This window comes from Haliea atlantica (assembly GCF_054779855.1).
Map to the genome: position 1 here is coordinate 1 of NZ_BAAGXL010000025.1, position 55,132 is coordinate 55,132.

At 65.2% G+C, this 55,132-nt stretch carries 58 protein-coding genes and 1 pseudogene (1 of these 59 cut by a window edge); 25 read left to right on the plus strand and 34 right to left on the minus strand.

The genetic code is table 11. The features are described from left to right. Both ACYVGS_RS15650 and ACYVGS_RS15655 read right to left on the minus strand, forming a co-directional pair. On the minus strand, positions 1-891 hold an 891-nt coding region (locus tag ACYVGS_RS15650), incomplete at its 3' end, for a permease (RefSeq protein WP_460589618.1). 50 nt (positions 892-941) lie between these two features. Beyond that, on the minus strand, positions 942-1,484 hold the full coding sequence (locus ACYVGS_RS15655; protein WP_460589619.1) for a ferritin-like domain-containing protein: 543 nt from the start codon (positions 1,482-1,484) through the stop codon (positions 942-944). A 200-nt stretch (positions 1,485-1,684) separates the two neighbouring features. Between ACYVGS_RS15655 and ACYVGS_RS15660 the strand changes: the two genes are divergently transcribed. Both ACYVGS_RS15660 and ACYVGS_RS15665 read left to right on the plus strand, forming a co-directional pair. After that, positions 1,685-2,446 carry a pseudouridine synthase family protein gene (locus ACYVGS_RS15660; RefSeq protein ID WP_460589620.1) on the plus strand — a complete coding sequence of 254 codons (762 nt, stop codon included), beginning with the start codon at positions 1,685-1,687 and terminating at the stop codon, positions 2,444-2,446. Positions 2,447-2,479: 33 nt separating this feature from the next. After that, complete coding sequence (locus ACYVGS_RS15665) at positions 2,480-2,899, plus strand: DUF6524 family protein (RefSeq protein ID WP_460589621.1); 420 nt, start codon at positions 2,480-2,482, stop codon at positions 2,897-2,899. Positions 2,900-2,905: 6 nt separating this feature from the next. Here the strand turns inward: ACYVGS_RS15665 and ACYVGS_RS15670 are convergent, their stop codons facing one another. Continuing rightward, positions 2,906-3,235 (minus strand): hypothetical protein, encoded by a 330-nt coding sequence (locus tag ACYVGS_RS15670; RefSeq protein ID WP_460589622.1) that lies wholly within the window; start codon positions 3,233-3,235, stop codon positions 2,906-2,908. A 159-nt stretch (positions 3,236-3,394) separates the two neighbouring features. Between ACYVGS_RS15670 and ACYVGS_RS15675 the strand changes: the two genes are divergently transcribed. Further along, positions 3,395-3,985: a DUF502 domain-containing protein gene (locus ACYVGS_RS15675; RefSeq protein WP_460589623.1), complete on the plus strand. Its 591-nt coding sequence runs from the start codon at positions 3,395-3,397 to the stop codon at positions 3,983-3,985. 47 nt (positions 3,986-4,032) lie between these two features. On the opposite strand, the gene ACYVGS_RS15680 is transcribed toward ACYVGS_RS15675, so the two are convergent. The 17 genes and pseudogenes from ACYVGS_RS15680 to gyrA form a co-directional block, all read right to left on the minus strand. Next, a complete protein-coding gene (locus ACYVGS_RS15680) occupies positions 4,033-4,920 on the minus strand; it encodes a LysR family transcriptional regulator (protein WP_460589624.1) in 888 nt (295 codons plus the stop codon). Between the two features lie 24 nt (positions 4,921-4,944). Continuing rightward, complete coding sequence (locus ACYVGS_RS15685; protein WP_460589625.1) at positions 4,945-5,904, minus strand: DHH family phosphoesterase; 960 nt, start codon at positions 5,902-5,904, stop codon at positions 4,945-4,947. Positions 5,905-5,924: 20 nt separating this feature from the next. Next, a complete protein-coding gene (locus ACYVGS_RS15690; RefSeq protein WP_460589626.1) occupies positions 5,925-7,964 on the minus strand; it encodes a polysaccharide biosynthesis protein in 2,040 nt (679 codons plus the stop codon). A gap of 67 nt (positions 7,965-8,031) precedes the next feature. Then, complete coding sequence (locus ACYVGS_RS15695) at positions 8,032-8,985, minus strand: MraY family glycosyltransferase (protein ID WP_460589627.1); 954 nt, start codon at positions 8,983-8,985, stop codon at positions 8,032-8,034. Further along, positions 8,982-9,923: a Rossmann-fold NAD(P)-binding domain-containing protein gene (locus ACYVGS_RS15700; protein ID WP_460589628.1), complete on the minus strand. Its 942-nt coding sequence runs from the start codon at positions 9,921-9,923 to the stop codon at positions 8,982-8,984. The genes ACYVGS_RS15695 and ACYVGS_RS15700 overlap by 4 nt, the downstream gene beginning before the upstream one ends. 91 nt (positions 9,924-10,014) lie before the next feature. Next, positions 10,015-10,350, minus strand: coding sequence for a ComEA family DNA-binding protein (locus ACYVGS_RS15705; RefSeq protein ID WP_460589629.1), 336 nt, complete (start codon positions 10,348-10,350; stop codon positions 10,015-10,017). A gap of 90 nt (positions 10,351-10,440) precedes the next feature. Beyond that, positions 10,441-11,151: an orotidine 5'-phosphate decarboxylase gene (pyrF, locus tag ACYVGS_RS15710; RefSeq protein WP_460589630.1), complete on the minus strand. Its 711-nt coding sequence runs from the start codon at positions 11,149-11,151 to the stop codon at positions 10,441-10,443. Between the two features lie 21 nt (positions 11,152-11,172). Beyond that, a complete protein-coding gene (lapB, locus tag ACYVGS_RS15715) occupies positions 11,173-12,387 on the minus strand; it encodes a lipopolysaccharide assembly protein LapB (protein ID WP_460589631.1) in 1,215 nt (404 codons plus the stop codon). Beyond that, on the minus strand, positions 12,380-12,685 hold the full coding sequence (locus ACYVGS_RS15720) for a LapA family protein (protein WP_460589632.1): 306 nt from the start codon (positions 12,683-12,685) through the stop codon (positions 12,380-12,382). Before ACYVGS_RS15720 ends, lapB begins: the two co-directional genes overlap by 8 nt. Next, positions 12,682-12,981: pseudogene (gene ihfB / locus ACYVGS_RS15725) on the minus strand (integration host factor subunit beta); the annotation flags it as partial. The pseudogene ihfB and the gene ACYVGS_RS15720, both read right to left, overlap by 4 nt. Positions 12,982-13,140: 159 nt before the next feature. Further along, positions 13,141-14,811 (minus strand): 30S ribosomal protein S1, encoded by a 1,671-nt coding sequence (gene rpsA / locus ACYVGS_RS15730; RefSeq protein WP_460589633.1) that lies wholly within the window; start codon positions 14,809-14,811, stop codon positions 13,141-13,143. 130 nt (positions 14,812-14,941) lie between these two features. Continuing rightward, positions 14,942-15,628, minus strand: a complete 687-nt coding sequence (gene cmk / locus ACYVGS_RS15735) for a (d)CMP kinase (protein ID WP_460589634.1) — start codon at positions 15,626-15,628, stop codon at positions 14,942-14,944. Then, positions 15,625-16,929 (minus strand): 3-phosphoshikimate 1-carboxyvinyltransferase, encoded by a 1,305-nt coding sequence (gene aroA / locus ACYVGS_RS15740; RefSeq protein ID WP_460589635.1) that lies wholly within the window; start codon positions 16,927-16,929, stop codon positions 15,625-15,627. The genes cmk and aroA overlap by 4 nt, the downstream gene beginning before the upstream one ends. 32 nt (positions 16,930-16,961) lie before the next feature. Further along, entirely contained in the window at positions 16,962-17,876 is a 915-nt protein-coding gene (locus ACYVGS_RS15745) for a prephenate dehydrogenase/arogenate dehydrogenase family protein (RefSeq protein ID WP_460589636.1), read from the minus strand. After that, positions 17,876-18,994 (minus strand): bifunctional chorismate mutase/prephenate dehydratase, encoded by a 1,119-nt coding sequence (gene pheA / locus ACYVGS_RS15750; RefSeq protein ID WP_460589637.1) that lies wholly within the window; start codon positions 18,992-18,994, stop codon positions 17,876-17,878. The genes ACYVGS_RS15745 and pheA overlap by 1 nt, the downstream gene beginning before the upstream one ends. A 16-nt stretch (positions 18,995-19,010) precedes the next feature. Then, complete coding sequence (gene serC, locus ACYVGS_RS15755; protein WP_460589638.1) at positions 19,011-20,090, minus strand: 3-phosphoserine/phosphohydroxythreonine transaminase; 1,080 nt, start codon at positions 20,088-20,090, stop codon at positions 19,011-19,013. 31 nt (positions 20,091-20,121) lie between these two features. After that, positions 20,122-22,725, minus strand: coding sequence for a DNA gyrase subunit A (gene gyrA, locus ACYVGS_RS15760; RefSeq protein ID WP_460589639.1), 2,604 nt, complete (start codon positions 22,723-22,725; stop codon positions 20,122-20,124). A gap of 227 nt (positions 22,726-22,952) precedes the next feature. Here gyrA and ACYVGS_RS15765 point away from each other — a divergent pair, with 227 nt between their 5' ends. Genes ACYVGS_RS15765 through ACYVGS_RS15780 form a run of 4 tightly spaced genes read left to right on the plus strand, consistent with a single transcriptional unit; the run spans position 22,953 to position 26,450 of the window. Then, on the plus strand, positions 22,953-24,290 hold the full coding sequence (locus ACYVGS_RS15765) for a TRZ/ATZ family hydrolase (RefSeq protein WP_460589640.1): 1,338 nt from the start codon (positions 22,953-22,955) through the stop codon (positions 24,288-24,290). Continuing rightward, positions 24,287-25,006 carry a bifunctional 2-polyprenyl-6-hydroxyphenol methylase/3-demethylubiquinol 3-O-methyltransferase UbiG gene (gene ubiG, locus ACYVGS_RS15770; protein WP_460589641.1) on the plus strand — a complete coding sequence of 240 codons (720 nt, stop codon included), beginning with the start codon at positions 24,287-24,289 and terminating at the stop codon, positions 25,004-25,006. Before ACYVGS_RS15765 ends, ubiG begins: the two co-directional genes overlap by 4 nt. Further along, positions 25,003-25,686: an HAD family hydrolase gene (locus ACYVGS_RS15775; RefSeq protein WP_460589642.1), complete on the plus strand. Its 684-nt coding sequence runs from the start codon at positions 25,003-25,005 to the stop codon at positions 25,684-25,686. Before ubiG ends, ACYVGS_RS15775 begins: the two co-directional genes overlap by 4 nt. A gap of 17 nt (positions 25,687-25,703) precedes the next feature. Further along, positions 25,704-26,450, plus strand: coding sequence for an NAD(P)-dependent oxidoreductase (locus ACYVGS_RS15780; protein ID WP_460589643.1), 747 nt, complete (start codon positions 25,704-25,706; stop codon positions 26,448-26,450). Between the two features lie 50 nt (positions 26,451-26,500). Here the strand turns inward: ACYVGS_RS15780 and ACYVGS_RS15785 are convergent, their stop codons facing one another. The 6 genes from ACYVGS_RS15785 to ACYVGS_RS15810 form a co-directional block, all read right to left on the minus strand. Continuing rightward, positions 26,501-27,361, minus strand: a complete 861-nt coding sequence (locus tag ACYVGS_RS15785) for an SMP-30/gluconolactonase/LRE family protein (protein WP_460589644.1) — start codon at positions 27,359-27,361, stop codon at positions 26,501-26,503. Between the two features lie 126 nt (positions 27,362-27,487). Further along, the gene (gene rluB, locus ACYVGS_RS15790; RefSeq protein WP_460589645.1) at positions 27,488-28,417 is read right to left on the minus strand and encodes a pseudouridine synthase; all 930 of its coding nucleotides are present in this window, start codon (positions 28,415-28,417) and stop codon (positions 27,488-27,490) included. Then, positions 28,414-29,154 (minus strand): SMC-Scp complex subunit ScpB, encoded by a 741-nt coding sequence (scpB, locus tag ACYVGS_RS15795; protein ID WP_460589646.1) that lies wholly within the window; start codon positions 29,152-29,154, stop codon positions 28,414-28,416. The genes rluB and scpB overlap by 4 nt, the downstream gene beginning before the upstream one ends. Continuing rightward, positions 29,155-29,925, minus strand: coding sequence for a segregation and condensation protein A (locus ACYVGS_RS15800; RefSeq protein WP_460589687.1), 771 nt, complete (start codon positions 29,923-29,925; stop codon positions 29,155-29,157). It abuts the gene before it with no gap. A gap of 85 nt (positions 29,926-30,010) precedes the next feature. Further along, positions 30,011-30,634, minus strand: coding sequence for an L-threonylcarbamoyladenylate synthase (locus ACYVGS_RS15805; RefSeq protein WP_460589647.1), 624 nt, complete (start codon positions 30,632-30,634; stop codon positions 30,011-30,013). Then, a complete protein-coding gene (locus ACYVGS_RS15810; RefSeq protein ID WP_460589648.1) occupies positions 30,631-31,488 on the minus strand; it encodes a PHP domain-containing protein in 858 nt (285 codons plus the stop codon). Before ACYVGS_RS15810 ends, ACYVGS_RS15805 begins: the two co-directional genes overlap by 4 nt. Positions 31,489-31,623: 135 nt before the next feature. Between ACYVGS_RS15810 and ACYVGS_RS15815 the strand changes: the two genes are divergently transcribed. The 5 genes from ACYVGS_RS15815 to ACYVGS_RS15835 are packed head-to-tail and all read left to right on the plus strand — an operon-like array spanning position 31,624 to position 34,613. Next, a complete protein-coding gene (locus ACYVGS_RS15815) occupies positions 31,624-32,211 on the plus strand; it encodes an inner membrane-spanning protein YciB (RefSeq protein WP_460589649.1) in 588 nt (195 codons plus the stop codon). 13 nt (positions 32,212-32,224) lie between these two features. Continuing rightward, positions 32,225-32,524 carry a YciI family protein gene (locus ACYVGS_RS15820; protein ID WP_460589650.1) on the plus strand — a complete coding sequence of 100 codons (300 nt, stop codon included), beginning with the start codon at positions 32,225-32,227 and terminating at the stop codon, positions 32,522-32,524. A gap of 41 nt (positions 32,525-32,565) precedes the next feature. Then, positions 32,566-33,240 (plus strand): TIGR04211 family SH3 domain-containing protein, encoded by a 675-nt coding sequence (locus ACYVGS_RS15825; RefSeq protein WP_460589651.1) that lies wholly within the window; start codon positions 32,566-32,568, stop codon positions 33,238-33,240. A 15-nt stretch (positions 33,241-33,255) separates the two neighbouring features. Beyond that, positions 33,256-33,831, plus strand: coding sequence for a peptidylprolyl isomerase (locus ACYVGS_RS15830; RefSeq protein WP_460589652.1), 576 nt, complete (start codon positions 33,256-33,258; stop codon positions 33,829-33,831). Beyond that, on the plus strand, positions 33,831-34,613 hold the full coding sequence (locus ACYVGS_RS15835; RefSeq protein ID WP_460589653.1) for a pyridoxine 5'-phosphate synthase: 783 nt from the start codon (positions 33,831-33,833) through the stop codon (positions 34,611-34,613). Before ACYVGS_RS15830 ends, ACYVGS_RS15835 begins: the two co-directional genes overlap by 1 nt. On the opposite strand, the gene ACYVGS_RS15840 is transcribed toward ACYVGS_RS15835, so the two are convergent. Then, positions 34,574-35,248 carry a class I SAM-dependent methyltransferase gene (locus ACYVGS_RS15840; RefSeq protein WP_460589654.1) on the minus strand — a complete coding sequence of 225 codons (675 nt, stop codon included), beginning with the start codon at positions 35,246-35,248 and terminating at the stop codon, positions 34,574-34,576. The two genes, ACYVGS_RS15835 and ACYVGS_RS15840, sit on opposite strands and share 40 nt — an antisense overlap. Here ACYVGS_RS15840 and ACYVGS_RS15845 point away from each other — a divergent pair. Further along, positions 35,242-35,928 carry a pseudouridine synthase gene (locus ACYVGS_RS15845; protein WP_460589655.1) on the plus strand — a complete coding sequence of 229 codons (687 nt, stop codon included), beginning with the start codon at positions 35,242-35,244 and terminating at the stop codon, positions 35,926-35,928. The two genes, ACYVGS_RS15840 and ACYVGS_RS15845, sit on opposite strands and share 7 nt — an antisense overlap. On the opposite strand, the gene ACYVGS_RS15850 is transcribed toward ACYVGS_RS15845, so the two are convergent. Beyond that, positions 35,911-36,732: a sulfurtransferase gene (locus ACYVGS_RS15850; RefSeq protein WP_460589656.1), complete on the minus strand. Its 822-nt coding sequence runs from the start codon at positions 36,730-36,732 to the stop codon at positions 35,911-35,913. The genes ACYVGS_RS15845 and ACYVGS_RS15850 overlap by 18 nt on opposite strands. Positions 36,733-36,824: 92 nt before the next feature. On the opposite strand from ACYVGS_RS15850, the gene rimO reads away from it, so the two are divergent. Beyond that, a complete protein-coding gene (gene rimO / locus ACYVGS_RS15855) occupies positions 36,825-38,141 on the plus strand; it encodes a ribosomal protein S12 methylthiotransferase (protein ID WP_460589657.1) in 1,317 nt (438 codons plus the stop codon). Between the two features lie 11 nt (positions 38,142-38,152). Then, complete coding sequence (locus tag ACYVGS_RS15860) at positions 38,153-38,866, plus strand: 16S rRNA (uracil(1498)-N(3))-methyltransferase (protein WP_460589658.1); 714 nt, start codon at positions 38,153-38,155, stop codon at positions 38,864-38,866. Positions 38,867-38,933: 67 nt separating this feature from the next. Here the strand turns inward: ACYVGS_RS15860 and ACYVGS_RS15865 are convergent, their stop codons facing one another. Next, positions 38,934-41,339 carry a TonB-dependent receptor gene (locus ACYVGS_RS15865; protein WP_460589659.1) on the minus strand — a complete coding sequence of 802 codons (2,406 nt, stop codon included), beginning with the start codon at positions 41,337-41,339 and terminating at the stop codon, positions 38,934-38,936. Positions 41,340-41,540: 201 nt separating this feature from the next. Continuing rightward, positions 41,541-42,197 carry a peptide-methionine (S)-S-oxide reductase gene (gene msrA, locus ACYVGS_RS15870; protein ID WP_460589660.1) on the minus strand — a complete coding sequence of 219 codons (657 nt, stop codon included), beginning with the start codon at positions 42,195-42,197 and terminating at the stop codon, positions 41,541-41,543. 193 nt (positions 42,198-42,390) lie between these two features. Here msrA and ACYVGS_RS15875 point away from each other — a divergent pair, with 193 nt between their 5' ends. The 5 genes from ACYVGS_RS15875 to htpX all read left to right on the plus strand — a co-directional run bounded on the left by ACYVGS_RS15875 (position 42,391) and on the right by htpX (position 45,369). Then, complete coding sequence (locus tag ACYVGS_RS15875; RefSeq protein ID WP_460589661.1) at positions 42,391-42,597, plus strand: hypothetical protein; 207 nt, start codon at positions 42,391-42,393, stop codon at positions 42,595-42,597. Beyond that, on the plus strand, positions 42,594-43,280 hold the full coding sequence (locus ACYVGS_RS15880; RefSeq protein WP_460589662.1) for a VWA domain-containing protein: 687 nt from the start codon (positions 42,594-42,596) through the stop codon (positions 43,278-43,280). The genes ACYVGS_RS15875 and ACYVGS_RS15880 overlap by 4 nt, the downstream gene beginning before the upstream one ends. An 8-nt stretch (positions 43,281-43,288) precedes the next feature. Then, complete coding sequence (locus tag ACYVGS_RS15885) at positions 43,289-44,017, plus strand: J domain-containing protein (protein ID WP_460589663.1); 729 nt, start codon at positions 43,289-43,291, stop codon at positions 44,015-44,017. 97 nt (positions 44,018-44,114) lie between these two features. Continuing rightward, positions 44,115-44,474, plus strand: coding sequence for a hypothetical protein (locus tag ACYVGS_RS15890; RefSeq protein ID WP_460589664.1), 360 nt, complete (start codon positions 44,115-44,117; stop codon positions 44,472-44,474). A 10-nt stretch (positions 44,475-44,484) separates the two neighbouring features. After that, the gene (htpX, locus tag ACYVGS_RS15895) at positions 44,485-45,369 is read left to right on the plus strand and encodes a heat shock protein HtpX (RefSeq protein ID WP_460589665.1); all 885 of its coding nucleotides are present in this window, start codon (positions 44,485-44,487) and stop codon (positions 45,367-45,369) included. On the opposite strand, the gene ACYVGS_RS15900 is transcribed toward htpX, so the two are convergent. Next, the gene (locus ACYVGS_RS15900) at positions 45,363-46,079 is read right to left on the minus strand and encodes a hypothetical protein (protein ID WP_460589666.1); all 717 of its coding nucleotides are present in this window, start codon (positions 46,077-46,079) and stop codon (positions 45,363-45,365) included. The genes htpX and ACYVGS_RS15900 overlap by 7 nt on opposite strands. A gap of 175 nt (positions 46,080-46,254) precedes the next feature. On the opposite strand from ACYVGS_RS15900, the gene ACYVGS_RS15905 reads away from it, so the two are divergent. After that, entirely contained in the window at positions 46,255-46,986 is a 732-nt protein-coding gene (locus ACYVGS_RS15905) for a DUF1499 domain-containing protein (protein WP_460589667.1), read from the plus strand. Continuing rightward, positions 46,983-48,074 carry a S1C family serine protease gene (locus ACYVGS_RS15910; protein ID WP_460589668.1) on the plus strand — a complete coding sequence of 364 codons (1,092 nt, stop codon included), beginning with the start codon at positions 46,983-46,985 and terminating at the stop codon, positions 48,072-48,074. The genes ACYVGS_RS15905 and ACYVGS_RS15910 overlap by 4 nt, the downstream gene beginning before the upstream one ends. Before the next feature lie 53 nt (positions 48,075-48,127). Here ACYVGS_RS15910 and ACYVGS_RS15915 read toward each other — a convergent pair whose 3' ends face one another. Next, on the minus strand, positions 48,128-48,877 hold the full coding sequence (locus ACYVGS_RS15915) for an SDR family NAD(P)-dependent oxidoreductase (RefSeq protein WP_460589669.1): 750 nt from the start codon (positions 48,875-48,877) through the stop codon (positions 48,128-48,130). 224 nt (positions 48,878-49,101) lie between these two features. Between ACYVGS_RS15915 and ACYVGS_RS15920 the strand changes: the two genes are divergently transcribed. From ACYVGS_RS15920 to ACYVGS_RS15930, 3 genes are all read left to right on the plus strand, one after another. Then, on the plus strand, positions 49,102-50,310 hold the full coding sequence (locus tag ACYVGS_RS15920) for an acyl-CoA dehydrogenase family protein (protein ID WP_460589670.1): 1,209 nt from the start codon (positions 49,102-49,104) through the stop codon (positions 50,308-50,310). Between the two features lie 10 nt (positions 50,311-50,320). Beyond that, on the plus strand, positions 50,321-51,460 hold the full coding sequence (locus ACYVGS_RS15925; protein WP_460589671.1) for an acyl-CoA dehydrogenase family protein: 1,140 nt from the start codon (positions 50,321-50,323) through the stop codon (positions 51,458-51,460). A gap of 64 nt (positions 51,461-51,524) precedes the next feature. After that, positions 51,525-51,884 (plus strand): nuclear transport factor 2 family protein, encoded by a 360-nt coding sequence (locus ACYVGS_RS15930; RefSeq protein WP_460589672.1) that lies wholly within the window; start codon positions 51,525-51,527, stop codon positions 51,882-51,884. A gap of 45 nt (positions 51,885-51,929) precedes the next feature. Here the strand turns inward: ACYVGS_RS15930 and ACYVGS_RS15935 are convergent, their stop codons facing one another. Beyond that, entirely contained in the window at positions 51,930-53,009 is a 1,080-nt protein-coding gene (locus tag ACYVGS_RS15935; protein WP_460589673.1) for an efflux RND transporter periplasmic adaptor subunit, read from the minus strand. Then, positions 53,002-55,132, minus strand: partial view of an efflux RND transporter permease subunit gene (locus ACYVGS_RS15940; RefSeq protein ID WP_460589674.1) — the 3' portion only. The gene runs 1,175 nt beyond the window's last position; 2,131 of the gene's 3,306 nt are visible here — the last part of the coding sequence; its start codon lies off the right edge, out of view — the gene reads right to left on this strand; it ends in the stop codon at positions 53,002-53,004. Before ACYVGS_RS15940 ends, ACYVGS_RS15935 begins: the two co-directional genes overlap by 8 nt.

Below are 55,132 nucleotides of genomic sequence, written 5' to 3' on the forward strand. Positions count from 1 at the left end.
TCTACCTGATTGCCAGCCCTGCGGGCTCGATCCTGAAATCCACATGAAATGACGAAGAACCGAAAAGATAAAGGCCATGACCCCGGCAAAGGATACGCCCTGAGTAAACAGGACAGCTGCCAGCGGGATGTTGCCCATGGAACCGATAAAGGTGAAGAAGGCAGCCAGGGGCCCCACCAGCGTTTGGGAAAGCACCGCCAGAAACCCGGGGTTGGCAGCGTTTTGGCCACCTGACCCCATGAACAAGGCCTCAAAAAAACTCGCCGGCACCATGGCCGAAATGATGCCTGCGACCGTGAAGCCGATCAGAACATCCTTCCAGACCATCTGCCATTCCATCACATAGGTTTGACCAATCTCCTGCCAGCCCTCAGCACTGGTAACTTTCTCCTTCCAGGTTTTACCACCACCGTCGCCATCCTCGTGGCCCTCATCCGCCTCTCTGCGTGCCTGGGCTTCCAGACGACGGGGCCGCGTTACACGAATCAGCAGCCAGGTCACCAGGATCAGCAGGATACCTCCGACATACTCACCGACCACGAATTGCCATCCGAGAAAGATGGCGATGACCATGCCCAGCTCAATGACCAGATTGGTAGAGGCCAACATGAAAGCCAGGGAAGGGGCCAGGCCGGCCCCCTTATTGAAGATCGCGCGCGTCGTGGCGAGTGCGGAAAAGCTGCAGGAACTGGACAGGAAACCAAAAAAAGTCCCCAGGGCAACACTGCGCACACCATCCTTGCCCATCGCTCTCTGCATTCGCCTCCGGGTCACCAGGACCTGAATCAGGCTGCTGATGACATAGCCCAGAACAAAGGCCCACAGCGCCATCCAGAAAAAGCCCAGACTGGTGGTGACAGCCTCATGCCAGAGAGCGGGAAAATCCCTCACGCCCATGCTCCTGTCCGCTTGATGCTCGGGAAACTAAACAACGATTGCGATCAGGCACCATCCATCCGTGAGATCAGGCCCGCCAGGTCGTCCGCGTGCTCCTCCTCGGTCGCCAGGATGTCTTCGATCATGCGGCGGGTGACCGGGTCGTCGTTGCCCAGGTACTCCGCGAATTCCCGGTAGGATTCGATGGCGATTCGCTCCGCGATCAGATCCTCCTTGATCATGTCCGTGACAGATGTGCCTTCCTTGTACTCCGCATGGCTGCGCAGGGTCAGGGTGTCCGGGTTGAAGTCAGGCTCACCGCCGAGCTGGGTAATGCGCTCCGCGAGCTGGTCGGCGTGATCCTGCTCTTCCTGGGCATGCTCGAGAAATTCGTGTTGCGCGCCCTGGGCGTTAAGTCCCGACGCCATGTAGTAGTGCCGCTTGTAACGCAATACACACACCAGCTCGGTTGCCAGTGCTTCGTTCAGGACTTTGAGGACGGTCTCGCGATTCGCGCCGTAGCCAGCCGTGACCGCCCCCTCCTCGATGTGTTTGCGAGCGCGCTCGCGCAGGGTTTTCACGTCGGTCAGGAATGGCTGGTCAGTCATAAACGTACCTCCTTGACAGTGATCTGACAGAAACGGCGTACCCACAGGGTAGACAGACTGCCACCACCTGGCAAACGGACGATCGGCCCATCTGCACTCGCAGCGCCAGGTACCGGGGTATACTGAGCGCCCCGCGACCGGGGCCAAACCTGATTAGATGACGCGGGGACGTTTTGCGTGGAAACCGACACGGGGCGCCGATGAGCCCACTGGACATCGTCTACCGGGATGACAGCCTGGTGGTCATCAACAAACCCCCGGGCTTGCTGGTGCACCGCAGCCCGATAGACCGGCATGAGACACGCTTCGCGGTACAAGTACTGCGCCAGCAAATCGGTCAGCGGGTCTGGCCCGCACATCGTTTGGATAAGCCCACCTCGGGCCTGCTGGTATTCGCCCTGTCAGCCGAAAGCGCCCAAAATCTTTCAGCCCAGTTTGCTGGTCGGACAGTGGACAAACGCTACCTGGCCCTGCTGCGGGGCTACTGTCCGCTGCAGCTTGCCATTGATCATCCGGTGAAGATTCCAGTCGACGATTGCGATCCGGGCAGGCGCCTCGAGGCACAATACCTCTCGGCCCAGACCTCGCTGCAGCGCCTCGCGCGGGTCGAGTTGCCCGCGCATGTTGATCGCTATGCCACCAGCCGCTATTCCCTGGTGGAACTGCGTCCGAGTACCGGGCGCCGGCACCAGCTGCGCCGGCACATGAAGCACATCAGTCACCCCATCCTCGGCGATGCCAACTACGGCAAGAGCCACCACAACCGTTTCCTGGCGGACCAGCTCGGCTGCCGCCGGCTGATGCTGGCCTGTATCGGGTTGACACTCATGCATCCCGCGACCGGTCAGCCGCTCACGCTGCAGAGTTCGCCAGGCGCGGATTTTCTGCGTCTGGCCAGGCTGCTGGACTGGCAGTGGGACACCGCGGATGGCGCAAGCACCTTGCCGCTGCACGGCTTTTGATTTAGCGTTGCGCAAAACTCACGGGGACCTGCCATGTATCACAGCTTCGACTTCAGCAGCTTTCTGCTACGCCTTCTGTTTGCCCTGCTGCTGGTGTTCGGCACCTGGAACCCCACCGGGTGGTCCTACCTCGGCTGGCTGATCGGTGAGGAAGGGCTGCGGCTTGAACCTCTGGTGGTGATTGTCGGCCTGGTGCTGTTGATTGGCTGGATTATCTACCTGCGCGCTACCTTCATGTCCCTCGGCTGGCTGGGCGTGCTCCTCGGAGCCGCGCTGTTTGCCGCGATAATCTGGCTGTTCGTGGACCTGGGCTGGCTCAGCCTGGAAAACCCCGGCGTCATCAGCTGGCTGGTCCTGTCACTCCTGTCGGTGCTACTCGCGGTAGGGATTTCCTGGTCACATATTCGCCGACGCCTCACTGGACAGATCGACGTCGACGAAATCGAGTCCTGACCTACCTTACTCGCTCAGGGTGAGCTGCTCGGCCTCGTCGTCACGCGGGCCGAGCAGCACCAGACCATCACGCGTCACCAGGCTCAGCCCGCCATTGCGGTAGACCCAGCAATCCAGCATCAGGCTGCCGCCCACTTGCGGAATCGCCTTGAAAACCAGTCGATCGCCGCTGCGCCGGTGGCGTATATCGTACAGGCGGGTCGCGGTGTTTTCCCCCAGGGCGTCACCGATGGCCGCCTGGCAACGCCGGTGGTCTACCTGATCGTTGTCGGCGAGCACCGACCCGGCACTGACGCCAAGAACGATTGCTGCTGCAAATACAAACCGTGATTTCATTGTTCTGCCTCCTCCATTGGTAGGTGGAGCCAGCTTAGCCCTACCCGATTATGCGCGTAATACCCACAAATGATCGCGGCCGCTGCAAATACGGGCACCCCACCCTTCCCTGCCCCGGCGGATTCCCGCACACTGCCCCCAGTCCACAGGAGGATCACCATGAAACGCTTGTTCACCCTGGCCCTGCAGGGGCTCGCGGCGGTGCTGCCGGTTGCACTGACCCTCTACCTCGTCTACTGGCTGCTGACCCGGATGGAGAACCTGGCCGGTCAGCTGATTCGCTTGGTGATACCCGATGACTATTATTTTCAAGGGCTCGGGGTGCTCTCGGGCTTTCTCCTGCTGGTACTGATCGGCCTGCTGGTCAAGGCCTATGTCATCCGCTATCTGATCCAGGCGGGGGAGAGCCTGCTCGACCGCATTCCCCTGATCAAGTCGATACACGGCGCAATCAAGGACTTCATGCGCGCCTTCACCCTCAACGAGGGCAAGGAAGCAGACTCCGTGGTTCTGGTGGAGGTCAGGGAAAACACCTGGTTGATCGGCTTTGTCACCGCGCGCAAGGTCGCCCAGAGCCTGTTCCCCGACAGCGAGCAGCGGATGATCGGTGTCTATCTGCCCATGAGCTACCAGATTGGCGGCTACACACTGTATATCGAGGCGAGCAAGGTCAAAGCGCTGGACATCAGCGTGGAGGACGGCATGCGCATCGCCCTCACCGGCGGCATGCAGCGCGGCAGTCGGCACTGAACACACGGGCCCGTCCGCGGCACGCGAGCCGCGACACTCGGCCGGTGTCAGCGGAGGCGAGAATCCAGGCGTGGACGAATCTTCGCAAACTCCTCGGCAATCACCTCGCGGAGCATACGCATGCGCGCGCTCACCCGCAGGTCCTTGTGGGTGAGCACCCACATGTCGGACTGGTGCACAATGGAGGCGCCAGGTACGCGCACAATTTCATCTTCTGCGTAGGCGGCAAAGCAGGGCATGAAGGCCACGCCCATGCGACAGCGCACCGCTTCCACCAGCAGGTTGACGTTCATGATGGCGTGCCGCACAGGCAGCTGGGGAAAGTCGGTCTGTGACAGCCAGGTTTCCTCATGGCCGGCCGGGTGTTTGCCGATCCAGCTCAGGTGGGCGATATCTTCCGGATGCGCCGAGTTCAGCAGATCGCGGTGCACGTAAGCAGAGGCCGTCAGGGGGGCCAGGTAGCGGCCGATCAGGTATTCGGGCGGGCGACTGCCCGCCGGCAGCACGCGAATCGCGATATCCGCTTCCCGACGACTCAGGTCCAGGGTGTCGTAGCTGGGCATCAGTTCGAGTTCGATACCCGGATAGTCCTCGGCGAAGGCCGCGAGGCGACGGATCAGAAAGCCCATGCCGGCAACATCCGGCGCGGTCAGACGGATGCTGCCTTCGAGGTGCTGATCACCACCGGCGATACGCCGTTCCGCTGCCAGCAGCAGCTCCTCGACATGCTCGGCGCTGGGCAGGAGTGCCTCGCCCGCGGCGGTGATGCGATAGCCCTCGGGGGTGCGGTCAAACAAGCGCGCCCGGAGTTGCTGCTCGAGGTCATCCAGGCGGCGGGTCACGGTGGAATTGCTGACACCCAGTTCCTGGGCCGCGCCCCGGGCCGAGCCGCGGCGATACAGCGCCAGCACCACCTTGAGATCGTCCCAGTCCATCGCAGCTCCTCCGCTGCCCGGGGATTAACGGTAGAAGCGTAGCAGAGCGTCGACAAAGTCCTGCAGGGATTCCGGCGGCAGCTCGTTGATACCCGCCGCCGCCGAACGGCCGCCCCCGGTGGGAAACTGACGGCAAAGCTCGTCGGCACCCACGCGGTTTTCCAGTGGCGCGCGGACACTGACCTGGTAGTTGCCGCTGGCACGGTGCGTGACCACCGCGTGGGCGCGGCCGGGATTCTCGTTGGCCAGGTCGTTGCTGTACACGCCGCTGACACGGCGCGCCCAGGGCTCGTCCGGAAGCAGGAACACGGCCGCATGATCGGTGGCGTGCAGGGGCGCGAGTGAGGCCGCCGCGGCCATGTCCGCCTGGTAGCCCTGTTCCAGCCGCTGGAAGTGCTCGCGGCCATCCTCCATGAAGCCCCGTGGGTCTGCATGGGGCAGCAGCAGGCGGTAGAGCTCCTCGGGCCGGAAATGCAGGTCCTCCAGCGCGGAGCCATAGCCGTTGTAGTTGATGTAGATACCCAGGTCTTCGTAGCGCGCCAGCAGGGCCTCGTCGAGCCCCAGTGGCGCCGCGGCGCGGCGGGCGCTTTCCCGAAGGTTGTCACCGAAAGCGCCGACCACGGCCCAGGCCGCCCGCGCGCCCTTCAGGTGGCCATTGATCAGCAGGCTGGTGCAAACTTCGGGTGCAGGGTTGATCAGGGTCTGCAGGGCCGAGTGATCCGGAATCTCGCCGGCGTAGTGATGGTCACAGTAGAATACCTCGGCGCCCTCCTCGAGCAGGCGCTGCAGATCCTCGCGATTCTTGTCGAGGGAGACATCCAGCACCGTCACGCAGTCGGCGGGGTTTGCGCTAACGCGCTTGAGGAGGTTGATATCGCGCTTGACCCCGGTTACCAGCTGAGCTTCGCGAGGTTCGACCTGGCGCAATTGCACCAGGGCACAGATGCCATCGGCGTCACCATTGAAGACGTCGTATGCGGTCATGATTTATTTCCCGAGAAAATTCAGAGCTTGTCCGGAAACAGCTCCTGGACATTGGATACCGCAGCGGCGGCCGGCACCTTCGGCTTGGCCAAGGTGACCCGACCGGCCCTGCCCTGCTTGCACCACACATGATCGTGGCGTGTCTCGTGCCGGCTGAAGCCGCTCACCGCGGCCGTCAACACCGAGGTGATACCGGCACAGTCCATGGTATCGCAATACTCTATCAGCTCCAGCAGGTAGCGGTTCATCTGCTTGTATGAAAGGCCTTCTTCTTCTGCCCGCATGATCATCGGGTGACCGGTCCCGGTGACGTTACTGCCGAGCAGGAGTTCCTCGCGAAGCTTTTCCCCCGGTCGCAGACCGATGAACTCGATCTGAATGTGATCCTGGGCATGCTGATCCATGCGCATCTCGTAACCGCTGAGCCGGATCATGCGCTTGGCCAGATCGACAATTTTCACCGGCTCGCCCATGTCCAGTACAAAGACATCGCCACCGGTGCCCATGGCACCCGCCTGCAATACCAGTTGCGCCGCTTCCTGAATGCTCATGAAGTAACGCGAAACCTCGGGGTGGGTCACCGTGACCGGCCCGCCCTTGGCAATCTGCTCGCGAAACAGGGGCACGACGGAGCCGGAGGAACCCAGCACGTTGCCAAATCGGACCATGCAGAAGCGGGTACCCGACTCCCGCTCGGCGAGGGATTGCAGCACCATTTCGGCAAAGCGCTTGGAGGCGCCCATGACATTGGTCGGTCGCACGGCCTTGTCCGTGGAAATCAGGACGAAGGTTTCCACTCGCGCCTTGCGCGCGGCCTCGGCCGCATACCAGGTGCCGAAGACATTGTTGGCAACCCCTTCGGCAACGTTGTACTCCACCATGGGTACGTGTTTGTACGCGGCCGCATGATAGACCGTCTGGACTCCAAAGGTGCGGTAGATGGTTTCCAGCCGCGCCTGATTCTGCACGGTGCCGAGCAAGGCAATGACGTCAACACTGGAGCCGGTCACCCGCTTCAGCTCGCGCAGCTCCCGCTCGATCTGGTAGAGCGCGAATTCGGAGTTGTCGAGCAGCAGCAGCTCGCGGGGCCCCGAGGTAAGGATCTGACGGCAAAGCTCGGAGCCAATCGAGCCACCGGCCCCAGTCACCATGACCACCTTGTCGGTGATACAGCGATCGATCAGTTCCGGATGCGGCGGTACCGGATCGCGTCCGAGCAGGTCATCCAGGTCGACATCCTGGATCTGGTTGACACTGGCGCGGCCCGAGACCAGTTCATTGATCCGCGGCACGGTACGCACATGTACCGGAAGGCCCACCAGGGAGTTGATGATCTCACGCCGTCGATCGGCAGACGCGGAGGGAATCGCCAGCAGGACCTGGGTAATGTTGTGCTCGTTGATCAGGCGTTTGACGTCTTCCGGCCGCGCCACTTGCAGGCCATTGATCACCGAGTGCTGCAGCAGGGGATCGTCGTCAACAAAGGCAACCACCCGGTACTGTTCACCGTGGTGCAGGGCAGTCACCAGCTGGCGGCCGGACTCCCCCGCGCCGTAAATGATCACATTGCGACTTTTCGCCCGCAGGCGCGCCTGGTACCAGGCGCGGACCGTGAGCCGGGAACCGCCGACCAGCAGCAGCGCTACCCCCCAGTAAATGAAGGGCATGGCCCGGGGCACCGCGGCCTGGGTAAGGAAGACGGACGCCGCCAGCACCAGTGTGGAATAGCTGACAGCGGTGATAACGGCCCAGATGGCCTGCTGGCCCATGAAGCGGATGACGGCGCGGTAGAGCCCCAGACGCAGGAAGATGATGGCACTGGCAAACACCGTGAAGGCGCCGCAGAAGATTTCCACCGGCCCGAAGGTGATCTGGGTGTGGCCGTGGCGGATGGCCACGGCGGCCCACATGGCCGCCGAGACAAACAGCATGTCGAGACCGAGCAGTAGAGCCTGCTTGATATTGCGCGGCAGCTCTATCAGTTTTTCCAGGGCGTCACGCACACTTCCCAGGACCCCGGATATCGCTTGCAGCACAATATGGCCAAGACGATTCAGCAAAAAACCTCCCCACTCGACAGGGCACGCCAGAAGGGTTGAAGGAACCCGGCGTGCACCCGCAAAGATACTACGGCAATCGCCGGATGATGACCATGCCGAACAACAGGGGAAAATAGGCTAAAAGTACCACGCTTGCCTGGAATTCAGGACGCCACCAAATCGTCAGTGTAAGGGGCAACAGCCAGGCCAGATAAATGACCATCAGCAGCAGGTCCACCCGCGCGTGCGACGCCCAATGGCGCGCCAGACGCTGGTAGGCGTGCTCGCGGTGCGCCTCTGTGATACGTGCGCCCCGGTACCAACGCGACAACAAGGTAAAGGTACTGTCGGACACAAAGACAGCCAGCAGCACCGCCCAACACCCAGGGGGCACGCTCTCCTGCACCCAGCCCAGCCAGGCCAGGCCACCCAGCAGGAAGCCCAGGGGAATACTCCCCGCATCGCCCATGAACAGGCGTGCCGGCGGCCAGTTCCAGCACAGGAAGCCCGGTATGCACGCCGCCAGCAGGGCGCAGTAGCGTGCGTACTCGCCGTGCCCGCCAAGCCAGGCCAGCACGGCGATGCTACCTGCAGCGAGCAGGGCCTGGAGCGCCGCCAGACCATCGATACCGTCCATGAAATTGTAAAGATTGACCAGCCAGAGCATTAGCGGCAGCGCCAGCCAGGCCCACCAGAAACCCGCGGGATGTGGCGCCGACAAAACCAGGGCCAGGCAGGCACCGGCATAGGCTGCCAGCCGGAGAAGCACGGGGAGTGACCAACGATCGTCCAGTGCGCCCAACAGCATCAGCCCCAGAGACAGCCCCAGCAGCACCAGGTAGTCGCCCGCCCATGGCTCCTCCCGAGCCAGCACCAATACCGCAAAGGCCAGCAACAGACCGATCCCGCCACCGTGGGGCGTGGCCCGCTGATGCGAGCTGCGCCCATTCGGCAGGTCCAACCACTGCCAGCGCTTGGCCAGAGCCCAGACCAGGCCGCACAAGAGCGCACTCAGTAGTGGTGCCAGCAGCAAGCTACTCACCGCGGGGCCCCTGTCTCGCCACCGACTGTCGACTCCAGCGTCTCCCGGGGGCGCCAATCGCCCAAGGCGAGAAGGCGCCTCGACGTGTAGCGCTCCCAGCCAAACAGCTTGCGAAAATGCGTTCCTGGCCGCTGTCGCAGCAGGACATCCAGCCCCAGGGCAGCAAGCCACCAGAAGACGAGACTGCCGCGCCCCCGACGCGGGCTGCGGCCCCCTGCGATACGCATGCTGTCGTAGATACGTTGACTGCTGTAACACTCGCCATCGGTGACAATCAGGGGAGATGACGCCGCATCATCGCTCCACGGCTCCCGCGGCAGACGGCAGAGAAGATCGACCAGATCAGCCAAACCTATCATCGATCGCCCGCCCCGTTCGGGGGGCCGGGGCAGACCGAGGCGGGCGGCCAGACGCATCCAGCGCAGGTTGCCGCGCAAGGGGCCGCCGTAGACCAAGGCCGGGCGGATAATCACCAGCCGCATGGGGCCGCCATCCAGCAGTTCGCACAAGGCCGCTTCCGCGGCGCGTTTCGAGGCACCGTAGGCATCGACACAGTGACTGAGGTCTGACTCATCACGCGGGCGTTCATCCCGCGCCGGCCCCATGGCCTTGACACTACTGACAAAAACAAAGGTACGCACACCCGCGCTCAAGGCCTCGCGGGCCAGGGTGACAGTCGCGTCCACATTCAAGCGCTGATAACGCGCCTCCCTGGCCTGCTGATGAGCCACGCCGGCAAGGTGGTAGAGAGTATCGACCCCCGCCAGAAGCTCCCGCGGCATGCTTGCCCGCTCCAGGTCAACCGCCTGCACCCTTGGCCCTGCGGGCAGACTGCCCCCGTTGCGGCTCACCGGGATGACGTCATCGCCACGGACAAGCAGCTGGCGGGTCAACTCCCGGCCGATCAGACCCGTGGCGCCCGTTACCACCGCACGCACGGCAGCCCCCCCGTCTGCTGCCAGGATTCTCCGGGTAGCGGGTACACAAAAACGGGGGGCCACGCCCCCCGGGGATACGGATGCGAAACGTCTATTCCAGGGTGATCAGCGCACGATTGCGCTCGAGGGTTGCGGGCCCGATGCCCTTCACCTCCGACAGTTCCTCGATACTGGCAAAGGGCCCGTACTGCTCGCGATAGCGGATGATTTCCTGCGCCCGCGCAACACCGACGCCCTGTAGCTGCTGGGCGAGGGTATTGGCGTCCGCGGTATTGATGTTGACCTGGGTCACCGGCGGCGGTGGCTCCGCCTGTTCCGCCTTGCCGGGGACCGGGGAGAGTGTGATAAACAGCGCGAACACCAGGGACAGAAGCCCTGCGATTGCACCGTGGGAGAGTTTGTTGTTTGCACATAGTGACTGGTTCATGGTGTAGCCTCCTTGTTACGTCGTCGCATCCTTGCGCACCCGTATCAACGGGGAGTATAGCGAGACCCACGGGAAGCTGCCGCCACTTGCTCACATTTGACCGTGCGGGGCCACCTGCAGCTCCGCATGCACCCGCTGCAGGGCCGCCAGCGGGTCGACCGCGCCGGCGATGGAGCGACCAATCACCAGGTGACTGACACCGAGTTCCAGGGCACGGGCCGGTGTCACCACGCGACGCTGATCGTCGGCACTGTCTCCCGCCAGCCGGATCCCGGGGGATACCAGCTGGAAGTCCGGCCCCAGTTCACGCCGCAGCAGCGGCGCCTCCAGTGCCGAGCACACCACCCCGTCCAGACCGCATTGCGCACTCAAACGTGCCAGCCGCAACACCCGCTCCTCGATACTCCCGGTCTCCCCCAGTTCACTCAGGTCCTCCTGGGAAAAGCTGGTCAGCACCGTCACGGCGATCAGCAGGGGCGGCTGGCTGAAGCCTGAGAGCGCTTCTCTGGCCGCTTCCAGCATGCGCCGCCCACCACTGGCGTGCACGTTGACCATCCACACACCGAGCTCCGCCGCGGCTCTGACCGCACCGGCGACGGTGTTGGGTATGTCGTGGAACTTGAGGTCGAGGAATATCTCGAAACCGCGCTGCTGAAGCTGCTCTACCAGGCTGGGGCCACAGCGTGTGAACAGCTCTTTGCCGACCTTCAGCCGGCACAGTTCGGGCGACAGGCGGTCCGCCAGCGCCAGTGCGGAGGCAGCATCGGGAAAATCCAGTGCGACCAGCACAGGTGGTGTCATGACAATTCCTCGTTCCATTGACTAGAAGGCCTCGGTGCGACCGCCCCGAAGTGGCTTCACCGTACCCCAGTGCTTGCAGCCGGGGCAGAACCAGTGCAACTGCCGGCCGGCAAAGCCACAGTGGCTGCACCGGTACGTGGGCTGTTCCACGGTCAATTTGTCCAGCAGGGCCCGCAGCTGCTCGAGCTGCTCGCGCGCGCCCTCGCCCACCACGCGCAACTGCAGTTGCAGCAATCTGGCCAGGCCCCGCAGCGAGGGCTGCTCCGACAAACTGTGGGAAAGAAAGGCCGCGGCGGCGGCCGGTCCGTCACGCCGCCCCAGTTCCTCGGTCGTGGCCAGCAGCAGCGGTACACCGGGGTGCATCTGCAGGCAGTCCTGCAGGTAGGCGCAAAGCGACTGCTCGTCATTCAGTGCGTGGTAGCAGGCACGCAGCTGCGGTACCGCCTCGGCGAGCAGGTCCGGGTCCTGCTCCCCGACGCGCTTGAGCCAGCGAATTGCCTGCCGATACTCACCGTCATCGAAATCCAGCTGGGCCAGCATCAGCGACGCCCGCACACAGTGACGATCCTGACTCAATGCCCGCTGCAGCTCGCGGCGGGCATCACCGCGCCGCCCGGCGCCACTCAAGTCATCGGCAAGCTCGCAGTGGTAGTGTGCGAGCGCCACGTTGACCGGCTGCCGATTGGCCCCCAGTGGCACAGCAGCGCCGCCGCCACCGAGGAGCCCGCGCCGAGGCAGCAACGCGGTGGCGGTATCGATGGCCTGCTGCCACTCCCGCTGGCTCTGGAAAATTTCCAGGAGGTAACGCAAGCTCGCCCGTCGCTGCTCCGGCGAATGGCTGACCAGGTCCTTGAGCAGGCGCTCCGCACGGTCAAACAAACCGGCGCTGATGTAGTCCCGGGCCAGCTCCAGATGCGCCTGGTGCACCTGGGCGCGGGGCAAGCTCGGCCGAGCCAGCAGGTTCTGGTGAATACGAATGGCGCGATCAACCTCCCCGCGCTTGCGCAACAGGTTGCCCAGGGCGATGTGGGTCTCCAGGGTCTCGCTGTTGACTTCCAGCGCGTTGATGAAGGCATCGACAGCGCCATCGGGGCGGTCATCCAGCAGGTAATTTAGGCCCTTGTAGTACTGACCGGGCAGCATGCCTACGGAGGGGGGCTGCGCACTGCGCCGTCCGAGCCACCAGCCGGCGGCCACGGCCGCAAACAGCACCGCCAGGCCCAGCAGGTTATTCACTGTCCTTGATTCCGCCCAGCCGCAGGCGATCGAGTTCGGTTTGTGTGCGTGCCAGGTTGCGCCGGGCTACCCCGAGGCGCGTGCGCAGGCGGAGAATGATCAGGCCGGAGGCCAGTAAACCGAGGATACCGCCGACCCCCAGGGCCGCGAGCACCCACAGGGCCAAACTGCGCTCGGCAAACTGATAGACCAGCAGATCGAGGGGGACGGGCTGGGTATTCTGCAGGGCGAACAACACGCCCCCGGCTGTGGTCGCCAGCAGAACCAGCAGGTAGACCAGCGTACGCAGAACTTTCACAGGCCACCCTGCAGGCCGAGGTTCACTCGCTCCCGCAGTTCCTTGCCAGGCTTGAAATGGGGCACGTATTTGCCGCTCAACTCCACGGTGTCCCCCGTCTTGGGGTTGCGACCCCGGCGGGGCTCGCGGTAGTGCAGGGAAAAACTGCCGAAGCCGCGAATCTCAATGCGTTCGCCACCCGCCAGGGCTTCCGACATGTGCTCGAGTATGGTCTTCACCGCCAGCTCGACGTCCTTGTGGGACAGTTGGCTCTGGCGCGCAGCGATCGCCTCTATCAATTCACTCTTGGTCATAGGCCCCCCGTGAGCAAGCGGATAACAGTGCCCCTCCGAGCTATTGTGACCGCGCCGAAGGTCAAGCGCAACTTGTTATTTTGCAAAGAAAAAAGCCCGCATGCGCGGGCTTTTTCCGAATTGCCTGCGGACGCACCTGGGCGCGTCCGGAACCAAGGGAGATTACTTCTCCATCTGCGCCTTGATCAGGTCGCCAATGGTACCCGGAGAGAGAGACTCTTCCTGGTCGCGCAGCGACTTCACGGCCTCTTTCTCGTCGTGGTAGTCCTTGGCCTTGACCGACAGACCAACGGTACGGTTCTTGCGATCCACGGAAACGATCTTGGCTTCCACGCTGTCGCCGACCTTGTACACGTTGCGGGCATCTTCCACGCGCTCGCGGCTGATATCGGAAGCCTTGAGAAGGCCTTCGACGTCGTCCGCCAGGCGCACGACAACCGACTTGGCATCCACTTCGATCACTTCGCCGGTGACAATCGCACCGCGATCGTGCTCGCCGACGTAACCGGAGAAGGAGTCATCCTCCAGCTGCTTGATGCCCAGGGAGATGCGCTCGCGCTCGGGGTCGATGGACAGGATGACCGTCTCGATCTCGTCGCCCTTCTTGTAGTTGCGTACCGCTTCTTCACCAGCTTCGTTCCAGCTGATGTCGGAGAGGTGCACAAGCCCGTCGATGTTGCCTTCCAGACCGATGAAGATGCCGAAGTCGGTGATCGACTTGATGGTGCCGGCAATCTTGTCGCCCTTGCTGTAGGAGGCGGCAAAGGCGTCCCAGGGGTTCTGCTGGCACTGCTTGATGCCGAGGGAGATGCGGCGACGGTCTTCGTCGATATCCAGCACCATGACCTCGACTTCGTCGCCCAGCTGGACAACCTTGGAGGGATGCACGTTCTTGTTGGTCCAGTCCATTTCGGAGACGTGAACCAGGCCTTCCACGCCCTCTTCCAGCTCGGCGAAGCAGCCGTAGTCGGTGAGGTTGGTGACCCGCGCCTTGACGCGGCTGCCTTCCGGGTAGCGCTGGGTGATGTCGACCCAGGGATCGGCGCCCAGTTGCTTGAGACCCAGGGACACGCGGTTGCGCTCGCGGTCGAACTTGAGGATCTTGACCTCGATCTCCTGACCCACTTCGACGATCTCGGAGGGGTGCTTGATCCGCTTCCAGGCCATGTCGGTAATGTGCAACAGACCGTCAACACCACCCAGGTCGACGAAGGCGCCGTAGTCGGTGAGGTTCTTGACGATACCCTTGACGGCCATGCCTTCCTGCAGGGATTCCAGCAGGGCTTCGCGCTCGGCGCTGTTGGCTTCTTCCATGACCGCGCGGCGGGATACCACCACGTTGTTGCGCTTCTGGTCGAGCTTGATGACCTTGAAGTCGAGTTCCTTGTTCTCCAGGTGCGTGGTGTCGCGCACCGGGCGCACATCCACCAGCGAACCGGGCAGGAAGGCGCGGATGCTGTTGATATCCACGGTAAAGCCACCCTTGACCTTGCCGTTGATGACACCCTTGACCACCTCGTCGGCCTCGAAGGCCGCTTCCAGCTCCTTCCAGGACTCGGCGCGCTTGGCCTTCTCGCGGGACAGGCGGGTCTCGCCGAAACCGTCTTCCACGGTTTCCAGGGCCACCTGGACTTCATCGCCGATGCTCAGATCGCAGTTGCCTGCGGAATCGACGAACTGGGCACGAGGAATCACGCCTTCCGACTTCAGGCCGGCATGGACGGTGACCCACTCGTTATCTATGTCGATGACGACGCCGGTGACAATACTGCCCGGCTCCATCTCGACGGTCTTCAAGCTCTCTTCAAAGAGTTCAGCGAAAGATTCGCTCATTAGACATTACCTGTAAAAGTGATTACGGCGGTTGCCCACCTTGCCGCGCCGCCAGCAGACGCGGGTCATACCATCAAATATCCCGATCGCACCGCAACTGGCATCGGCCACGACCGGAAACAAACTTGCATTACACCAGGCCCCGCTCTCGGGCAGTCGCCATAACACGATCGAAAACATCCTCGATGGGCAGCTGACTGCTGTCGATAACGACGGCATCCTCGGCGGGCATCAGGGGCGCCACGGCACGGCTTCTATCGCGCGCGTCGCGCTCCTCGATGTCCTCGAGAAGGCGCGGGAGACTAACATTTTCTCCCTTTTCGAGCAACTGCAGGTATCGGCGCCGGGCGCGCTCCTCCGCGCTCGCGGTCAGGAAGACCTTGAGCGGCGCATCCGGGAAGACCACGGTGCCCATGTCGCGACCGTCGGCGACCAGCCCGGGGGGCTGGCGGAACTCACGCTGTCGCGCCAGCAGGGCCTCGCGTACGGCGGGAATCGCCGCCACGGTAGAGGCGCCGCGACCGCCCTCCTCGGTGCGGATCGCGCGGCTGATATCCCGACCGCGATAGGTCACCAGGACCTCACCGGAGGGGGCGGTTTCGAATGCCACCTGCAGGTGACGCGCCACCTCCGTGACCGCCTCGTGATCCGCCCAGTCGATACCGTCCAGGACACAGGCCTGGCCGGTGACGCGGTACAGGGCGCCGCTGTCCAGCAGGTGCCAGTCCAGGGCGCGGGCGAGACGGTGGCAGAGCGTGCCCTTGCCGGCGCCACTGGGGCCGTCTACCGCGATCACCGGAACCTGCGCCCGATTCATTCCGCCCTCGCGGTGATCTGCAGCCCGAGTCCCCGGGCCAGGGCATCAAAACCGGGGAAGGAAGTGGCGACATGGTCGCAGTCGAGAATGCGGATCTCCTCCTCCGCCCGCAGGGCGGCGATGGCAAAGGACATGGCGATGCGATGATCGTGGTAAGTGTGTATCTCGCCGCCGCCGAGGCGTCCGCCCTCGATGACAATGCCGTCCTCCAGCACCTCATTGCGCACACCCAGGGTGGAAAGTCCCTCGGCCATGGCGGCGATGCGGTCGCTCTCCTTGACCCGGAGTTCCTCCGCCCCGCGCAGCACCGTGGTGCCCTCGGCACAGGCGGCAGCCACAAAAAGCGCCGGGAATTCATCAATCGCCAGGGGCACCTGCTCGGCGGGAATCTCGATACCGCGCAGGGGCGCGTAGCGTACCCGAATGTCGGCGACCGGCTCGCCGCCGACCGTGCGCTCATTTTTCAGGGTCAGGTCGGCCCCCATGGCGCGCAGAATATTGATCACGCCGATGCGAGTCGGGTTGATCCCCACGTGGGTCAGCAGCAGGTCCGAGCCCGGTGCGATGCTCGCCGCCACCAGGAAAAAGGCTGCCGAGGAGATATCCGCGGGCACGTCGATCTCGGTCGCGGTCAGCGCACTGCCGCCGGTGACGGCGATCACACCGTCCTCCACGCTGACCGGGCAGCCAAAACCGCCCAGCATGCGCTCGGTGTGGTCGCGGGTCGGTGCGGGCTCGGTCACCGAGGTGCGGCCCTCGGCGTACAGACCTGCCAGCAGCACGCAGGACTTCACCTGGGCACTGGCCATGGGCAGATCGTAGTGGATTCCCCGCAGCGGGGTACCGCCCTGGATTCGCAGGGGCGGCGTTCCCGTCGAGGTGCCCTCGATGCGCGCGCCCATCAAGCGGAGGGGGTCCATGACGCGACCCATCGGGCGCTTGCACAGGGACACGTCGCCGGTCAGCTCGACATCGAAGGACTGACCCGCCAGCAGGCCGGACAGGAGGCGGATACTGGTACCCGAATTGCCCATGTCCAGTGCGGTATCCGGTGCACGCAGACCGTGCAGCCCCACGCCACGGACGGTCACTTCACCGTCCTCGGGTCCCTCGATGTCCACGCCCATGGCGCGAAAAGCCGCCACCGTGGCCAGGGCATCCTCGCCCTCGAGAAATCCGCTGATACGGGTGGTGCCCTCGGCAATCGCGCCGAGCATGATCGAGCGGTGGGAGATCGACTTGTCCCCCGGGACCCGCGCCTCGCCACTGATCACACCGCCGGGCATTAACTGGAATTCCATCACAGGTCTCTCTCTATGGGCTGCTGTCAGGCTCAAGACTGGCCGCGAGACGCCAGCAGCCTGGAAAATTCGTCACGGGCCGACTTGGCCCGGGTGAACGTATCGTGGAGCGCGTCCGCATCCGCGCGCTCAATCGCACCGCGCACTGCCTGCAGGTGCTCGCTGAATCGGTCGATCGACTGCAGCAGCGCCGGCGCGTTGGCAATGGCAATATCCCGCCACATGACCGGGTCGGAGGAGGCAATGCGGGTGAAATCGCGAAAGCCGCCCGCGGCAAAGCGGAAAATGTCCTCACTGGCATCACTCGACGCCAGCGCATCCACCAGGGCGTAGGCCAGGACATGGGGCAGGTGGCTGGTGGCCGCAAGCACCCGGTCGTGAGCCTCCACCGCCATGTCCACCACCTCCGCGCCGGTGCTGGCCCACATCGCGCGGACCAGGGCCACCGCCGCCGGGTCGTTGTCGGCATCGGGAGTCACTATCACCCGGTGATTGACAAATAACTGGGCATTGGCGGCATCCACGCCGCTGCGCTCGGAGCCGGCAATCGGATGCGCCAGCACCAGCCGCGGCGGGTGCCGGTCGCCCCAGGCTGCGCGGGCGGCGCGCCACAGGTTGCCCTTGACGCTGGCCACGTCGGTGATCACCGGAGGCCGCGGCCGCTCGCGCAAACGGGGCAATATCTCCCTCAGCAGTGCCTCGGCCACCAGGGTCGGCGTCGCCAGCACCAGGATATCGGCCTCGGCCAGGGCCTCATCCAGGTCCAGTGTGTAGTCATCGATGATACCCAGTTCCACCCCACGGGCCAGGGAGGCTTCGCGATGTCCCCATCCCAGACAGCGCTGGCAGAAACCGGTCGCCTTCAGGCTGGCGGCGAGTGACCCGCCGATCAAGCCCAGGCCCGCGATGACGACAGTCGGGGCGCTGCTTTCCTCGCTGGCCGCCATCACAGCACGGCCCGCGGGTAGGACCCCAGGGGCTTGAGCAGAATCGACTGCTCCTCGAGCTCGGCGACGATGCCGCGAATCGTGTCGTCCTGCATGTGCCCTTCGAACTCGATAAAAAAGACATAGGCCCACTTTTCGGTGCGCGAGGGGCGGGTATCGATACGGGTCAGACTGACCCCCGCGCGACGGAAGGGGTCCAGCAGGTCGAACAGTGCCCCTGGCCGGTTGCGGCTGGAGACAATCAGGGAGGTCTTGTCGCGACCACTCGGGGGCACTTCCTCGCGCCCGACCACCAGGAAGCGGGTGGTGTTGTCCGGGTAGTCTTCAATATGCTCGGCCAGGCGGTCCAGGTGGTACCACTCCGCCGCCATGTCACCCGCAACAGCCGCCACACCCGGCGTGTGGGCCGCCAGCCGCGCGGCCTCGCCGTTGCTGCTCACCGCTTCGCGCTCCACCCCGGGCCAGTGGCGATCCAGCCAGTTGCGGCACTGGGCCAGTGCCTGCTGGTGGGCGCAGATGCGGGTCACCTGACCGGCGCCGGTGCCGGGCGCTACCAGCAGGTGGTGTGAAATACGCATTTCCACTTCGCCGGCGATTTTCAGCGACGAATCCATGAAGTTGTCCAGTGTGTGGCTGACCATGCCTTCGGTGGAGTTCTCCACCGGGACCACACCGTAGTTGCATTCCCCCGACTCCACCTGGGCGAAGACCGCGTCGATGGTCGGCTGACTGACGCACAGCGCCGCGTGCCCGAAATGCTTGAGGGCCGCCGCCTGGGTAAAGGTCCCCTCCGGCCCCAGGTAGGCCACCTGCAGGGGGCGCTCCAGGGCCAGGCAGGCGGACATCACCTCGCGAAAGATATGTGCCACGGTGGCGGCGTCCAGGGGCCCGCCATTGCGCTCCTTGATACGCTGCAGGACCTGGGCTTCCCGCTCGGGGCGGTAGTACACCACCTCCCCCGGGTCCTCGCCCCGCTCCTGGGCCGCCAGCACCTCCGCCAGCTTGATTTCGGCCACCCGCTGGGCACACTCGGCGCGGCGGTTGATCAGGCGCTGTATCTCCTGATCAATGGCATCAATGTCGTCCCTGACCTGCTGCAGATCCCTGGTATCCGTCATAAACCCGGCCCGCCGCTCAGCCGTAGCGCTGTTCGAAGTCGCGCATGAAGGCGATCAGGGCATCCACTGCCTCCTCGCTGACCGCGTTGTAGATGCTCGCACGCATGCCGCCCACCGAGCGGTGGCCGGAGAGATTGAGCAGGCCGGCAGCCTCCGACTCCTTGAGGAAGGTCTTGTCCAGACTGTCATCCGCGAGTGTAAAGGGCACGTTCATCAGCGACCGGCTGGGCAACTCGACCGGGTTGGCGTAGAAATCACTGCCATCGATCGCCGCGTAGAGCTTCTCCGCCTTGCGCCGGTTGATCGCCTCCATCGCTGACAGGCCGCCGAGGTCCTTCAACCAGTCGAAAACCAGGCCGGCGAGATACAGGGCGAAGGTCGGCGGCGTGTTGTACATCGAGTCACTGTCGGCGGCGACCTTCCAGTCCAGCATGGTCGGGCAGGATGACTGCGCGCGACCCAGCAGGTCGCGGCGCACGATCACCAGGGTCAGCCCCGCCGGCCCGATGTTTTTCTGCGCCCCCGCGTAAATGACCCCGAAGCGGGACACGTCGATGGGCCGCGAGAGAATCGTGGAGGACATATCCACCACCAGGGGCGCCTCGGCCTCGGGAACCCAGTGGTACTCCACCCCGCCAATGGTTTCATTCGGGGTGTAGTGCAGGTAGGCCGCCCCGGGCGTCAGTTGCCACGAGGCCTGCGGGGGAATGGTGCTGAAGTTGGTGTCCGCGGAGCTGGCGGCAACATTGACCTTGCCGAAACGCTTGGCTTCGGCAATCGCCTTTTTCGACCACTGCCCGGTGTTGACGTAGTCGGCTGTCTGCCCCTCGCCCAGCAGGTTGAGGGGAATGGCGGCAAACTGGGTGCTGGCACCGCCCTGCAGGAACAGGACCGCGTAGTCGTCACTGATACCCAGCAGTTCCCGCAGGGTGGCCTCGGCGCGCTGGACGACGCCCACCACTTCCGGGCTGCGGTGGCTCATCTCCATCAGGGAGAGGCCCCTGCCGTGCCAGTCCAGCAGCTCATCGCGGGCGGTTTCCAGCACGGGTTCGGGCAGGGCCGCGGGTCCGGCACAAAAGTTGTAGCAGCGGGTCATGAAGGGTGATTCCTCAACAGTAGCAACAGGGTTAATCGTCGTTTTCGGGTGCGGCATCGGCGCCATCGCTCACATCATCGTGCGCGCCGGCGCCGGCCTCGTCATCCTCGGGCTCGGCCACCCGCTCCACACCCACCAGGGACTCGTCCGGCCGCGTGCGAATGACCCGAACCCCCTGGGTATTGCGGCTGAGGATGGAGACCTCTTCCGCCCGGGTCCGCACCAGCGTGCCCTGGTTGGAAATCAGCATCAGCTCGTCGCCGTCAAAGACCTGGGTGGCACCCACCAGGCGCCCGTTGCGCTCGCTGGTGGCCATGGCAATGACCCCCATGGTGCCGCGCCCCTTGGTGGGGAAGTCGGCCATCTCGGTGCGCTTGCCGTAGCCGTTTTCACTGACGGTGAGCACGCGGCCGCCCTCGCGGGGCACAATCAGGGAGATCAATTGATGCCCCTCGCCCAGCCGGATGCCGCGCACCCCGCGGGCGGTACGGCCCATGGCACGCACATGCTCCTCGTGGAAGCGCACCGCCTTGCCCTCGCTGGAAAACAGCATCACGTCACAGGCGCCGTCGGTGAGCGCCGTGCCGATCAGGATATCCTCTTCCTCCAGTTCGATGGCCCGCAGACCCACGCTGCGCGGACGGGAGAAATCCGCCAGGCTGGTTTTCTTCACGGTACCGCCGGCGGTGGCCATGAAGATGAACCAGCCCGGGGTGTAGTCGTTGACCTGCAGGATCGAGGTGATGCGCTCGCCCTCGTCCAGGGGCAGCAGGTTGACCATGGGGCGCCCGCGGGAATTGCGACCCGCGAGGGGGATCTGGTAGACCTTGAGCCAGTAGACCTTGCCCAGGTTGGTGAAACACAGAATGGTCGCGTGGGTGCTGGCAATCAGCAGGTGCTCGACGAAGTCCTCGTCCTTGACCGAGGTGGCGGACTTGCCCATGCCGCCGCGCTTCTGCGCCTGGTAGTCGGACAGCGGCTGGGTCTTGGCATAGCCCAGGTGGGAAATGGTCACCACCCGGTCTTCCTCGGTAATCAGGTCCTCCACCGTCAGGTCGTGCTGCGAGGCGGTGATCTCGGTGATGCGATCGTCGCCGAACTCGGTGGCAATTTCCTCCAGCTCCTCGCGAATCACCAGCTTGAGGCGCTCCGGGTCGGAGAGGATGTCCAGGTAGTCGGAGATCTCCTTGAGCTTCTCTTCGTACTCGTTGATCAGCTTCTCGTGTTCCAGGCCGGTCAGGCGGTGCAGGCGCAGCTCGAGGATGGCCTGGGCCTGGGCCGGCGACAAGTGATAGTGCCCCTCGCGCAGGCCGTACTGGGGCTCCAGCTCGTCGGGGCGGCAGGCATCCTCACCGGCGCGCTCCAGCATCGCGGTGACCTCGCCCGGCAGCCAGGGCTGGGCAATCAACTGCTCGCGGGCCTGGGCCGGGTTGGGAGAGGCCTTGATCAGCTCGATCACCCGGTCGATGTTGGCCAGGGCCACTGCCAGGCCCTCCAGAATGTGCCCGCGCTCCCGGGCCTTGCGCAGCAGATAGACAGTGCGCCGGGTGACCACCTCGCGACGGTGGCGAATGAAGGCCTCGAGCATCTGCTTGAGATTCAGCACCTTGGGCTGGCCGTCCACCAGGGCCACCATGTTGATCCCGAACACCGACTGCAGCGCGGTCTGCGCGTACAGGTTGTTCAGAACCACATCGCCCATCTCACCGCGACGCAGCTCGATGACCACCCGCAAACCGTCCTTGTCGGACTCGTCGCGCAATTCGGAAATGCCTTCGATCTTCTTTTCCTTGACCAGCTCGGCGATGCGCTCAATCAGGCGCGCCTTGTTCAGCTGGTAGGGAATCTCGTGGATGATGATGACATCCCGGCCTTTCTTTTCCTCGTGGATGACCTCCGCCCGGGCACGCAGGTAGATACGCCCGCGACCGGTGCGGTAGGCCTGGATAATCCCGGCGCGACCATTGATGATGCCGGCGGTGGGGAAGTCGGGCCCGGGGATGTATTCCATCAGGTCGTCGACCGTGATGTCCGGGTCCGTCAGCAGGGCCAGGCAGCCGCTGACCACCTCGCGCAGGTTGTGCGGCGGGATATTCGTCGCCATCCCCACGGCAATACCCGAGGAGCCGTTGACCAGCAGATTGGGCACGCGGGTGGGCAGCACAGCCGGAATACGCTCGGTGCCGTCGTAGTTGTCGACGAAATCCACCGTTTCCTTGTCGAGATCCGCCAGCATGGCATGGGAGATCTTGCGCATGCGGATCTCGGTGTAGCGCATGGCCGCGGCGGAGTCGCCATCGATGGAGCCGAAGTTGCCCTGACCATCGACCAGGGTGTAGCGCATCGAGAAGGGCTGGGCCAGGCGCACAATGGTGTCGTAGACCGCAGAGTCCCCGTGGGGGTGATATTTACCGATGACATCACCGACCACGCGGGCCGACTTCTTGTAGCCCTTGTTCCAGTCATTGTTGAGTTCGTTCATGGCGAACAGGACGCGCCGGTGTACCGGCTTGAGGCCATCCCGCACATCCGGCAGTGCACGCCCCACGATCACGCTCATGGCGTAGTCCAGGTAGGACTGCTTGAGCTCGTCCTCGATATTGACGGGAAGGATTTCCCTGGCTAGCTCACCCATGTAGTCTGGCTTCCTTACACTGAAGACGACAAACGCGGTCCGCCTCCGGGGGAGGCGCAAAACCGACCCGTTGCGAGGCCCTCACGGGCGCTGCCACCGATGCCGACGTAAACCGGGAATTATACGGAATCGGCGCTGCAGCCGCCATGCCTTTGCCGGCCGAGGGAAGTACCCGGCAAATCCGGTTATACTGGCGCCCCTGTCGGCACCACCAGCCAAGAGAGTCCATGAGCGAACTGCCCGAACACCCCGACAGCCTGCTGCACCCCCGCTGGATCATCCCCGTACTGCCCGAGGGCCAGGTACTGGAGAATCACAGCGTGGTTGTCCATCAGGGACGTATTGTCGCCCTGCTGCCCACGCACCAGGCCCGCGCACTGTCACCCGCCCGGGAAGTCGAGCTGCCCGAACACGCGATGATTCCAGGCCTGGTGAACGCCCATGGCCACGCTGCCATGAGCCTGCTGCGCGGCTATGCCGACGACTACCCGCTGATGCCCTGGCTGCAGGAGCACATCTGGCCCGCCGAGCAGGCCCACGTCAGCGCCGAATTTGTCCGCGACGGCAGCCTGCTGGCCATGGCAGAGATGCTGCGCGCCGGCACTACCACGTTTTCCGACATGTATTTTTTCCCCGAGGAAACCGCCCGGGTGGCACAGGAAACCGGCCTGCGCTGCCAGCTGGCCTTCCCGATCTTTGACTTTCCCACCGCCTGGGGCAGCGGCCCGGAGGAGTACCTGCACAAGGGCCTGGCCCTGCGCGACGACTACAAGCACCACGAGCGTATCAGCGTGGTCTTCGGCCCCCACGCCCCCTACACGGTCGGCGAGGAAACCCTCTCCCGCATTGCGGTACTCGCCGCCGAGCTGGACCTGCCGGTGCATATCCACCTGCACGAAACTCGCGGCGAGGTACTGCAGGCGGTGGAGCGCTGTGGCGAACGCCCGCTGGACACCCTGCATCGCCTGGGCCTGCTGGGCCCGCGCACCCAGTGCGTGCACATGACCGACCTGGGGGACCAGGACATCGCCCTGCTGGCAGCTTCCGGCGCCCAGGTTATTCACTGTCCCCAGTCCAACATGAAACTGGCCTCGGGCATTTGCCCGGTGAGCCGCCTGCAGCTCGCCGGGGTCAACGTTGCCCTGGGCACCGACGGCGCCGCCAGCAACAACGATCTCAGTCTGTTCGGCGAGATGCACAGCGCCGCCCTGCTGGCGAAACTGCAGGCTGAAGACCCCGCCGCACTCCCCGCGGCAAAGGCTTTGGAAATGGCAACCCTGGGTGGCGCCCGCGCCCTCGGCCTGGAAGATCGTATCGGCAGCATCGAACCCGGCAAGGCCGCCGACCTGGTCGCCATCGACCTCTCCGGCCCCGAAACCCAGCCGGTCCACCACCCCCTGTCGCAGCTGGTCTACGCCTGCAACGGCAGCCAGGTCACTCACTGCTGGGTGGACGGTGAGCCGCTGCTGGAGCAGCGCCGCCTGCTGACGCTCGACTGGGACGCCCTGCAACAGCGCTGCCGCGACTGGCAGCAACGGATTGCCGCAACAGGAGACCGCACATGACCGCCCAGGCCAACGTCGACCCCCAGGAGATCGCCAAGTTCGAGGCCCTAGCCTCCCGCTGGTGGGACCGCAATAGCGAGTTCCGCCCCCTGCACGAGATCAACCCCCTGCGCGCCAACTGGATCGACGAGCACTCGCCCGTGGCGGACAGCACGCTACTCGACGTCGGCTGTGGCGGCGGCCTGCTGGCCGAAGCCATGGCCCAGCGCGGCGCCAGCGTTACCGGCATCGACATGGGCGAAGCGCCCCTCGCCGTGGCGCGCATCCACCAGCTGGAGTCCGGGGTCGAGGTGGACTATCGCCAGAGCACCGCGGAGGACCTGGCGGCGGAGCTGCCCGGACATTTCGACATCGTCTGCTGCCTGGAAATGCTCGAGCACGTCCCCGACCCGGCTGCCGTTGTCGCCGCCTGCGCCGAGCTCGCCAGACCGGGGGCCTCGCTGTATTTCTCTACCATCAACCGCAACCCCAAGGCCTTCGCCTTCGCGATTGTCGGTGCCGAGTACATCCTCAAGCTGCTACCTGCCGGCACCCACGAGTACCGCAAGTTCATCAAGCCCTCGGAGCTGGCTGCCTGGCTGCGCGCCGCCGGCCTGGAACTCACCGGCATGACCGGGCTCACCTACAACCCGATTACCCGGCGCTACCGCCTCAACCCGCGGGATGTGGATGTGAATTACATGGTGCGCGCAGTCAAGCCGGAGCAGGCCGCATGACGCGTGCCATGCCGCAGCCCCCTGCCGCGGTGATCTTCGACCTCGACGGCACCCTGGTGGATACCGCGGACGAGTTTGTCACCGTGGTACAGACCCTGCGCGCGGAACACGAACTGCCGCCGCTGCCCAACCAGCGCATCCGGGCCAGTGTCTCCAACGGCGCCCGCGCCCTGGTCAGTCTGGCCCTCGACCTGAGCGAAGACGATGCCGAATTCGAGACGCGCCGCCTGCGTCTGCTGGAGCTTTACGGTGAGGTACTGGGCACCACCGCCAGGCCCTACCCCGGGATCGAGAATCTGCTGCGCGCACTCGGCGAACGCGGCATTCCCTGGGGCGTCTCCACCAATAAGCCCCGGGCCTACGCCGAGCCCCTGATGGCTCGGCTGGATCTGCAGCCGGCCCTGGGCAGCCTGGTGTGCCCGGACGATGTCAGCCAGCGCAAACCACACCCCGAGCCGCTGTGGCTGAACTGCAGCCAGCTCGGCGTGAACCCGGCTGAAAGCATTTATGTCGGCGACCACCTCAGGGACATCGAGGCCGGCCGCCGCGCCGGACTGTTCACCATCGCCGCCCGCTACGGCTATATCGAACCCGGAGACGACCCCGGCAGCTGGGGCGCGGACGCCGAGGTCCGCGACAGCACCGAGCTGACACCGCTCATCCTTCCCGACCTGGCATGACAACAGGAGACGCCCGCATGCGCCCCCAGGACTACCAAGCTCCCGACGACCTGCTCCGCGACAAGGTGATTTTGGTCACCGGTGCCGGCGACGGCATCGGCCGCGCCGCCGCCCTCGCCTTCGCCGCCCGCGGCGCGACGCTGATTCTGCTGGGCCGCACGGTGGAAAAACTGGAAGCCGTCTACGACGCCATCGAGAGTGCTGGCGGCGCCCAGCCGGCACTGTTTCCCCTGGACCTGACCAAGGCGACCGAGCAGGACTGCGAACAACTGGCCAGCGCCATCGGCGAGACCTTCGGACGGCTCGACGGCCTGCTGCACAACGCCAGTCTGCTGGGCGAGCGGCGGCCAATTGCCAACAGCAGCTTGTCGGCCTGGCAGGAGGTCATGCAGGTCAATGTGAACGCCGCCTTTCTGCTCACGCGCACCCTGCTGCCACTGCTGGAGCAGGCACCCCAGGCCTCGGTGGTGTTTACCTCCTCCGGCGTGGGGCGCCGGGGGCGCGCCTACTGGGGGGCCTATGCGGTGTCGAAGTTCGCCACCGAAGGGCTGATGCAGGTACTGGCGGACGAGCTGGAGAATACCTCGCGGGTTCGGGTCAACAGCCTCAACCCCGGCGCCACCAATACTGCCATGCGGCGCAGTGCGTACCCGGCGGAGGAGCCAACACGCAACCCCTCCCCGGACGAGATCCTGCCCGCCTACCTCTACCTGATGGGTGACGACAGCATCGGGGTGACCGGCCAGGCCCTGGACGCGCAGTAGCAACCGGGCCTTCAGCGCCCCACGGGGCCGGGGAGACCGAACGCTCCGGTTTAGGGCCAGCCCGCCCCGGGTTCCGCCACCCGGACACTCTCCACCCGACCGTCTATCTCGGCGGGCTCGCCAGAAACATGCAGCGACGCGGCCGTCATGCAGAACAGGGTGCGCCGGTCATCGCCGCCCAGCATACAGGCGATGGCGTGGCGGGCACCCGTGCCGATCCGCTGCAGGACAGTCTCGGAGCCCCGCTGCATGTGCAGAAACTCGTGGGTCATCGGCGAAGCCACCCAGACGTTGTCCCGCGCATCCAGGCACAGGCCGTCGCTAACCGCCCCCTCGGGCAGCGTGGCATAGACCTGGCGGTTGGACAGGGAGCCGTCTTCGGCGAGGTCGAAGGCGGCCAGCTCGCGGGAACCGCTCTGCCCGACCACCAGCGTGCGCCCATCCGCGGTGATCGCCATGCCATTGGGGCAGATCAGATCCTCCGCCGCCACCGTGACCCGACCGTCGGGGTCGGCCCGCAACAGCACGGCCGCGCGCATGGCCTCGCCTTTTTCATAATCGAAGCCCATATTGCCGACGAAGGCGTGCCCGTGGCGATCGACCACCATGTCGTTGGCGGCACCGGTGCACCAGGGGGAAAGGTCGGCGACTTCCTGCAGCGACCCATCGCGATAGCGCAACAAGCGGTGGTCGTTCATCGACACCAAAAGGAGGGTACCATCGGGCAGCCAGCCGAGCCCCGAGGGGCGCCCGGGCACGCTGAAGACCACCTCCTGCAAGCCATCGGGGCGGATGCGCTTGACCGCGCCACCGCGCATGTCGGAAAAGTACAGCCAGCCCTCGCGCCAGCGCGGGCCCTCGCCGAACACCACGTCCGTGCTGATAACCTGAAGCTCTGCCGATTCCGCCATACTCGCTCTCCTTGTTATTGCTGACCGATCGACAGCAAAGCGTAGAAGATCCGGGGGAAAAGCAGAAGTGCGGCGGCGAGAAGACCGCCGCTGGTACAGATTGCCGGGCCCCAGTGGGCGGTGCGGCTAACCGCGTCGGCGTGGCCCGCCCGCCTTCGGACGCGAGGTGCTGCGGCGGCCGGCAGCGGCCGGCGCCTTGCGCTTGGCAAACTGGCGCTCCATCACCTCTTTTTCCTTGACCGAGCCCCGCTGCAACTTTTTCTCCTTGAGGCCGGCCATGCGGTAGAGGCTCTTCACCTCCTTGGGGTCGAGCTCGGTCCACTGGCCCTGCTTGACCCGGGAGGGAATGAACACCTCGCCGTAACGCACACGCTTGAGACGGGAAACCGTCAGCCCCTGGGATTCCCAGAGCCGGCGCACCTCGCGGTTGCGCCCCTCCATGATCACCACGTAGAACCAGTGATTGATGCCGTCGCCACCGCCGTCCTGGATGTCGGTGAAGCGGGCCACGCCATCCTCCAGCTCGACCCCGTTGACCAGGCGCTCAAGCATCTCGGGCTCCACCTGGCCCATCACCCGCACCAGGTATTCTCGCTCGATATTGGCCGACGGATGCATCAGGGAGTTGGCCAGCTCGCCGTCGGTGGTGAACAGCAGCAGGCCCGAGGTGTTGTAGTCCAGGCGACCGATGGAAATCCAGCGTCCTTTCTTCAGCTTTGGCAGTCGCTCGAACACGGTGCGTCGACCCTGGGGATCGCGGCGGCTGCACACTTCCCCGGTCGGCTTGTGATAGAGAATGCAGCGGGTTTCCCGCGCCGGCGCCCGCTCCAGGGGCTTGCCGTCGATGGCAATACGCGCGCGCTCATCCACCCGGTCACCCAGTGTGGCCGGATGCCCGTCGACACTGACCCGGCCTTCCTCGATCCAGCGCTCCATCTCACGACGGGAACCAAGGCCGGTCCGCGCCAGCACTTTTTGCAGCTTTTCCCCGGGCTGTTGGCGCGACCCGCTATCCGCGGCTTCGGCGCCGGCGGGTGTGACATGACGGCGGCTCAATGCTTCGCTCCCGATTCGGGGTGAGCAGTATCCGCAGGGCTCTCCCCGGCAGCGAAAGCCTCCTCGTCCGCACTGTCGGGAGTCGGCTCGGTCAGTTCACTGTCCCCCAGAGAGGACTCAGCGTCAGGCTGCCCGCTAACGGCAGCCTCGGCTTGGGCTGCGGCGGCATCGGCAAAGCCGAGTTCGGCATTCAGGGTTTCCAGGTCACGTATCTCCGCCAGGGGGGGCAACTGATCGAGGTTGCGCAGGTTGAAATAATCCAGGAACTGCCGCGTGGTGGCGTACATCGCCGGGCGGCCGGGGACATCGCGGTGCCCCACGACCCGCACCCACTCGCGCTCCTGGAGGGTCTTGATGATGTTGGAACTGACGGCCACGCCGCGAATCTCCTCGATCTCGCCGCGGGTAATCGGCTGTCGATAGGCGATCAGTGCCAGGGTCTCGAGCAGCGCCCGCGAGTACTTCTGGGGGCGCTCCTGCCACAGCCGCCCCACCCAGGGTGCCAGGGACTGGCGCACCTGGAAGCGGTAGCCACTGGCGACTTCCACCAGTTCGAAGCCACGCCCGGCGCAGCGCTCACTCACCGCCGCCAGGGCTTCCCGGATATCGCCATTGGAGGGGCGCTCCGCCTCTTCGAAAAGCTCCGCCAGCTGCTGCACGGCCAGGGGCTTCCCGGCCGCCAGCAGTGCGCCCTCGACAATCTGCACCAGCGTGCTGCTGTCCTGTTCGGGGGGCATCTACTCCACCCTTGCCTTGACGTGAATGGGACCGAAGGACTCGGTCTGCACGATTTCCACCAGCGACTCCTTGATCAGCTCGAGAACCGCGAGGAAGGTCACTACCACCCCGAGGCGCCCTTCCCGCTCGGAAAACAGGGATACGAAGGGTACAAACTGGCGTCCCACCAGGCGCTCCAACACCTCGGACATGCGCTCGCGCGTGGACAGGGCCTCGCGCTGGATGTGGTGGCTCTCGAACATGTCGGCCCGGCGCAGCACTTCACTCAGTGCCAGCAGCAGCTCGCGCATCTCCACCTCCGGGTGCGGCCTGGCGCGCTCCAGATCCGGCGGCTCCGCACTGCCCGCCCAGGTATCCCGCCCCAGCCTGGGCAGCTCGTCGATATCCTCGGCGGCCTTCTTGTAGCGCTCGTATTCCTGCAGGCGCCGGATCAACTGCGCTCGCGGGTCCTCTTCCTCGTCGTCGACCATCTCGGAGCGCGGCAACAGCATGCGCGACTTGATCTCCGCCAGCATGGCCGCCATCAGCAGGTACTCCGCCGCCAGCTCGAACTGCAGCGCGTCCATCAACTCGACGTAGCGCATGTACTGCTCGGTGATTTCCGAGACGTCGATTTCCAGAATATCCAGGTTCTGGCGACGGATCAGGTAAAGCAGCAGGTCCAGCGGCCCCTCGAAGGCCTCGAGAAAGACCTCGAGCGCCTGGGGCGGTATGTACAGGTCCTTGGGCAGCTCGGTGATCGCCTTGCCCATGACCACCGCAAAGGGCATCTCGCCCTGCTCGGGGCGGGCGGCGTTGGAAGCGGAGGAATCGGTCACGGAGCTGCCTGTGGTCATAATTCGCGCAGTATACCCCTCAGGGCAGGAAGGGCGCCACGTCTCCCTTGCCCTCGCGGGTGATCTCGGGAACGTCACCCGCCAGATCCACCACGGTGGTCGGCTCCAGGCCACAGAAACCACCGTCGATAATCAGATCCACCTGGTGTTCGAGCAGGTTGCGGATATCCCAGGGGTCGGTCAGCGGCAGGTCGTCGCCCGGGAGAATCAGGGTCACGCTCATCAGCGGCTCTCCCAGCTCGGCCAGCAGCGCCTGGGTAATGGCATTGTCCGGCACGCGCACCCCCACCGTCTTGCGCTTGGCCTGCTGCAGGCGCCGCGGAACTTCCGACGTGGCCTGGAGAATGAAGGTATAGGGTCCGGGGGTGTTGTTCTTGAGCAGGCGAAAGTCGGTGTTGTTGACCCGGGCGTAAGTGCCGATCTCCGAGAGGTCCCGGCAGACCAGGGTAAAGTTGTGGCGGTCATCCAGGCGCCGGATGCGGCGAATACGGTCCACCGCCTGCTTGTCGCCCAGGTGGCAGCCCAGTGCATAGGCGGAATCGGTGGGATAGACCACCACCCCACCCTGGCGGATGATGTCCACCGCCTGGCGCACCAGGCGGGCCTGGGGCGTCTCGGGGTGGATCTGGAAAAACTGACTCATGTACAACTCTCCTGCTCGGGGGCCTGCCAGCGTTCCCAGACGCCCCGCAGCCCCTCCAGATGGCGGGGCTCGACACCAAGGTCGGCAGCCCACGACTGTTCCTGATGAAAATCACTGCCCAGTGAGACCGCCAGCTGTTGCCGCCTGGTCAGCTCGCGCAACTCGCGCCCTTCGTTGGGCAACTGGCGTCCACTGAGCACTTCCACCGCACCACCGCCGGCAGCGCGAAAATCCGCGGTCAGACGCTCCAGCCGGGTGCGGGTCAAGCGGTATTTCAAGGGGTGCGCCAACACGGCCACGCCGCCTGCGGCGACGATCCAGCCGACCACCTCCTCCAGGACCGGCCAGAAGGCCTTTACGTCCCCCGGCTTGCCGCGACCCAGGTAGCGGTCGAAGGCCACCGAGGGCTCCGCCACGTGGCCCTGCGCGACCATCCAGGCAGCGAAGTGCGGCCGGCCGATCTGGCTGTCGCCGGCGGCCGCACGGGCCCCCTCCAGGGCGCCAGGCAGGCCCAGTTTCTCGAGCCGCCGGGCAATCACCGCGGCCCGCTCCAGACGCGCCTCCGCCTGCCGGGACAGACCCGCGGCCAGCACCGGATGATCGACATCCAGGTTCAGGCCAACCACGTGCACGTTGACCCCCGACCATTGGCAGGACAGCTCCACCCCGGGCACCAGGTGCAGGTCACCGGTCGCAAGCGCGCGGCTTGCCGCGGCCGCGCGGTAGCCCGCCACGGTGTCGTGATCGGTAATCGCCAGCTGGCTCACGCCGCGCGCAAGGGCGCGCTGCACCAGGTCCGCGGGTGACAGCGCACCGTCCGAAGCGGTGGTATGGGTGTGGAAATCGACAAGCACGATGTTAGCGTCTCCGCTTTGCTCTGCTTCCCGCTGTGCACTACACTGGCGGGCTACCGCCCGTCCTGCCGGCGGTGCACCGCGGCCTCCTGCGGGCAAAGCGGCATGGTAACACGGGGCTCCAACAGGTCTGCCATGAAACAACTTGCCGAATTCATTCCCATTGCTCTGTTTTTCATCGTCTACCAGATGGACGGCGACACCATCAGCCTGGGCGACTGGCAACACACGATCGACGGCATTTTCAGCGCCACTGCCGTGCTCATGCTGGCCACTCTCCTGCAGCTGCTGATCACCTTCGCAGTGAACCACAAGCTCGACAAGCGCAGCCTGTGGACTGGCGTGGCGGTACTCGCTTTCGGCGCCGCCACCCTGCTGTTGCGCAATGAACTGTTCATCCAGTGGAAGCCGACCATTTTCAACTGGGCCCTGGCCCTGGTCTTCGGCGCCTCGCAGTTCATCGGCCAGCGCAACCTGATGGAGCGCACCCTCGGCGGGCAGATACAGTTGCCAAAGTCTGTGTGGCTGCGCCTGAACCTGCTGTGGACAGCGCACTTTGCCATCGTCGGCACCCTCAACCTGGTGGTTGCCTACACCTGGAGCGAAGCCGACTGGGTCAGCTACAAGCTGTATTCGGCGATCGGCTTCACCCTGCTCCTCACCGTATTGACTGCCTGGCTGGTGGCTCCGCATCTCAAGGAAGATACCGCCAGCGACTCCTGACAGGACCCGATTCATGCTTTACGCGATACTCTGCGACGATGTCGACAACAGCCTGCCCTTGCGTCAGCAGGCGCGCCCCGCCCATCTGGCCCGGATCCAGGCGCTGGTCGACGAGGGGCGCCTCCTGGTTGCGGGCCCGCACCCGGCCCTGGATACCGAGGACCCGGGCGACGCGGGCTTTACCGGCAGCCTGATCATCGCCGAGTTCGACAGCCTGGAGGCCGCCACCGCCTGGGCGGACGCCGATCCCTATGTCGATGCCGGCGTGTTCCGCCGGGTCGTGGTCAAACCCTACAAGCGCGTGCTGCCCTGAGCATGCCCGATATCCCCCTTCCATTGACGAGGACTCTCCACGTGCGCCTGCCATTTTTATGCGCCCTGCTCACCGCCCTGGTGGCGCTGCCCAGCGCCGCGCAAGATACCCGCTATGTCCGCGACACCCTGTATGTACAGGTCCGCAGCGGCGCCGGCGATGAGCACGACGTCGTGCATCGCGGCCTGGCGTCCGGCACGCCGGTCCAGGCGGGCGAACGCTCCGCCGACGGCGAGTGGATGGCGGTGACACTGGAGGACGGTACCCGTGGCTGGATGCCGGAGCGGTTTTTGATGGAGGAGCCCCCGGCCTCGGTGCAGCTCGCCGAGGCACAGCAACAGGTCGCTCAACTGGAGTCTGAAAACAAGCGTCTGGCCGATGAGGTGGCCGAGATGCATGCGCTGTGGGGCAACCTGCCCCGGGAGGGGGCGGACGGCGAAGAGACCCTGCGGGCGGTGATGGAGGAACTGGCCCAACTGCGGCAAATTTCCGGCAAATCGCTGCAGCTCGATGCCGACAACCGGCGGCTGGCGGAGGAGGCCGAGAAGCTGCGCTCCCAGGTGGACGTCCTGGCGGCGGAGAACCTGCGCCTTCAGGATAGCCTGCGCACCAATACCTTCATGGACGGCTCCCTCGCGGTCCTGCTGGGCGTCATCATCACCCTGGTCGTTCCGCGGCTGTGGCCCAAGCGCCGCCGCTACGACGGCTGGGCCTGAACCGGAGAACTCTGCATGCGTCGTCGATTCCTGCTGGGACTATTGCTACTGGCAACATTCACCCTACCCACCCACGCCAGCGAGACCAGCCAGCCCTACCCGCTGGTGGTCATCCGTACCGACGAGGGCGATATCACCCTGCGCCTGCTGCCGGACAAGGCGCCGGTCACGGTCGCCAACTTCCTCGAATATGTCGAGGCGGGGCATTACCAGGGCACCATTTTCCACCGGGTGATTCCCGACTTCATGATCCAGGGCGGCGGCCTGCTACCCGACATGACTGAGAAGCCCACCGGCACGCCGATCCAGAACGAATCGCGCAACCGCCTGCACAACACCCGGGGCACCATTGCCATGGCGCGGATGAATGATCCGGACTCCGCCACCGCCCAGTTCTTCATCAACCAGCGGGATAACCTGCAGCTGGACTGGACCCCGGGTCGCGAGGGTTATACCGTCTTTGGCGAAGTCGTGGCGGGTATGTCGATTGTCGACTACATTGCCACCAGCCCGACCGCAGAGGTCGAGGGGCACGCCAACGTGCCGGTAGAGCCGGTGATCATTCGCAGCATTGAACGCGTGGGCCTGTGATGATCGCTCTCAGCGTCAACCTCAACAAGATCGCCCTGATCCGCAACTCCCGGGATACCCGCAACCCGGATATTCCCCACCACGCCCGCCTCTGCATCGACGCCGGTGCCGACGGCATCACGGTACATCCGCGGCCGGACCAGCGGCACATCCGCGCCAGCGACTGCTTTGACCTGGCAGCCATGCTCGAGGTGGAGTTCAACATCGAGGGTAACCCGATGGCCGGCCCCCGGCGCAGCGACCGCGCGGGCGTTGGCGACTACCCCGGCTTTATGCAACTGGTGCGTGAAATCCGCCCCGCCCAGTGCACCCTGGTCCCCGACGGCGACCAGCAGCTGACCTCGGACCACGGCTTCGATCTGCAACGCGAGGGCGACCGTGTCGCCCCGCTGGTGGAAGAACTGAAGTCCCTGGGTATCCGCACCAGCCTGTTCATGGATCCGGACCCGGAACAGATTCGTCTGGCGGCGCAGGTGGGCGCGGACCGCATCGAGCTCTACACCGAGGCCTGGGCCCGTGCGCATGCCAGTGGGGAGGATGTGGACGCCGTTTTGAGGCAGTTCGCGACAGCCGCCGAGGCGGCCCTGGATGCGGGCCTGGGCATCAATGCGGGGCACGACCTCGACCTGCACAACCTGCCGCCCTTCGCCAGCGCGATACCGGGGCTGCTGGAGGTCTCGATCGGTCACGCCCTGACCGTGGACGCCCTCAGCCTGGGCCTGCCGCGCACCATCGCCGCCTATCAGCGCGCCCTGGGCAAGGACGCGCCGGACCCGAGATAAATCCGCACGTCCCGAAAGGTGACGGATTCATCCAGGTCCGGCAGGGTACAGGACTCCCGCGCAGCGAGCTGGCGATAGCCCGGCTCACTGAAGTCCTTCACCCGAGAATCCGCCAGCAGTACCCGGTCCGCCCGCTGGCGGAAGCGTTCCAGCCAGCCCAGGTTGGCGCGGTCGTAGAGCACATCGGCGGCAATCAGCAGGTCCACCGGCCCCGTTACATCGGCGAAATCCGCGACCAGCTCCAGCTCGACGCCGTTCAGCGCCGCATTGGCGGCCGTCGCATCCAGGGCGTCGGGGTCGATATCGCAGGCGAGCACTTCGTCCGCCCCGGCCAGCGCGGCGGCGATCGCCACCACCCCCGATCCGCAGCCAAAATCCAGCACCCGGCGGCCGCGTACCCAGTCCGGGTGCTCCAGCAACCAGCGCGCCAGGACCTGCCCGGAGGCCCAGCAGAAAACCCAGTAGAGCGGGTTGTCCATGACCCGCGCCGCCTGCTCCGCTGTCAGCTCGCCCTGGGGGTAGTCTGCATTCAACAACCAGAGATCGAGGGCACGGGGTGCGTCAAGCGACACCGGCTCCAGCCGTGCTCCCGGAAGAATCTTGCGCAGACGCTGTTGCAGCCTGTCGATTGTCATTACCATTGCTCTCCATGCATATCGAAGCCACACCCTACCTGGTGCCCCACAGCCGCGAGCCGATCGAGATCCTCCACGAGGACGAACACCTGCTGTTGGTGCGCAAACCCGACCTGCTGCTGAGCGTACCCGGCCGTCACCCGCGCAACCATGACAGCCTGATCAGCCGCCTGCAGCAAACCCACCCCACGGCCAGCATCGTGCACCGGCTGGACCTGGATACCTCGGGCATCATGGTGGTGCCACTGAGCCGCGAAGCGCATGCCGAGATCAGCCGGCAATTCCAGCAGCGCGAGGTGTTCAAGACCTACGAGGCCCTGGTATTCGGCGTACCCGCCACAGCCGAGGGGCAGGTCGACCTGCCCCTGATCGCCGACTGGCCACGGCGACCACTGCAGAAGGTCTGTCACCAGCAGGGCAAGGCGGCCCTGACCTGGTACGAACTGCTGGAGAGCCACGGCAACTACAGCCGGATGCAATTGATGCCGGTAACGGGACGCTCTCACCAGCTGCGCATCCACATGCGCGAGCTGGGCCACCCGATCCTGGGCTGCGACATGTACGCCCACGCCGAGGCCTTTCGCATGGCGCCGCGCTTGATGCTGCACGCCACCCGGCTGGGTCTGCGTCACCCGGTCACCGACGAGTGGCTGGAGGGCAGCTCACCCGCCCCCTTCTGAATCCAGGTAACTGCACCAGTCCGACCAGCTGCCCGGGTACAACAGGGCGTCGCCGCGACCCAGGCGATCCAGCGCATACAGGTTCACGCAGGCGGTCACCCCCGAGCCGCAGTAAGCCACCAGCGGTTTCCGCTCCAACAACTCCCCAAAGTGCGCACGCAGCTCGGCGTCACTGCGCAGGAAGCCCGCGGCGTCGGTAACTGCCTGCCAGGGTCGGTTGAGCGCCCCGGGAATATGCCCGGCCACCGGATCGATGGGCTCCTCCAGCCCCAGGTAACGCCGCTCCTCCCGGGCATCCACCAGCGTGGCTGACTGTGCCTGAAGCGCTATCAGTTGCTCCCGGTCACACACCCCTCGATAATCCTCGACCGCCGGCACCGCACAGGCACGGGTCGCTGTGTCAGCGGAGGCTGCGGCAGCGCTCTCCACCGCCCCCCCAGCCGCCAGCCAGGCAGCATAGCCACCGTCCAGCAGTGCCGGCGGGCGGTAGCCGAGGGCACGCAGCAGCCACCAGCAGCGCGCCGCAAAGGCGAAGCGCTGGTCGTCGTAAACCACCACCTCGCTGTCGCGACCGATGCCCAGGGCCGCCAGTCGAGTCGCCAGGGCTGCGGGGTCGGGCAGGGGGTGCCGACCGCCGTGTGTCGCCACAGGGCCCGAGAGGTCACGCTCCAGGTGCAGGTAATGGGCGCCCGGAATATGCCCCTCGCGCCAGGCCTGCTCACCGGCACCGGGGTCGGCGAGACTGAAGCGGCAATCGAGGACAATGGCGTCCGGCCGGCGCATTAGCTCACTCGCGGTCAACATGACTGTCTCACTCCTCTGGTTCTTTCCGGTCCCGGCGACCTGTATAATCGGCGACCTTTTGATCAATCCGCCCCGCACCCACAGGTATTCCCATGTCCAGCAACAAGGTCGGCTTCGTCAGCCTCGGCTGCCCCAAGGCCCTCGTCGATTCCGAGCGTATTCTCACCCAGCTGAAGCTGGACGGCTACGAGATTGTCCCCAGCTACCAGGATGCCGAGCTGTTGGTGGTCAATACCTGCGGCTTTATCGACAGCGCCAAGCAGGAATCCCTGGATGCCATCGGCGAGGCGATCAGCGAAAACGGCAAGGTTATCGTGACCGGCTGCATGGGCAAGGGCAACGATGCCGAAACCATTCGCCAGCTGCACCCGAAAGTGCTCAGCGTCACCGGGCCGGCGGCCTACGAGGAGGTCGTTGGCGCAGTACACCAGTATGTGCCCCACGCACCGACTCACGACCCCTACGTCGACCTGGTACCGCCCCAGGGGGTGAAGCTCACGCCGCGCCACTACGCCTACCTGAAGATTTCCGAGGGCTGCAACCACCGCTGCAGCTTCTGTATCATCCCGCAAATGCGCGGGGACCTGGTCAGCCACCCGATTGGCGAGGTCATGAGCGAAGCCGAAGGCCTGGTACGCGCCGGCGTCCGCGAGCTGCTGGTGATCTCCCAGGACACCAGTGCCTACGGCGTTGACCTCAAATACCGCACCGGTTTCTGGAACGGCCGGCCGATGAAAACCAGCATGCAGGCCCTCTGCGAGGGACTCGGCGAGCTGGGCATCTGGGTGCGCCTGCACTACGTCTACCCCTACCCCCACGTCGACCACATCGTGCCGCTGATGGCCGAGGGCAAGATCCTGCCCTACCTGGACATCCCCTTCCAGCACGGCAGCCCTTCGGTGCTCAAGCGCATGAAGCGCCCCGCGGCGGCGGAAAAGTCCCTGGAGCGGATTCGCCGCTGGCGGGAGATCTGCCCCGAGATCACCCTGCGCAGCACCTTCATCGTCGGCTTCCCCGGCGAGACCGAGGCGGAGTTCCAGCAGTCACTGGACTTCCTCGAGGAAGCACAGCTCGACCGCGTCGGCTGCTTCCAGTACTCCCCGGTCGCCGGTGCCCCCGCCAACGAGCTGCCTGACCCGGTGCCGGAAGAGGTCAAGCAGGAGCGCTGGGAGCGTTTCATGGCCCTCCAGCAGCAGATCAGTGCCGACAAGTTGCAGGCCAAGATCGGTCAGCGCATCGAGATTCTGATTGATGAAGTCGATGAGGAAGGCGCCATCGGCCGCTCCACCGCCGATGCCCCGGAAATCGACGGCAAGGTCTACCTGGACGGCGTGACTGACCTGCAACCCGGGGATTTCGTCGAGGCCGAGGTCACCGCTGCCGACGAATACGACCTCTGGGCCGGCTAGACACGCGCCCGATGAACGTCCTGCTGTTCCAGCCCGGCGCCTGCGATGACGCGGGCCAGTTGCGCGTCACGGGTCGACAGCTCCAGCACCTGCGCGAGGTTCACCGGGCCGGCCCGGGGGACAGCCTGCGGGTGGGTGAAATCAACGGCCAGCTGGGCAGGGCCGAGATCCTCGGTCTGGAAGACGACCACGCCCTGCTACAGGTCACACTGGATCAGCCACCGCCGCCGCGCCTGCCGGTCATCCTGGTAGTCGCCCTGCCGCGTCCAAAGATGCTGCGCCGCCTGCTGCGCAGCGCCGCCGAGTTCGGGGTCGAGGAACTGCACCTGATCCACAGCTACCGGGTGGAAAAGAGCTACTGGCAGACACCGGTGCTGCAGCAGGATACGATTCGCGACTACTTCCTGCAGGGGGCCGAGCAGGCGCGGGACACCCGCTTGCCCCACCTGAGCCTGCACCGGCGCTTCCGCCCCTTTGTCGAGGACCAGTTGCCCGGGCTGATCGCGGGCCGGGAAGGCCTGCTGGCGCATCCCGGTGAAGCGCCCCCCTGCCCCACCGGCGGAGAGTCGCGGCCCCGCCTGCTGGTGGTGGGCCCGGAGGGCGGCTTCATCGCCTGGGAGGTGGAAAAACTGCTGGCGGCGGGCTGTCGACAGGTATCCCTCGGGCCGCGCATCCTGCGGGTGGAAAACGCCGTCGGCGTGCTGCTGGGGCGGCTGCTTAACTGAGCGCTGCCACGTAGGCTGCCACCACAGCGGCCCATTGCACAGGCCATCACCCGGTTGGTGCCCCGCGCTAGCGACCGAAGTGATAACGCAGATCCAGGCCATACATGCGTGGCGGGTTCACCGCGTAGCCCCCGGTCCCGGAGGACTCCACCAGCGCCGTCCCGCCCACCAGGTAGGTCTCATCGGTGAGATTGCTGCCGTACAGCGCCGCACTCCAGCGCTGATCCAGGGACGTCCAGCCCAGCCGGGCACTGAGATCAAACTGCTCGTCCTCCAGCCACAGGCCGGTCTGGCAGCTGAGTGCATCGAAGCAGAACTCGATATCCTTTTTCAGGCTGGCCTGCAGCCGCGGCGTGACCTGGCCAATCGGCGTTTCCCAGTGGTACTGCACAGAGAGTAGAAAGGACTGCTCGGCCAGTCGCGGCAGGTTCTCCGAGGAACGGTCGTTGGGGCAGGAATCCACCTCCAGAATGGTCAGATTGGCGCGAACACAACCCGGGCCCGGGGGCACGCTGCTGTCGGCGATGGTGATCTGTTGATCCATGAATTCCTGGATATCGCCATCGGTGAAGGTGGCGTTGAAGCCCACCAGCAGGTTGGGCACGGGCAGCCAGCTGGTCTCCAGCTCAAAACCCTGGATCGTCGACTCGGCGGCATTGATGGTGGCCGGCGAGGGTGAACTGACCTCCGGGTTGATGACCAGCGTGGTCAGCTGACGGTTGGTGTAGTCGCTGTAGAACAGCGCCCCGTTCAGGCGCAGGCGGCGGTCCAGCAAATCCAGCTTGAAGCCCAGCTCCCAGTTCTCCACCTCTTCCGGCTGGAAGATTTCCAGCTGGCCACTGGGAGCTTCCGACAAACCACCCGAGAGAAAGCCCTCGCTCCAGGTCAGGTAGAGGCTGCCCTGGTCGATCCAGTCGCCGGGGTCCAGCAGGTACTGGATGCTGGCCATGGGCGAGACGTCACTGTCGGAGGTCTCGCCACTGGCGATATCGTCGACCAGAAACCCGAAGGCCGGGTTGTAGACGAAACCCGGACGCTGCACCGCGTATAGGCCGCCCCCGAGCGCTGTGACCGGGCCTCCACTGGCATCCAGGGTTGCCGGGTCCGGGATATAGCGGGTGCGCCGCAGCTCGCGGTCCTCTTCCGTATAACGCAAGCCCAGTGTGGTGCGCCAGTTGGCGGTGAACTCCCACTCCAACTGGGCGAAAGCTGCCCGCGCCTCGTTCTCGGTCGCCAGTTCAGACGCCGAAGTATTCAGGAAAAACAGGTTGGCAAGCGCCGGATCAAAGGGGCCGAGGTAGTTGGCGGTCTCGCGACCATCGCTCTCCTCGCGGAACCAGTACAGGCCGGCCACGTATTGCAGGCGCTCGTCGACCGCGCTGCCGATCAACTGGAATTCCTGCGTGTACTGGTCTGACTCGCCAGGGCCACCCCGGGGGTGCACGGTGTTGGTCCGGTGCAGAAAGGGGATGGCGGTGTGGTCCAGCTCATCGTTCTGCGCCGCTTCGGTATAGCGCCAGCCAGTCACACTCTTCAGGGACAGGTCGTCGTTGATCGCCCACTCGGCAACCAGGGAGGCGCCTCGGTTCTCCGCCTGATAATCACCGCCCAGGTCCGAGAGCACCTTGCGCGGGTCACCGCCCCCCGCCTCCGCGGCATCGCGACAGAAGTCCGCCGTGGTGCGCCCGGTGGCCGGGCCGATGGCCAGGGCATCGAAGAGTGCTGCCTGCCAGCCGCGCGCGCCTTCGACTACACGACACTTTTGCGGGCGCATGGTCTGGTCGGTCTCGGCCCAGTTGAGGTTCAGATCGACAACCAGATCGGGGGTGGCCCACCAGCGCGTTTGCCAGATGAGGCTCTGCCGGTCCTCATCCATGTAGTCCTCGCCATCGATCAGGTTGCGGATGTGCCCGTCGCGCTGGCGGGAGACGCCGGAAATCCGCGTCGCCAGCCGCTCGCCGAGGGGAATATTGAGGACAAAGTCGGCATCCCGGCGGTCGTAATTCCCTACCCTGACCCCAAGCTGGGCCTCGAGCACATCCACCGGGCGGTTGGTGGTGAAGACCAGCGCGCCACCGGTGGTGTTCTTGCCAAACAGCGTGCCCTGGGGGCCGCGCAGGACCTGCACCGACTGGATGTCATTGAGGTCCAGCAGGGCGCCATCCGGTCGCGATAGGTAGATGTCGTCGATGTAGATGCCGACGCCGGAGTCGATGTTCTCCCCGGTATTGCGCTGACCCACCCCGCGGATATACACACTGGCAATCGGCGCCGAGCCGTTGGCTTCCACCACATCGATATTCGGCGCCAGCTTGTTGAGGTCGGCCAGATTGCGCACATTGGCATCCCGCAGTGCCTCGGCATCCAGCGCGGTCACCGCCAGCGGCGTTTCCTGTAGGCTTTCCGCGCGCTTGCGCGCCGTCACCACCACTTCTTCCAGCACCAGCCCCTGGGCGCGAACCATTGCCGGCATCGCACCAGCCGCAAGGGCCCCCAGAAGACACGCGCAGCTACCCGCCTTGAACAGCATCGTCATCACCAACCACCCCTTGTTATCGTTATCGGAGTGAACCGGGCAGGCCCAGCGGCCTGAACCCTCCGGCCCAGACTAAGGATCGTTAGTATTCAAGCACTGAACGGGGCTGCCGGCAAGCAACATTCGCCGGGAAAGGTTTTAGGAGAGGGCGAGACCGATGGGACAACTCACGCCGGTACCCGCGAGACCACAGTAGCCGCCGGGGTTGCGGGCGAGATATTGCTGGTGGTAGTCCTCGGCGTAGTAAAACGGCGGCGCGGGCAGGATTTCCGTGGTAATCGCCCCGTAGCCGGCGACGTGGAGCGACTGCTGGAAGGCCTCGCGACTGGCCAGGGCCTCATCCAACTGGGCATCGCTGAAGGCGTGGATCACCGAACGATACTGGGTGCCCAGGTCATTGCCTTGTCGCATGCCCTGGGTGGGATCGTGACCTTCCCAGAATTGCTGCAAGAGATCGGTGTAGGCGATCCTGGCGGGATCATAAACCACCAGCACCACTTCAGCGTGCCCGGTACGGCCACTGCAGACTTCTTCGTAGGTCGGGTTGGGGGTGAGGCCGCCGGCGTAACCCGCCGCCGTCGTGTAGACGCCGGGCAGCTGCCAGAACAGGCGCTCAACCCCCCAGAAGCAGCCCATGCCGAATACCGCCTGCTCCAGGCCTTCGGGAAACGGCCCGCGCAGGCGATGGCCGTTGACCAGATGCTGTTCCGGCACCCGGATGGCTTGTTCCCGACCGGGCAGCGCCGTTTCGGCGTCCGGGAGGGCGTGCTTTTTGCGAATATCAAAGAGGCTCATGTCACAAGTATAGCCACCTCGCCGCTGCCGCAACAACTGGGGCCTGTAGGATCGCGCCCCCCTGCCCGATGGGCCCGGCATCAGCATCACAAATCTGTCACAGCCAGCTGAGACACTGGGCGCGGCCGGACAAGAGCTGATCGCGACGGAACATGACGGCGTCAGACCGGTCTGATAGCATCGGAATCGAAAAGTGAGCAAGCAGATGAACCAGCAGAATACAGCCTTTGATCCCCGCGAGCTGAGCAGTCGCAAGCTGTGGCAGATTGTGGTGCAGTCCGACGACCGTCAGCGCGATGCCTGTTCCCGCCGCGCGGTCCAGGAACTGACCCAGCGCCGCCGCTACCTGCGCGAGCTGAACCAGCTCAATGCCCCGGGGGAGCCACGCCAGGGTAGATGAGCAGACCCCCCTCACGTATCGCGGGCCCCGGCGAGGTCCAGGCCTTCCTCGGCAAACACCGCGCCATCGCCACGGTCGCGCGCCGGCAGCCCCGCCTTCTCTTTGCGGTGGACGCCACCGCCAGTCGCCAGCCCACCTGGAAACTCGCTCGCCAGCTCCAGGCCGACATGTTCCGCGCCGTGGGATCCGACACGTCCCTCGCCGTGCAGCTTTGCTACTACCGCGGTTTTCACGAATTCCAGGCCACCGGCTGGTTGCAGGACACCGGGGCACTGGCCGCCGCCATGGCCCGGGTTCACTGCGAGGGCGGCCACACCCAGATCGCCCGCCTGCTGCGTCACGCACGGGCAGAGCACCGCAAGACACCCCTGCGGGCACTGGTCTTCATCGGCGATGCTCTGGAAGAATCCCCGGATGACCTGTGCCAGCTCGCGGGTGAACTGGGCCTGCTGAAACTCCCCCTGTTCCTGTTTCAGGAAGGCGACGACCCGCGAGTTCGCGACACCTTCCAGAGCATGGCCCGCCTCAGTGGCGGCGCCTGGGCCCGTTTCGACCAGCGCAGTGCCGCAAGGCTGGCAGAGTTGCTGGGCGCTGTCGCGCGCTACGCGGCGGGCGGCCGCAAGGCCCTGGAAAGCCACACCAGTGAAGGTGCTAAACTGCTGCTTCAACAACTGCCGCACTGAGGGCCCGCGTGCCGAGACTTCTGCTCCTGCTGGCGATTGCCATTGCACTGTATATCCTGTTCTTGCGCGCCCGCTCCCTCCCCCCGCACAAGCGGCGCGGCGAGTACCTGAAGCTCGGGCTCGCCGTCACCGTAGTGGTAGTGGTCTACCTCACTCTGACCGGGCGCATGCACTGGGTCGGCGCCGCACTCACGGGCCTGCTGGTCGGACTGCGCCAATTGCTACCCCTGCTGATTCGCTACTTTCCCATGCTCGCCTCGCTGCGCCACAAGCATGTCGGCGCCAGCAGCGGCAGTGGCAGCGCTCAGTCGACCGTGGAGACGGCAACCCTGCGCATGCACCTGGACCACGACAGCGGCGAGCTGAGCGGTGAAGTGCTGCAGGGCCCCTGGCGCGACTGGCAGCTGGCGGAGATGGGCCGCGAACAGCTCGAGGAGCTCCGGCGCTACTGCACGAACCAGGACAGCGAGGCCCTGCAACTGCTGGACAGCTACCTGCAACAGCGCTTTCCCGGGGCCTCATTCGAGGACAGCGAACCACCGCCGGGGGCTGGCGACCGGGCCGGCGGCCTGACCCGGGCCGAGGCCCTGGCGGTGCTGGGATTGGGGGAGGAAGCCAGTCGCGAGGAAATCATCGCCGCCCACCGCCGCCTGATGCAGAAACTGCACCCGGACCGCGGCGGCAACGATTACCTGGCCGCCAAGATCAATGAAGCCAAGGACTTCCTGCTCGACTGAAACTGCCCGCGCCGCCGAACAGGGGGTGGACGCTGGCCGGAGGGGGCGAGCTTGATTACACTGCGCTGCCCACATACCAGCCAGGGAGATGGATTCGGTGAGTCAGGAAGTTCACGTCGTGCGCAACCAGCTTGGGCATTACTGGGGCAAGAGCAAGGCCTGGGTGGATGGCCGCGACCCGCGCGGTGTGGCCCGGGTCAAGCACCGCGACGAAGGGGTCAACCTGCTGTTCGAGTTGAGCGCCAAGGATGTCGACCTGCGCGGCGAGGTGATTGCCGTGCCGGTGACCGAACGGGGTGAGCCCGTGCTGGAAGTCAGCTCGATCCCGCTGCCTGCCACCGATGCCGAGAGCGCGGGCGATAGACCCGCAAATACCGCGTCCACCGACAGCCGCATCGGGAACCGCACGAACGACGACGCGGTCAAAGCAAACGATTCAACGACTCACCCGGAGTGATACCCCTGCCATGAGAATCCTGCTCTTCCTGGCGACCAACCTCGCCGTGCTGGTACTGGTCAGCCTGATTTTCAACCTGTTCGGCCTGGGGGGCATCCTCGCCGCCAACGGCGTCGACCTGAACCTGGGGTCACTGCTGATTTTCTGTGGCGTCTTCGGCATGGGCGGCGCCATGATCTCGCTGTTCCTCTCCAAATGGATGGCCAAACGCGGCACCGGCACCTACATCATTGAACAGCCGCGCAACCGGCAGGAGCAGTGGCTGCTGGACACGGTGCGCGAGCTGGCGACGGAAGCCGGTATCGGCATGCCCGAGGTGGGCATTTTCCCCTCGGAGGCCTCCAACGCCTTCGCCACCGGGTGGAATCGCAACGCCGCCCTGGTCGCGGTCTCCAGCGGCATGCTGCAGCGCTTCCGCCCCGAGGAGGTCCGCGCGGTCATGGCCCACGAGATTGGCCACGTGGCCAATGGCGACATGGTGACCCTGACCCTGATCCAGGGGGTGGTCAACACCTTTGTCATGTTCCTCGCCCGCATTATCGGGCACACCGTGGACCGCCTGGTGTTCAAGACCGAGCGGGGCTACGGCATTGGCTACTTCGTGGTGACCATTGTCGCCGAACTGGTGCTCGGCATTTTGGCCAGCATGATCGTGTTCTGGTTCTCGCGCTGGCGGGAATATCGGGCCGACGCCGCGGGAGCCGGCCTGGCCGGCAGTGGCGCCATGATCGCCGCCCTGCAACGCCTGCGGGCGGAACAGGGCCTGCCCCAGGAGCTGCCCGGGGAACTGACGGCCTTCGGCATTACCGAACAGTTGAAAGAAGGTTTCGCGGCACTGTTTCGCTCCCACCCGCCGCTGGAGGACCGCATTCGCGCCCTGCAGCGCGCTCAGTGAGCGCGCTGCGGCAGAAAGCTGTACTCGCTCATCACCGCGACGTCGATGCGGTCGTAGTCGATGAAACGGTGACAGCTGTCCATCATGGCCTGGTAGTTGGCCTCCAGGGTGGCGTCGTCACTGGCGGCGAAAAAGGCGTGGTTTGAGGTCATCGCTTCCGCCGGGAAGTTCTCCTCGACGATGGCGTGCAACTCCACTCCCTCGGCACCTCCCAGGTCATGCACAATCAGGTTCTGCCGGTAACCGAAAGTGGACTGGGTGTCGATAGCCACCTGCCCGTGACTGCCCTTCCAGATTCCCAGCCAGGTATCGCGATCGAGGCGCGGCGGCCGCTGCAGCATGGCAATCTGGCAAAAGCCCGGAACCCGGCCGTCATCCGCGGGAGGCTGTGTCGTGTTGACAATAGGCTCCGCCTCGCTGACCAGCCAGGCGCGCAGCTGGCTTACCTGGCGCGGCAGGAGAGCCTCAAGGGCATCCCGGAACCAGCCATCATCCAGCCACACGGAGAGCAGTGCCGAGGGCAGCGGCCCGCTGGTGGACATACATTTGTCCGCGGCCGGACGCACGGCGCTGTCCGCCACGGCCACTCGCAAGCCATGCACCTGGGGCAAAGCCAGTGCGGCCGGCACGAAGTCCGACAGCAGCGCACCCCGCAGACTGTCGCCGTCATCCGCATCGTCGATCCACAGGGCGTAGAGCACTTTTTCCATGAGCTTTTTCTCCGATCTGCAAGGGTGGCCCGCGGACGGGCAGAGGGCAGTTAATCAGATGCCTGGTACGGGCTCAATCTCCGGGGCCAGCCCCGTACCGCCTGCCTGAGCTGTTGAACCAATCCCCCGGAAAAACGTAGTAAGCTGCAGTAAAAGAGCCGCCAAGGAAACAGCCATGTCATCCCGCTCTCTTCCCGCAAGTATTCGAACCCTCGGCTATGCCGGCGCCGTGCTGCTGGCCCTGTTGCCGATTTCCGTGTTGGTCGTCCGTGCCGGCGCCTGGCAGGCCGGGTTGGCGCTGTATGCGCTAACCTGCCTGCTCTCCGCCCTGGTGTTACTGGTCGCCCTTGTGCTGTTGGCCTGGCCGCGGTTTCGCGCCAGCACCGGTGCTGTACTCACGCGGGCCCTGCTGGTGCTGCCGGGCACACTGCTGTTGCTCTCGGTGCTGGCGACCCGCGGCGACTACCCCCCGATTCACGACATCACCACGGATCTGGAGGACCCGCCGGTCTTCGTGCATGCGCCCGAGCTGCGCGGCAGCGAGGCCAATACCCTGGCAATCAAGCCGGAGAGCCTGGAACGACAGGCCCAGGCCTACCCCGACCTGGAAACGCTGCACAGCACCCTGCCGCCACAGCAGGCACTGGAGCGCGCCGCGGATATCGCGGAACAACTGGGCTGGGAGCTGGTCTATCGGGATGCACCCAACGGGCGGCTCGAGGCAGTGGCTACGACCGCCATCATGGGCTTTCGGGATGACATCGTGATCCGTGTCAGCCCCCGCGTGGGTGGCAGCGACATCGACCTGCGCTCGGTGTCGCGGGTCGGCGTCGGCGACATGGGCGCCAACGCCGCGCGCATACGCGCCTTCCTGACTCATTTCACCAACGAGGAGCACGCGCCTTGACAGCTTTTCCGGCACGCTGGCCAACGATCAAGACCGGTTTTCTGTTGCTCCTGGGCCTGGCGGCACTGGCCCTGGCAGCGCACAGTCGCGCCGATTCGGCACCGGACTACCTGAGCTTTGCCACCGAGGATGAAGCCAACTCTACCGAGATCTTCAGCAAGGCCAGCCCGGCGGTGGTCTTCGTCACCAATACCGCCCTGCGTCGGGACATGTTTTCACTCAACGTACACGAGATCCCCCGCGGCTCCGGCAGCGGCTTTATCTGGGATCCCAGCGGGCTGATTGTCACCAATTATCACGTGATTGCCGGCGCACACCGGCTCACCGTCACTCTGCAGGATCGCAGCGAATACAAGGCCGAGGTTATCGGAGTGGCACCGGAAAAGGACCTTGCGGTCCTGCGCATCGACAACCCGCCGGAGAACCTGGTGGCCTTGCCCCTCGGCGACTCCTCGGAACTGAACGTGGGCCGCAAGGTGCTTGCCATCGGCAACCCCTTTGGCCTGGACACCACGCTCACCACCGGTGTGGTCAGCGCCCTGGGACGCGAGATCCGCGCCCCCGGCAACCGCACCATACGCGGCGTGATTCAGACCGACGCCGCCATCAACCCGGGCAACTCCGGGGGCCCGCTGCTCAACTCCCTGGGCCAGCTGGTCGGGGTCAATACCGCCATCTACAGCCCCAGTGGCGCCAGCGCCGGGATCGGCTTCGCCATCCCGGTAAATACCGTTCGCGAAGTGGTGCCCCAGTTGATCAGCTACGGCCGCGTGCTGCGGCCGATCATCGGCGTGGAGCTGGCCAGCGATCGCTGGATCCGCCGCTACCGCATCGAGGGCCTGCCGGTAGTCCGGGTCTTTCCCGGCCTGCCCGCCGCGGAAGCCGGCCTGCGCGGCGTCTTTCGCAATGCCCGCGGCGACCTGCTACTCGGGGATATCATTCTCGCCGTCAACGACAAGCCGGTGCGCAGCAACGATGACTTCCTGAGTGTCATCGAGGCCCACCAGCCCGGGGACCAGGTCGAAATCCGCATCAAACGGGGCGAGCGTGCGGAAACCTTGATGGTCGAACTGGCGGAATCCCAGTAACCGTCAGCGCACCGGGCCACGCGGTGCACCGCGGGCCCGACACACGGTGACCCTCAGGACAAAGTGCCACCGTCGACCCGAATGTCCTCGCCGGTGATGTGCACGGCATCCTCCGAGGCCAGCATGGCAATCACACCGGCCATGACCTCTGGCCCCTTGGGGCCCGACAGGGAAGAGATCCGGCCGATCAGCTCGAAATCCATGGTTTCCGGCCAGTCGATATCCACCGTCATGCCGGTCTTGATATCGCCAGGGCAGACACAGTTGGCACGCACACCGCGCTTGGCATACTCCACGGCGATGCTGCGGGTCATCGCCAGCACGCCACCCTTGCTGGCCGAGTAGGCGACACCCCAGGGCAGGCCCGACAGCGCCGCGGTGCTGGCGGCGTTGACAATGCTACCGCGGGTTTCCAGCAGGTGCGGGATGGCCGCCCGGCACAGGTACATGGTGCCGGACAGGTTGATGTCCATGACGCGCTGCCAGTCCGCGGTGCGCAGCTCCCGCGTGTCATCGAAGCGCAGCAGGCCCGCCATGTTGACCAGGGCATAGAGGCTGCCGAAGTGTTCCACGCAGGCCGCCACGGCGGCATTGACCTGAGCTTCATCGGCGACGTCGCAGACACGCGAAGCCGCCTCGCCCCCCGCGTCGCGGATCGCCGCGACCGTGCCCTCGAGCCCCTCCGGCGCAATATCCAGACAGAAGACCCGCCCACCTTCAGTGGCAATACGCTGGGCGCTGGCGCGGCCAATGCCGCTGCCGGCCCCTGTCACCAGGACGACCCGATTTTCAAAACGACGCATGACTGTTATCCGTTATGGGAATGGAGCGCAGGAGCATGCCGGCGCACCGGCAGCCGGTCAACGCTCGCAGTCTGCGCTCCTGAACCAGCGGGCGCGATCGCAAATGTCAGCCGGCGTGACAGATGAAGTTATTGCAGTTCTGCCGGCAGGCGCTAGTCTAACCGGTTTGACAGACGCGCCCGCGCGGCTCCGCGCCGGCGGTTCCCCCTGAACAGGAGTACACCGTGGACGACCTGGAACGTTTTCGCGCCGAGACCCGGGAGTGGCTGGAAGCCAATTGCCCGCAATCCCAACGCCTGCCAACGACCCCCGCCGACCAGTACTGGGGCGGCCGCAAAGGCGAATTCCCCAGCGAGGATTCACGCCTCTGGTTCGAGCGCATGCGCGACCGCGGCTGGACCGCGCCCGAGTGGCCCGAGGCCTACGGCGGCGGTGGCCTCACGCCCCAGCAGGGCAAGGTCCTCAAGGAAGAAATGAAGCGCATCAACGCACGCACGCCGCTGTTCAGCCTGGGCATCTGGATGCTGGGTCCGGCGCTACTCGAGTACGGTACCGAGGAGCAGAAACAGCGCCATCTGCGCGCCATCGTCAATGGCGAAGTGCGCTGGTGCCAGGGCTATTCCGAGCCAGGCTCCGGCTCCGACCTGGCCAGCCTGCAGACCCGCGCCGAAGACAAGGGCGACCATTTCCTGGTCAACGGCAGCAAGATCTGGACCACCAACGCCGACAAGTCCGACTGGATCTTCTGCCTGGTGCGCACCAACCCCGATGTCAAAAAGCAGGAGGGCATCAGTTTCCTGCTGATCGACATGAATGACCCCGGGGTCAGCGTCACACCGATCGAGTTGATCAGCGGGGAGTCCGAATTCTGCCAGACCTTCTTCGACAACGTGAAGGTGCCCAAGGAAAACCTGGTCGGCCCGCTGAACGGTGGCTGGTCCGTGGCCAAGGCACTGCTGGTGCATGAGCGCAAGCTGATGGCGGAGATCGGCAGCGAAAGCCCGCGCAAGGTGCTGTCGCCGGTACCCGCGGCGCGGGAATACCTCGCCTTCCGCGACGGCAAGATTGCCGACGGCCAGCTGCGCAATGATTTGGTGCGCTACGAGATGCGCATGCACGCGATCGGCCTGACCCACTTCCGTACCTTCGAGGAACGCAATGCCGGCCAGCAAAGTGCCGCGCCCCTGACCATGAAGTACCTGGGTACCGAGGCGGAGAAAGAGAAGTTCGAATTGCTGCTGGCCATTCTCGGCAGCCGCGGTCTCGGCTGGGAAGGCGAAGGCTTTACCGAGGAGGAGCTGGATACCCTGCGCATGTGGGCGATGTCCAAGACCATGACCATCGCCGGCGGTACCAGCGAAATCCAGCTCAACGTCATCGCCAAGAACGTCCTGCAGTTGCCGCAGGCCAATCAATCCGCGAAGGGAGCCTGAGGAGCAGCATATGGCATTGGTATTCAATGAAGAACAGCGATTCCTGCAGGACAGCGCCCGCGAATTCCTGAACAAGGAGGCGCCCGTGGAAGCCCTGCGCAAGCTGCGCGACACCCGCGACAGCCTTGGCTACAGCCAGGACCTGTGGCGGAACATGGTCGAACTGGGCTGGGCCAGCATCATCCTGCCGGAAGCCTACGGCGGCCTGGAGTTCGGTTTCACCGGGCTCGGCGTAGTCATGCAGGAGACCGGGCGCAACCTGGTCGCTTCGCCCCTGTTCGCCACGGCGGCAGTGGGTGCCTCGGCTGTCCTGCTGGCTGGCAGCGAAGCCCAGAAGGAAGATCTGCTGCCGCGCATTGCCGCGGGTGAGCTGACCCTGGCACTGGCTCTGGAGGAGTCCCACCACCACAATCCCTGGCAGATCGCCACCCGGGTTGAGCAGCAGGGCGAGCAGCTGGTCATCAACGGCTGCAAGACCTTTGTCCTCGACGGACACAGCGCCGACGAGCTGCTGGTGGTCTGCCGCACTGCCGGTGAAGCGGACAGTCGCGACGGCATCAGCCTGGTGCGGGTACCGCGGGATGCCGCGGGTGTCAGCGTCCAGCGCACCGTCATGGCCGACAGCCGCAACGCGGCCAATGTCAGCTTTGATGGGGTCAGTGTCCCCGCCAGCAACGCGCTGGGGGCCCTGGGGGAGGCTGCGGACGCGCTGGAGGCGACCCTGGATCGCGGCCGAGTGGCGCTAGCTGCCGAAATGCTGGGCAGCGCCGAAGAGGTGTTCCGGCGCACCGTGGACTACCTCAAGGAGCGGGTCCAGTTTGGCGTGCCCATCGGCAGCTTCCAGGCCCTGCAACACCGCGCGGCGATCATCCAGACCGAGCTGGAGCTGGCCCGCTCCGTGGTGATGCAGGCCCTGTCGACGGTGGATGAGCAGCCACAGCAGCTGCCCCTGCTGGCCAGCCTGGCCAAGGCGCAGCTGAATGAGCTGATCAAGCTGGCCACCAACGAGGCGGTACAGATGCACGGCGGCATCGGGGTCACCGACGAACTGGAAATCGGCTTTTTCCTCAAGCGCGCCCGTGTCACCATGCAGGTGTTTGGCGATACCGGTTTCCACCGCGATCGCTACGCCAGCATCTGCGGCTACTAGGTCGCGACCCGCGGCTGCCGGCGGGCAGCCGCGGAGCCCTCAACCCAGCACAGGAAAACACCAAATGGATAACAAGGACAAGGTCGCCATGGCCGAGCGCTACGTGGAAGCCTTCGAAAAAAGCGACATCAGCATCATTCGCGGCATGTACGCCGAGGATGCCACGGTGGAAGATCCCGTCGGCACCGAGGTACATCGCGGCCTCGACGCGATCTGCACCTTCTATGAAAACTCCCTGGGCGCAGGGGCGAAGCTGACCCTGACCGGCCCCGCCCGCTGTGCCGGTAACGCCATGGCCTTTCCCTTCAAGGTCAGCCTGCCGGGCATGGAAATCGAAGTCATCGACGTCTTCGAATTCAATGACGAAGGTAAAATCACCGCCATGAAAGCCTACTGGGGCCCGGACAACCTGCGCCAGCTGTAATAGCCGGCAGCCCCCGGTCTCCGGGGGCGAGTCGCCGAGCGCGCCTCAGCACTCCGAGAGAGCGGGGCAACCCGCCCTCAAAGGCAGGATACGGTCCCCCTCCTCCAGGCCAGCAAGCACTTCTACCAGCCCGTCATCATCGCGCTTGCCCAGGCGCAGGAAGCGCCGCTCGGGGCCTTCCGGCCCCAGCACCCGGGCCATGTACAGCTGACCCACCTGGGCCACCAGATGCTCCGGCACCCGCAGATGACGCTCCTCACCCGCGGGAATCGGTACCCGGGCGTACATGCCCGGCAACAGGCGCTCGTCGTAGGGCAGGCGCACCTTGATCTGGAAGCTGCGCGAACCGGGCTGCGCCGCGGGTACAATCTCCTCGATACTGCCTTCGACCTGCAAGGATAGCGCCGGCAGATCCACCTGCAGCTTTTGCCCCACCGCCAGGGACAATGCCAGATGCTCGCGAACCTGTGCCTCGGCGCGCAGGCTCATGGGGTTGTAGAGTGACAGCAGTCGCATGCCCGGCGAGGCCATGTCCCCGGGCTCCGCGAAGCGATCGACCACACGGCCGTCGATCGGCGAGCGAATGCTCGCCCAGGACAGGGCCGCCTCGGCCTCCTTGCGTGCCTGCTGGGCGCTGTCCAGCTCCGCCTGCAGGGTGTCGCGGTTGGCCTGGGCCGCTTCCCGGTCCGCGGTCGCCAGCAGGCCCCGTTGCTGCAGCTCGATTGCCCGGCGCAGATTGCGTTCGGCTTCCGCCAGGCGCGCCGAAATGGCATTCACCTGCTCCCTCGCCTGGGCCACCCGCGCCTGCAGGTCTGACTGCTCGAGTTCGATCAGCAGATCACCTTCGGTAATTCGGTCACCGGCGCGCACATGGATCCGTTCGATCCGCGCCAGGGTGCGGGAAGAGACCAGCGTGGCCTGCTTGGCCTCCACCGACCCCGTGACTGGCTCGAAGACCGGCAGCGATTGCAGCGCCACGGTCCAGACCACATCACTGTCACTGAGCGGCCGAGGTTCCAGCCCGGGTGCAATCTGATCCTCGAACACGCCCGCCATCCAGGCCACCACCAGCACCAGGCCGAGGACAGCGAGCCCCGCCAGCCCCCAGGTACGCAAATTATTCATGGGCCGCCCCCTCCGCCGCGGGCTTGTCGAAGACCAGCAAATAAACCACCGGGATCACCACCAGGGTAAGCAGGGTGGACGCGAGAATTCCGAAGATAATTGCCAGGGCCAGGCCACTGAAGACCGGGTCCAGGGTAATCACCAGGTTGCCAAGCAAGGTAGTTCCCGCCGTCAGTAGTACCGGCCGCATGCGCACCGTGCCCGCCTCCAGCAGGGCATCCACGATGGACATGCCGGCGTCGCGGGCCTGGGTGACAAACTCGATCAGGATCAGGGAATTGCGCACCACGATGCCAGCCAGGGCTATCATGCCGATCATCGCCGTAGCGGTGAACAACACCGGATCCGGCGCGCCGGCGACCATCCGCTCGCCGACAGCATTCATGGCCCAGAAGCCCGGCATGATGCCGATCACCGTGAGAGGAATGGCCGCCATGATGATCAGCGACAGCGCCAGCGAGCCCGTCTGAACACGCAGCAGGAAGAAAATCGCCACCAGGGCAAAGGCAAAGGCCAGGCCCATGTCGCGGAAGACATCCACGGTAATCCGCCATTCCCCCTCACCAGTCCAGCGGACCTCGGTGCCGGACAAGGGTGACCAACCGTCCCCACCCCCGGCATTCAAATAGGTCCTGGACGTCCAGTCATTGCCTTCCCCCGGGGGCTGGCCGCGATCGGCAACCAGGTCGGCAATCACTTCCGCGGGGGGGCGTCCGGACAGTTCGGCGGTCACATAGACCACCGGCTGCAGATCCTTGCGATGGATACTGCGCTCGGCTGTCAGCTCTTCGAAATGCCCGAGTTCGCCCAGCGCCACCAGGGGCTGCGGCGCGGCGTCCAGCCCCTCCGGGCTCAAGGACTGCGTAATCCCGGGACGCCCCTTGAGCTGCAGACGTTGCAGATCGTGCAGGGAAACCCGCTGTGCCTGGGGCAGACGCAGCACCAGCGGCAGGGGCTGCGCCTCACTGGGTACCTGCAAGTAACCGGCCACCTGACCGGCATTGGCCATGGCCAGCAATTGATTGATATCTGCGGCAGCAACTCCGGACAGTGCCGCCTTGGTCTTGTCGGTCACAAAGCGCCAGCGCCGCTGGGGATCCTCGACACTGGTGTCCACCTCCACCACATGCGGCTCCCGTTCAAGACGCTGTGCCAACAATTGTGCGCTTGCCTGCTGGTCGCGGTAGGGCGTGAGCGTATCCCCGTAGACCTCAGCCACCAGGGTGCTCATGACCGGCGGACCGGGTGGCACCTCCACTACCTTGAGCCGGACACCGTCCTGCTCCAGTGGCGCCAGCAGTTCTCGCAGGCGCAGCACCACCGCGTGGGACTGGTGCTCCCGCTGCAGCTTGTCCACCAGGGTCAGGCGCAGATCGGCCAAGTAAGGTGCCTGGCGCTGGTAGTGGCGACGCACCATGCCGTTGAAGTCAATCGGCGAGGGCTCACCGACGAACGCTGCCACCGCCTGTACTTCGGGCACTCGCAGCAGGGCCTGGGCCACCCGCTGGGACACCGCGGCGGTCGCCTCCAGGGAGGCAGACTCCGGCATATCCACCAGCACCTGCACCTCGTTCTTGTTGTCATAGGGCAACAACTTCAGGGGCACCAGCCGGAATACCGGCAGCGCGGCCGTCAGCAGGAACAGCAGCACCGCGAGCCAGACCACCAGCTTTGCCCGGCGCCGGCTCGCCAGCAGCGGACGCAGCCAGCGGGCGTAGAGGGAGTCCCGTGCACCCTCCGGCGGCAGCATGTCCTGCAGGGCCTCGCTGCCGGCCGAGGGCAGCATGCGGCTCGCCAACCAGGGAGTCAGCAGGAAGGCCACCAGGGTGCTGCTGATCACCGCGACGGGCACATTGAAGGCCATCGGCGCCATGTAGGGCCCCATCATCCCGGTGATGAAGGCCAGGGGCAGGAAAGCCACCACGATGGTCAAGGTCGACATCAGCAGCGGTATGCGAATTTCCGCCATCGCGGCGATAATCCGCTCACTGCGCGACCCGACGCCCTCGGACAGCTTGCGGACGATATTGTCGACGCCGGTAATCGGGTCATCCACCAGCAAGCCGAGGGCGAGGATCAGGGCAAACAGCGTCACCCGGTTGATGGTGTAGCCAAAGGCCATG

Excerpts from the sequence above, each read along its gene's own strand:
- ACYVGS_RS15655 (WP_460589619.1), bottom strand. The coding sequence starts at position 1,484 with ATGACTGACCAGCCATTCCTGACCGACGTGAAAACCCTGCGCGAGCGC.
- ACYVGS_RS15660 (WP_460589620.1), top strand. The coding sequence starts at position 1,685 with ATGAGCCCACTGGACATCGTCTACCGGGATGACAGCCTGGTGGTCATC.
- ACYVGS_RS15665 (WP_460589621.1), top strand. The coding sequence starts at position 2,480 with ATGTATCACAGCTTCGACTTCAGCAGCTTTCTGCTACGCCTTCTGTTT.
- ACYVGS_RS15670 (WP_460589622.1), bottom strand. The coding sequence starts at position 3,235 with ATGAAATCACGGTTTGTATTTGCAGCAGCAATCGTTCTTGGCGTCAGT.
- ACYVGS_RS15675 (WP_460589623.1), top strand. The coding sequence starts at position 3,395 with ATGAAACGCTTGTTCACCCTGGCCCTGCAGGGGCTCGCGGCGGTGCTG.
- ACYVGS_RS15680 (WP_460589624.1), bottom strand. The coding sequence starts at position 4,920 with ATGGACTGGGACGATCTCAAGGTGGTGCTGGCGCTGTATCGCCGCGGC.
- ACYVGS_RS15685 (WP_460589625.1), bottom strand. The coding sequence starts at position 5,904 with ATGACCGCATACGACGTCTTCAATGGTGACGCCGATGGCATCTGTGCC.
- ACYVGS_RS15705 (WP_460589629.1), bottom strand. The coding sequence starts at position 10,350 with ATGAACCAGTCACTATGTGCAAACAACAAACTCTCCCACGGTGCAATC.
- pyrF (WP_460589630.1), bottom strand. The coding sequence starts at position 11,151 with ATGACACCACCTGTGCTGGTCGCACTGGATTTTCCCGATGCTGCCTCC.
- rpsA (WP_460589633.1), bottom strand. The coding sequence starts at position 14,811 with ATGAGCGAATCTTTCGCTGAACTCTTTGAAGAGAGCTTGAAGACCGTC.
- cmk (WP_460589634.1), bottom strand. The coding sequence starts at position 15,628 with ATGAATCGGGCGCAGGTTCCGGTGATCGCGGTAGACGGCCCCAGTGGC.
- aroA (WP_460589635.1), bottom strand. The coding sequence starts at position 16,929 with ATGGAATTCCAGTTAATGCCCGGCGGTGTGATCAGTGGCGAGGCGCGG.
- ACYVGS_RS15745 (WP_460589636.1), bottom strand. The coding sequence starts at position 17,876 with ATGGCGGCCAGCGAGGAAAGCAGCGCCCCGACTGTCGTCATCGCGGGC.
- pheA (WP_460589637.1), bottom strand. The coding sequence starts at position 18,994 with ATGACGGATACCAGGGATCTGCAGCAGGTCAGGGACGACATTGATGCC.
- serC (WP_460589638.1), bottom strand. The coding sequence starts at position 20,090 with ATGACCCGCTGCTACAACTTTTGTGCCGGACCCGCGGCCCTGCCCGAA.
- gyrA (WP_460589639.1), bottom strand. The coding sequence starts at position 22,725 with ATGGGTGAGCTAGCCAGGGAAATCCTTCCCGTCAATATCGAGGACGAG.
- ACYVGS_RS15765 (WP_460589640.1), top strand. The coding sequence starts at position 22,953 with ATGAGCGAACTGCCCGAACACCCCGACAGCCTGCTGCACCCCCGCTGG.
- ubiG (WP_460589641.1), top strand. The coding sequence starts at position 24,287 with ATGACCGCCCAGGCCAACGTCGACCCCCAGGAGATCGCCAAGTTCGAG.
- ACYVGS_RS15775 (WP_460589642.1), top strand. The coding sequence starts at position 25,003 with ATGACGCGTGCCATGCCGCAGCCCCCTGCCGCGGTGATCTTCGACCTC.
- ACYVGS_RS15780 (WP_460589643.1), top strand. The coding sequence starts at position 25,704 with ATGCGCCCCCAGGACTACCAAGCTCCCGACGACCTGCTCCGCGACAAG.
- ACYVGS_RS15785 (WP_460589644.1), bottom strand. The coding sequence starts at position 27,361 with ATGGCGGAATCGGCAGAGCTTCAGGTTATCAGCACGGACGTGGTGTTC.
- scpB (WP_460589646.1), bottom strand. The coding sequence starts at position 29,154 with ATGCCCCCCGAACAGGACAGCAGCACGCTGGTGCAGATTGTCGAGGGC.
- ACYVGS_RS15800 (WP_460589687.1), bottom strand. The coding sequence starts at position 29,925 with ATGCCCTTTGCGGTGGTCATGGGCAAGGCGATCACCGAGCTGCCCAAG.
- ACYVGS_RS15805 (WP_460589647.1), bottom strand. The coding sequence starts at position 30,634 with ATGAGTCAGTTTTTCCAGATCCACCCCGAGACGCCCCAGGCCCGCCTG.
- ACYVGS_RS15815 (WP_460589649.1), top strand. The coding sequence starts at position 31,624 with ATGAAACAACTTGCCGAATTCATTCCCATTGCTCTGTTTTTCATCGTC.
- ACYVGS_RS15820 (WP_460589650.1), top strand. The coding sequence starts at position 32,225 with ATGCTTTACGCGATACTCTGCGACGATGTCGACAACAGCCTGCCCTTG.
- ACYVGS_RS15830 (WP_460589652.1), top strand. The coding sequence starts at position 33,256 with ATGCGTCGTCGATTCCTGCTGGGACTATTGCTACTGGCAACATTCACC.
- ACYVGS_RS15835 (WP_460589653.1), top strand. The coding sequence starts at position 33,831 with ATGATCGCTCTCAGCGTCAACCTCAACAAGATCGCCCTGATCCGCAAC.
- ACYVGS_RS15840 (WP_460589654.1), bottom strand. The coding sequence starts at position 35,248 with ATGACAATCGACAGGCTGCAACAGCGTCTGCGCAAGATTCTTCCGGGA.
- ACYVGS_RS15850 (WP_460589656.1), bottom strand. The coding sequence starts at position 36,732 with ATGTTGACCGCGAGTGAGCTAATGCGCCGGCCGGACGCCATTGTCCTC.
- rimO (WP_460589657.1), top strand. The coding sequence starts at position 36,825 with ATGTCCAGCAACAAGGTCGGCTTCGTCAGCCTCGGCTGCCCCAAGGCC.
- ACYVGS_RS15860 (WP_460589658.1), top strand. The coding sequence starts at position 38,153 with ATGAACGTCCTGCTGTTCCAGCCCGGCGCCTGCGATGACGCGGGCCAG.
- ACYVGS_RS15865 (WP_460589659.1), bottom strand. The coding sequence starts at position 41,339 with ATGCCGGCAATGGTTCGCGCCCAGGGGCTGGTGCTGGAAGAAGTGGTG.
- msrA (WP_460589660.1), bottom strand. The coding sequence starts at position 42,197 with ATGAGCCTCTTTGATATTCGCAAAAAGCACGCCCTCCCGGACGCCGAA.
- ACYVGS_RS15880 (WP_460589662.1), top strand. The coding sequence starts at position 42,594 with ATGAGCAGACCCCCCTCACGTATCGCGGGCCCCGGCGAGGTCCAGGCC.
- htpX (WP_460589665.1), top strand. The coding sequence starts at position 44,485 with ATGAGAATCCTGCTCTTCCTGGCGACCAACCTCGCCGTGCTGGTACTG.
- ACYVGS_RS15900 (WP_460589666.1), bottom strand. The coding sequence starts at position 46,079 with ATGGAAAAAGTGCTCTACGCCCTGTGGATCGACGATGCGGATGACGGC.
- ACYVGS_RS15905 (WP_460589667.1), top strand. The coding sequence starts at position 46,255 with ATGTCATCCCGCTCTCTTCCCGCAAGTATTCGAACCCTCGGCTATGCC.
- ACYVGS_RS15915 (WP_460589669.1), bottom strand. The coding sequence starts at position 48,877 with ATGCGTCGTTTTGAAAATCGGGTCGTCCTGGTGACAGGGGCCGGCAGC.
- ACYVGS_RS15925 (WP_460589671.1), top strand. The coding sequence starts at position 50,321 with ATGGCATTGGTATTCAATGAAGAACAGCGATTCCTGCAGGACAGCGCC.
- ACYVGS_RS15930 (WP_460589672.1), top strand. The coding sequence starts at position 51,525 with ATGGATAACAAGGACAAGGTCGCCATGGCCGAGCGCTACGTGGAAGCC.
- ACYVGS_RS15935 (WP_460589673.1), bottom strand. The coding sequence starts at position 53,009 with ATGAATAATTTGCGTACCTGGGGGCTGGCGGGGCTCGCTGTCCTCGGC.